The 55,918-nt window shown below is 65.1% G+C and carries 54 protein-coding genes and 3 tRNA genes (2 of these 57 only partly in view); 42 read left to right on the plus strand and 15 right to left on the minus strand.

Going from position 1 to position 55,918, the window contains the following annotated elements; all coding sequences use genetic code 11:
* The 14 genes from cpaB to Q0319_RS07695 form a co-directional block, all read left to right on the plus strand.
* Positions 1–678, plus strand: partial view of a Flp pilus assembly protein CpaB gene (cpaB, locus tag Q0319_RS07630; protein WP_299451633.1) — the 3' portion only. 288 nt of this gene lie to the left of the window's left edge; 678 of the gene's 966 nt are visible here — the last part of the coding sequence; its start codon lies beyond the left edge, outside the window; it ends in the stop codon at positions 676–678.
* 62 nt (positions 679–740) lie between these two features.
* Positions 741–2,012: a type II and III secretion system protein family protein gene (locus tag Q0319_RS07635; protein ID WP_296469682.1), complete on the plus strand. Its 1,272-nt coding sequence runs from the start codon at positions 741–743 to the stop codon at positions 2,010–2,012.
* Between the two features lie 27 nt (positions 2,013–2,039).
* The gene (locus tag Q0319_RS07640; protein ID WP_296469680.1) at positions 2,040–3,323 is read left to right on the plus strand and encodes a pilus assembly protein CpaE; all 1,284 of its coding nucleotides are present in this window, start codon (positions 2,040–2,042) and stop codon (positions 3,321–3,323) included.
* 46 nt (positions 3,324–3,369) lie between these two features.
* The gene (locus tag Q0319_RS07645; RefSeq protein ID WP_299451636.1) at positions 3,370–4,716 is read left to right on the plus strand and encodes a CpaF family protein; all 1,347 of its coding nucleotides are present in this window, start codon (positions 3,370–3,372) and stop codon (positions 4,714–4,716) included.
* Positions 4,716–5,651, plus strand: a complete 936-nt coding sequence (locus tag Q0319_RS07650; RefSeq protein WP_299451638.1) for a type II secretion system F family protein — start codon at positions 4,716–4,718, stop codon at positions 5,649–5,651. Before Q0319_RS07645 ends, Q0319_RS07650 begins: the two co-directional genes overlap by 1 nt.
* Before the next feature lie 4 nt (positions 5,652–5,655).
* A complete protein-coding gene (locus Q0319_RS07655; protein ID WP_296468847.1) occupies positions 5,656–6,624 on the plus strand; it encodes a type II secretion system F family protein in 969 nt (322 codons plus the stop codon).
* Positions 6,625–6,626: 2 nt separating this feature from the next.
* Positions 6,627–7,652 (plus strand): tetratricopeptide repeat protein, encoded by a 1,026-nt coding sequence (locus tag Q0319_RS07660; RefSeq protein WP_296468849.1) that lies wholly within the window; start codon positions 6,627–6,629, stop codon positions 7,650–7,652.
* Positions 7,653–7,709: 57 nt separating this feature from the next.
* On the plus strand, positions 7,710–8,423 hold the full coding sequence (locus tag Q0319_RS07665) for a DUF3613 domain-containing protein (RefSeq protein WP_299451641.1): 714 nt from the start codon (positions 7,710–7,712) through the stop codon (positions 8,421–8,423).
* 12 nt (positions 8,424–8,435) lie between these two features.
* The gene (locus Q0319_RS07670) at positions 8,436–10,595 is read left to right on the plus strand and encodes a TadG family pilus assembly protein (RefSeq protein ID WP_299451643.1); all 2,160 of its coding nucleotides are present in this window, start codon (positions 8,436–8,438) and stop codon (positions 10,593–10,595) included.
* A 37-nt stretch (positions 10,596–10,632) separates the two neighbouring features.
* Positions 10,633–11,991, plus strand: a complete 1,359-nt coding sequence (locus tag Q0319_RS07675) for a sigma-54 dependent transcriptional regulator (protein WP_296468854.1) — start codon at positions 10,633–10,635, stop codon at positions 11,989–11,991.
* 102 nt (positions 11,992–12,093) lie between these two features.
* Positions 12,094–12,801 carry a DUF2968 domain-containing protein gene (locus Q0319_RS07680; RefSeq protein WP_296468856.1) on the plus strand — a complete coding sequence of 236 codons (708 nt, stop codon included), beginning with the start codon at positions 12,094–12,096 and terminating at the stop codon, positions 12,799–12,801.
* 152 nt (positions 12,802–12,953) lie between these two features.
* A tRNA-Arg gene (locus Q0319_RS07685) sits at positions 12,954–13,030 on the plus strand.
* 691 nt (positions 13,031–13,721) lie between these two features.
* Positions 13,722–14,402 (plus strand): c-type cytochrome, encoded by a 681-nt coding sequence (locus Q0319_RS07690; RefSeq protein WP_296464203.1) that lies wholly within the window; start codon positions 13,722–13,724, stop codon positions 14,400–14,402.
* The gene (locus Q0319_RS07695; RefSeq protein ID WP_296464167.1) at positions 14,399–15,682 is read left to right on the plus strand and encodes a cytochrome c; all 1,284 of its coding nucleotides are present in this window, start codon (positions 14,399–14,401) and stop codon (positions 15,680–15,682) included. The genes Q0319_RS07690 and Q0319_RS07695 overlap by 4 nt, the downstream gene beginning before the upstream one ends.
* A gap of 54 nt (positions 15,683–15,736) precedes the next feature.
* Here Q0319_RS07695 and Q0319_RS07700 read toward each other — a convergent pair whose 3' ends face one another.
* On the minus strand, positions 15,737–16,834 hold the full coding sequence (locus tag Q0319_RS07700) for an NAD(P)/FAD-dependent oxidoreductase (protein WP_299451645.1): 1,098 nt from the start codon (positions 16,832–16,834) through the stop codon (positions 15,737–15,739).
* A 41-nt stretch (positions 16,835–16,875) separates the two neighbouring features.
* Complete coding sequence (locus tag Q0319_RS07705; protein WP_296464170.1) at positions 16,876–17,766, minus strand: DUF72 domain-containing protein; 891 nt, start codon at positions 17,764–17,766, stop codon at positions 16,876–16,878.
* Between the two features lie 61 nt (positions 17,767–17,827).
* Between Q0319_RS07705 and Q0319_RS07710 the strand changes: the two genes are divergently transcribed.
* From Q0319_RS07710 to Q0319_RS07745, 8 genes are all read left to right on the plus strand, one after another.
* On the plus strand, positions 17,828–19,912 hold the full coding sequence (locus tag Q0319_RS07710) for an ATP-dependent helicase (protein ID WP_296464172.1): 2,085 nt from the start codon (positions 17,828–17,830) through the stop codon (positions 19,910–19,912).
* Positions 19,913–20,036: 124 nt separating this feature from the next.
* The gene (locus tag Q0319_RS07715) at positions 20,037–22,430 is read left to right on the plus strand and encodes a bifunctional salicylyl-CoA 5-hydroxylase/oxidoreductase (protein ID WP_296464174.1); all 2,394 of its coding nucleotides are present in this window, start codon (positions 20,037–20,039) and stop codon (positions 22,428–22,430) included.
* 55 nt (positions 22,431–22,485) lie between these two features.
* Positions 22,486–23,259 (plus strand): SDR family NAD(P)-dependent oxidoreductase, encoded by a 774-nt coding sequence (locus Q0319_RS07720; RefSeq protein ID WP_299451648.1) that lies wholly within the window; start codon positions 22,486–22,488, stop codon positions 23,257–23,259.
* 79 nt (positions 23,260–23,338) lie between these two features.
* On the plus strand, positions 23,339–23,812 hold the full coding sequence (locus tag Q0319_RS07725) for a MarR family transcriptional regulator (protein WP_296464206.1): 474 nt from the start codon (positions 23,339–23,341) through the stop codon (positions 23,810–23,812).
* 12 nt (positions 23,813–23,824) lie between these two features.
* Positions 23,825–24,679: an enoyl-CoA hydratase family protein gene (locus tag Q0319_RS07730; protein ID WP_296464180.1), complete on the plus strand. Its 855-nt coding sequence runs from the start codon at positions 23,825–23,827 to the stop codon at positions 24,677–24,679.
* A 126-nt stretch (positions 24,680–24,805) separates the two neighbouring features.
* The gene (locus Q0319_RS07735; protein WP_296464208.1) at positions 24,806–25,966 is read left to right on the plus strand and encodes an acyl-CoA dehydrogenase family protein; all 1,161 of its coding nucleotides are present in this window, start codon (positions 24,806–24,808) and stop codon (positions 25,964–25,966) included.
* A gap of 27 nt (positions 25,967–25,993) precedes the next feature.
* Positions 25,994–26,386, plus strand: a complete 393-nt coding sequence (locus Q0319_RS07740; protein WP_296464211.1) for a RidA family protein — start codon at positions 25,994–25,996, stop codon at positions 26,384–26,386.
* An 83-nt stretch (positions 26,387–26,469) separates the two neighbouring features.
* Entirely contained in the window at positions 26,470–26,670 is a 201-nt protein-coding gene (locus tag Q0319_RS07745) for a hypothetical protein (RefSeq protein ID WP_296464183.1), read from the plus strand.
* On the opposite strand, the gene Q0319_RS07750 is transcribed toward Q0319_RS07745, so the two are convergent.
* Both Q0319_RS07750 and Q0319_RS07755 read right to left on the minus strand, forming a co-directional pair.
* On the minus strand, positions 26,639–27,607 hold the full coding sequence (locus tag Q0319_RS07750) for a YihY/virulence factor BrkB family protein (protein ID WP_296464185.1): 969 nt from the start codon (positions 27,605–27,607) through the stop codon (positions 26,639–26,641). The genes Q0319_RS07745 and Q0319_RS07750 overlap by 32 nt on opposite strands.
* Before the next feature lie 187 nt (positions 27,608–27,794).
* Positions 27,795–28,760 (minus strand): tripartite tricarboxylate transporter substrate binding protein, encoded by a 966-nt coding sequence (locus tag Q0319_RS07755; RefSeq protein ID WP_296464187.1) that lies wholly within the window; start codon positions 28,758–28,760, stop codon positions 27,795–27,797.
* A 295-nt stretch (positions 28,761–29,055) separates the two neighbouring features.
* Between Q0319_RS07755 and Q0319_RS07760 the strand changes: the two genes are divergently transcribed.
* The 7 genes from Q0319_RS07760 to Q0319_RS07790 all read left to right on the plus strand — a co-directional run bounded on the left by Q0319_RS07760 (position 29,056) and on the right by Q0319_RS07790 (position 36,771).
* Entirely contained in the window at positions 29,056–31,257 is a 2,202-nt protein-coding gene (locus Q0319_RS07760) for an ABC transporter substrate-binding protein (protein WP_296464214.1), read from the plus strand.
* Positions 31,254–32,231: an ABC transporter permease gene (locus Q0319_RS07765; protein ID WP_296464188.1), complete on the plus strand. Its 978-nt coding sequence runs from the start codon at positions 31,254–31,256 to the stop codon at positions 32,229–32,231. The genes Q0319_RS07760 and Q0319_RS07765 overlap by 4 nt, the downstream gene beginning before the upstream one ends.
* Before the next feature lie 4 nt (positions 32,232–32,235).
* On the plus strand, positions 32,236–33,699 hold the full coding sequence (locus Q0319_RS07770) for an ABC transporter permease (RefSeq protein ID WP_299451650.1): 1,464 nt from the start codon (positions 32,236–32,238) through the stop codon (positions 33,697–33,699).
* Entirely contained in the window at positions 33,699–35,627 is a 1,929-nt protein-coding gene (locus Q0319_RS07775; protein ID WP_299451651.1) for a dipeptide ABC transporter ATP-binding protein, read from the plus strand. Before Q0319_RS07770 ends, Q0319_RS07775 begins: the two co-directional genes overlap by 1 nt.
* Before the next feature lie 156 nt (positions 35,628–35,783).
* Positions 35,784–35,871, plus strand: a tRNA-Ser gene (locus Q0319_RS07780).
* 79 nt (positions 35,872–35,950) lie between these two features.
* Positions 35,951–36,517: a DUF488 domain-containing protein gene (locus Q0319_RS07785; protein WP_299451652.1), complete on the plus strand. Its 567-nt coding sequence runs from the start codon at positions 35,951–35,953 to the stop codon at positions 36,515–36,517.
* A gap of 38 nt (positions 36,518–36,555) precedes the next feature.
* Positions 36,556–36,771: a DUF2945 domain-containing protein gene (locus tag Q0319_RS07790; RefSeq protein WP_296464195.1), complete on the plus strand. Its 216-nt coding sequence runs from the start codon at positions 36,556–36,558 to the stop codon at positions 36,769–36,771.
* Between the two features lie 72 nt (positions 36,772–36,843).
* On the opposite strand, the gene Q0319_RS07795 is transcribed toward Q0319_RS07790, so the two are convergent.
* Entirely contained in the window at positions 36,844–37,809 is a 966-nt protein-coding gene (locus Q0319_RS07795) for a tripartite tricarboxylate transporter substrate binding protein (protein ID WP_296464198.1), read from the minus strand.
* 83 nt (positions 37,810–37,892) lie between these two features.
* On the minus strand, positions 37,893–39,080 hold the full coding sequence (locus tag Q0319_RS07800) for an FAD-dependent monooxygenase (protein ID WP_296464201.1): 1,188 nt from the start codon (positions 39,078–39,080) through the stop codon (positions 37,893–37,895).
* Positions 39,081–39,369: 289 nt separating this feature from the next.
* Here Q0319_RS07800 and Q0319_RS07805 point away from each other — a divergent pair, with 289 nt between their 5' ends.
* A complete protein-coding gene (locus Q0319_RS07805) occupies positions 39,370–39,738 on the plus strand; it encodes a VOC family protein (protein WP_299451653.1) in 369 nt (122 codons plus the stop codon).
* Between the two features lie 53 nt (positions 39,739–39,791).
* Here Q0319_RS07805 and Q0319_RS07810 read toward each other — a convergent pair whose 3' ends face one another.
* The 3 genes from Q0319_RS07810 to Q0319_RS07820 form a co-directional block, all read right to left on the minus strand.
* A complete protein-coding gene (locus tag Q0319_RS07810; RefSeq protein WP_296471027.1) occupies positions 39,792–40,049 on the minus strand; it encodes a GlsB/YeaQ/YmgE family stress response membrane protein in 258 nt (85 codons plus the stop codon).
* 92 nt (positions 40,050–40,141) lie between these two features.
* Positions 40,142–40,426: a hypothetical protein gene (locus Q0319_RS07815; protein ID WP_296471030.1), complete on the minus strand. Its 285-nt coding sequence runs from the start codon at positions 40,424–40,426 to the stop codon at positions 40,142–40,144.
* Positions 40,427–40,513: 87 nt separating this feature from the next.
* On the minus strand, positions 40,514–40,717 hold the full coding sequence (locus tag Q0319_RS07820; RefSeq protein ID WP_296471035.1) for a hypothetical protein: 204 nt from the start codon (positions 40,715–40,717) through the stop codon (positions 40,514–40,516).
* A 164-nt stretch (positions 40,718–40,881) separates the two neighbouring features.
* Here Q0319_RS07820 and Q0319_RS07825 point away from each other — a divergent pair, with 164 nt between their 5' ends.
* Entirely contained in the window at positions 40,882–41,241 is a 360-nt protein-coding gene (locus tag Q0319_RS07825; protein WP_296471038.1) for a hypothetical protein, read from the plus strand.
* Positions 41,238–41,732 (plus strand): response regulator, encoded by a 495-nt coding sequence (locus Q0319_RS07830; protein ID WP_299451657.1) that lies wholly within the window; start codon positions 41,238–41,240, stop codon positions 41,730–41,732. The genes Q0319_RS07825 and Q0319_RS07830 overlap by 4 nt, the downstream gene beginning before the upstream one ends.
* Here Q0319_RS07830 and Q0319_RS07835 read toward each other — a convergent pair.
* Positions 41,729–42,943, minus strand: a complete 1,215-nt coding sequence (locus Q0319_RS07835; protein WP_299451658.1) for an MFS transporter — start codon at positions 42,941–42,943, stop codon at positions 41,729–41,731. The two genes, Q0319_RS07830 and Q0319_RS07835, sit on opposite strands and share 4 nt — an antisense overlap.
* 170 nt (positions 42,944–43,113) lie before the next feature.
* Between Q0319_RS07835 and Q0319_RS07840 the strand changes: the two genes are divergently transcribed.
* Entirely contained in the window at positions 43,114–43,392 is a 279-nt protein-coding gene (locus tag Q0319_RS07840; RefSeq protein WP_296470402.1) for a hypothetical protein, read from the plus strand.
* A gap of 14 nt (positions 43,393–43,406) precedes the next feature.
* Here the strand turns inward: Q0319_RS07840 and Q0319_RS07845 are convergent, their stop codons facing one another.
* The 4 genes from Q0319_RS07845 to Q0319_RS07860 all read right to left on the minus strand — a co-directional run bounded on the left by Q0319_RS07845 (position 43,407) and on the right by Q0319_RS07860 (position 46,465).
* Complete coding sequence (locus Q0319_RS07845; RefSeq protein ID WP_296470407.1) at positions 43,407–43,874, minus strand: GNAT family N-acetyltransferase; 468 nt, start codon at positions 43,872–43,874, stop codon at positions 43,407–43,409.
* A 125-nt stretch (positions 43,875–43,999) separates the two neighbouring features.
* The gene (locus tag Q0319_RS07850; RefSeq protein WP_299451674.1) at positions 44,000–44,980 is read right to left on the minus strand and encodes a tripartite tricarboxylate transporter substrate binding protein; all 981 of its coding nucleotides are present in this window, start codon (positions 44,978–44,980) and stop codon (positions 44,000–44,002) included.
* Between the two features lie 34 nt (positions 44,981–45,014).
* Complete coding sequence (locus Q0319_RS07855; RefSeq protein ID WP_296470414.1) at positions 45,015–46,022, minus strand: amidohydrolase family protein; 1,008 nt, start codon at positions 46,020–46,022, stop codon at positions 45,015–45,017.
* A gap of 26 nt (positions 46,023–46,048) precedes the next feature.
* Entirely contained in the window at positions 46,049–46,465 is a 417-nt protein-coding gene (locus Q0319_RS07860; RefSeq protein WP_296470417.1) for a RidA family protein, read from the minus strand.
* A gap of 236 nt (positions 46,466–46,701) precedes the next feature.
* Between Q0319_RS07860 and Q0319_RS07865 the strand changes: the two genes are divergently transcribed.
* The 4 genes from Q0319_RS07865 (at position 46,702) to Q0319_RS07880 (ending at position 49,335) form a co-directional block, all read left to right on the plus strand.
* On the plus strand, positions 46,702–47,679 hold the full coding sequence (locus Q0319_RS07865; RefSeq protein WP_296470558.1) for an NAD(P)H-quinone oxidoreductase: 978 nt from the start codon (positions 46,702–46,704) through the stop codon (positions 47,677–47,679).
* Positions 47,680–48,002: 323 nt separating this feature from the next.
* Entirely contained in the window at positions 48,003–48,782 is a 780-nt protein-coding gene (tpiA, locus tag Q0319_RS07870) for a triose-phosphate isomerase (protein ID WP_296470561.1), read from the plus strand.
* Positions 48,783–49,199, plus strand: a complete 417-nt coding sequence (gene secG / locus Q0319_RS07875; protein WP_296470564.1) for a preprotein translocase subunit SecG — start codon at positions 48,783–48,785, stop codon at positions 49,197–49,199. It begins immediately after the preceding gene.
* Positions 49,200–49,250: 51 nt separating this feature from the next.
* A tRNA-Leu gene (locus tag Q0319_RS07880) sits at positions 49,251–49,335 on the plus strand.
* 78 nt (positions 49,336–49,413) lie between these two features.
* Here Q0319_RS07880 and Q0319_RS07885 read toward each other — a convergent pair.
* Positions 49,414–50,523 carry an acyltransferase gene (locus Q0319_RS07885; RefSeq protein ID WP_299451676.1) on the minus strand — a complete coding sequence of 370 codons (1,110 nt, stop codon included), beginning with the start codon at positions 50,521–50,523 and terminating at the stop codon, positions 49,414–49,416.
* Between the two features lie 224 nt (positions 50,524–50,747).
* Here Q0319_RS07885 and Q0319_RS07890 point away from each other — a divergent pair, with 224 nt between their 5' ends.
* The 5 genes from Q0319_RS07890 to Q0319_RS07910 form a co-directional block, all read left to right on the plus strand.
* Positions 50,748–51,443 (plus strand): FCD domain-containing protein, encoded by a 696-nt coding sequence (locus Q0319_RS07890; RefSeq protein WP_299451677.1) that lies wholly within the window; start codon positions 50,748–50,750, stop codon positions 51,441–51,443.
* A 70-nt stretch (positions 51,444–51,513) separates the two neighbouring features.
* A complete protein-coding gene (locus Q0319_RS07895; RefSeq protein WP_299451678.1) occupies positions 51,514–52,497 on the plus strand; it encodes a tripartite tricarboxylate transporter substrate binding protein in 984 nt (327 codons plus the stop codon).
* Between the two features lie 16 nt (positions 52,498–52,513).
* Complete coding sequence (locus Q0319_RS07900) at positions 52,514–53,887, plus strand: MmgE/PrpD family protein (protein WP_296467362.1); 1,374 nt, start codon at positions 52,514–52,516, stop codon at positions 53,885–53,887.
* A 143-nt stretch (positions 53,888–54,030) separates the two neighbouring features.
* Positions 54,031–54,966, plus strand: a complete 936-nt coding sequence (gcvA, locus tag Q0319_RS07905; protein WP_296467358.1) for a transcriptional regulator GcvA — start codon at positions 54,031–54,033, stop codon at positions 54,964–54,966.
* A 31-nt stretch (positions 54,967–54,997) separates the two neighbouring features.
* Positions 54,998–55,918 carry the 5' portion of a class I adenylate-forming enzyme family protein gene (locus Q0319_RS07910; RefSeq protein ID WP_363322261.1) on the plus strand. 558 nt of this gene lie beyond the right edge of the window, so the window shows 921 of its 1,479 coding nt (coding positions 1–921); its start codon is at positions 54,998–55,000; its stop codon lies off the right edge, out of view.

Here is a 55,918-nt window from a genome sequence, read left to right on the forward strand (position 1 = left end):
ATCGGCCCCGGGACGCCCGTCACGGAAAGCAGCCTCGTCAAGGGCTTGACCTTGCTGCTCAATGAGGGCGAGCGCGCGGTGGCCGTGCCGGTGGATGAAGTCGTGGGCGCGGGGAATCGCGTGTCGCCCGGCGATTTCGTCGACGTCTTCTTCACCCTCAAGCAGGGGCAGGGGCAGGACATCACCAAGACGCAGGCCCGCCTGCTGTTGTCCCGGCTGCGCGTGTTGACCTACGGTTCGGCGTCGGCAGGTGGGGATGTCCAGCAGGACAACGGCATTGTCGTGGCGCGCAGCAATAATCCGCCCGCGCCTGCGAAAACCGCGGTGCTCGCGGTGCCCACCGCCGATGTCAACCGACTCCTCCTGGCTACGCAGAATGGCAAGCTGCAGCTCGTGCTGCGCCACCCGACCGACGAAACGGCGCCGGATGTCAGCCTCTTCCCCGAGCCGCCCCCGGTGTTGGCCGCCAAGCCTGGCCTCACCAAAGAACAGCGCGAGGCCTTGGAAAAGGCGGAGAACCAAGCCTATGCGGGCCTGGAGCTTGCCGGCTTGTCGGGCGAGACGGCCAAGCGCCCGGTGCCGGCGGCTCGCCCACGGCAACCGGCGGCTGCGCCCAGGGCGCCGGCCAATACGGTGGAAGTGGTGCGTGGCACCAAGCGGGAAGTCGTCGGGTTTTAACGGGTAGAGCGTCAATGAAGATAAGTCATCAAGGTTTCGTTCGGCGTCTGGCACCCCTGGCCATGGCATTGACGTTGTCGTTCGCCATTCCGGCGGGGGCGGCCGACGAGGCCGGCCCGCGCCAGATATCGGTGGCGGTGCGCGATCAGTACCAATTGACCATTCCCGGCAACCTCGAACGCGTCGCGGTCGTGGATCCGGATGTGGCCGATGTCGTAATCGAGAAAGGCAGCGGCAATCGCAAGGGCGGGGTGCTGGTCGTCGGCAAGAAGCCCGGCACCACCATGGTGTCGGTCTGGCAACGCGGCGAAGCGTCGCCGCAGGCTTACCTGGTGCGCGTGACCGGTGACCTGGCCACGCTGGTAGGCGAAGGCGATGGCGCCAAGGCCCAGGTGTACGGGGATGCCGCAGTGCTGAACGGCCAAGCGCCTTCCTTGCTTGCGCACCGGCGCTCTCTGGCTTCCGCCGCCGATGCGGTCGGAAACGATAACGTGTTCGACGCTTCCACCATCGAGACGGGCGGCGTGGTCCAGGTGGAGGTCAAGGTCGTTGAATTCAGCCGGCAAGTGCTGAAGGAGGCCGGGTTCAATTTTTCGGCATTCAATCGCCGGGGCAGTTTCAGTTTCGGGTTGGCGAGCGACCTGGCCCCCACCGGCAAGGCGTTTGACCTGACGCTGGGATTGAGCCGCGGCAATTTCCTGCTCGATACCAATCTGCGCCTGCTCGAAAGCAACGGACTCGCGCGCGTGCTGGCCGAACCGACCTTGACCGCGCTGTCCGGCCAGAGCGCCAAGTTCCTCGCAGGCGGGGAACTGCCGGTCCCCCAATCCGGAGGCCTGGGTACGACCACGGTCACCTATAAGCCGTTCGGCATCGGGCTGACCTTGACGCCCACGGTATTGTCGAAAGACCGCATTGCGCTCAAGGTCGCGCCCGAGGCCAGCGACCTGGACTGGAGCAACGGGGTCACGGTCAACAACATCCAGATTCCCGCGATCATCACGCGCCGCGCGGATACGACCGTCGAGCTGGGCGATGGCGAAAGCTTTGTCATCGGCGGGCTGGTGTCACGTTCGACCGTATCCAACCTGGACAAGCTGCCGTTCCTGGGCGACCTGCCCATCATCGGCACGTTCTTCCGGAACATGTCCTACACGCAGAAAGAAAAGGAATTGCTGATCGTCGTGACGCCGCATCTGGTCAAGCCCATGGCGCGGGGAGTAAAGCTTCCCATGCCGGGGGAGAACGAAAAGCGCGACACCCCCACCAATGCATGGGGGCATTTTCTCCTGGGCGTAGCGAGCAACGACGAGTTGCCCGGCTTCTCCAAGTGAGGCGGCGAGTATCAGCAGGAGTGAGTTATGAACGCCCCGAGCAAGGAGTTGGCGAGTCTCTTGGATACACGCCGTTTCCTGTTCTTTACCGGCGATAGCAGCTTGGCGCAGCGGCTCGCTGCCGTGTTGCGCCACGACGGCGTGGTCGTCCAGGAGGACGTCATGCCAGACCGGCTGTCGGCGCGCCTGGCGGAGTTGGCGCCGCAGATGGTGCTGCTGGATTTCGGCGCCGATGACAGCGAGCCCGGCAAGCTCGCGCATGCCTCGGAGCTCGCGCGCACGTTGGCGCGCATCGCACCCGCGCTGCCCGTGGTCGCGGTCGGAAGCATGATGCGCCCGCAAGGCGCCGTCGCGGCGTTGCGCGCGGGCGTGAGCGACTTCATCGATCCCGTCAACGAGGGCGAAGTGCGCGACATTGTCCGTCGCGTGCTGCATTCCAATACCGTGAGCACCCTGCCCGGGCGCGGGCAAATGGTGGTGCTGCTCGGCGTGCGCGCGGGCGTAGGCGCCTCTACCTTGGCAGCCCACCTCTGCACCATGGCGCAGGTGCAGGCGCAAGGCGCCGACTCCGAGGAAACCGGGAAAAATCGCCGCTTGCGCGGCCCTGTCGCCTTCCTCGACCTTGGCCTGCCGGTGGCGGACGGACAGCTTTATCTGAACGTGTCGGGCAGCTTCCACTTCGCCGAGGCCGTGCGCAACGTGCGTCGCCTGGACGAGACGCTGGTGAATACGGCGGTCACCCGCAGTTCGCACGGCGTGGCAGTGATCTCGTTGCCGCGCGACTTAAGCGAGATGCGGACCGTCTCCCATGCGGATTCGCTCGCCCTGCTGGACAAGTTGCGCCAGCACTTTGGCTTGGTCGTGGCGGATGTCGGCGGCTTTTCGAATCCCGAATTCGTGGCCGGGCTCGTCAGGGCGGCGGACCAGGCCTGGCTGGTAACCGACCAGTCCGTAGGCGCATTGGTGTCGCTGGCGGACATGCTGCGTGACCTGGACGGCCGGGACGTGGACCGCGACAAGTTGCGCCTGGTGGTCAACCGCTACGACGAGCGTTATGGCATGACCGGAGACCAGATCGCCCAGCGGTTCGACTTGCGGCTGCTCGGCACTTTGCCTGACCGCGTATTGGCCCTGATGAACAGCACCAACCAAGGCCGGCTGCTGTGCGATGTGGCCGACCGCGATCCGTACGTCCGGGCGGTGCAGTTCCTGGTGGATTCCCTGGGGGCCTACGACCAGCCCGCGCCCGTTGGTGCGACATGGCTGTCGAAATGGCTGCCGGGCCTGCAGAAGCGACTGGTGGCCCGATGAACCGAGGGGCTGAATTCGAGCGCATTAGCATGCGGAGAACGTAATCATGACGGCATCGATCGAGTTTGCCGACGATAGTCCGGCCTTTGCCAACACCCAGCGCTTCCAGGACATCAAGGCCGCGGCGCACGAGCATCTGTTGTCCCGCATCGAGGAGCTCGGCGCAGAATTCGGGCGCTGGTCGAGGGCAGCCATCCAGCAGTTCGTGAACGTGGAGGTCGACAGTTTCGTGCGTTTGCGGCGCGTGCCGATCAACGAAACCGAACTGCGGCTGGTTGCCGAATCGCTCACCAAAGAGCTTGCCGGGTTGGGGCCGCTGGAAGATCTCCTTGCCGATCCCTCGGTCGAGGACATCTTGATCAACGGATATGACAACGTTTTCGTTTCGCGTCGCGGCGTGCTCCAGCGCGAAACCTTGCGTTTCACCGACAATCAGCACCTGCTGCGCATCGTGCGACGCATCCTGGCGCCGCTCGGCCGGCGCCTGGACGAGTCGTGCCCCATGGTGGATGCGCGCTTGCCGGATGGCGGGCGATTGAACGTGGTGATCGAGCCGCTCGCGGTCGATGGCCCCATGGTGTCCATCCGGAAATTCCGCCAGGACCCGCTCAAGCCTGCCGACCTGCTCGCCCTCGGTACGTTCAACGAGGAAATCCACCGCCTGCTCAGCTTCGCCGTGCGCGAGCGCTGCAACATCCTCGTATCCGGAGGCACCAGTTCGGGCAAAACATCGCTGCTGAACGCGCTGGCTTTCTTCATTCCCGAGACCGAACGCGTGGTCACCGTCGAAGACACGGCCGAGCTGTCGCTCAACCATCCGCACGTGGTGCGGCTCGAGGCGCGCCAGGGCGGGTTTGACGGGGCGGGGCAGGTCACCATCCGCGACCTCATCCGCAACAGCCTGCGCATGCGCCCGGACCGGGTCGTGGTGGGGGAAGTGCGGGGGCCGGAAGTCATGGACATGCTGCAAGCCATGAATACGGGCCACGAAGGCTCGATGGCGACGATCCACGCCAACTCTCCGCGGGAATGCCTGTACCGGATCGAGATGCTGGCCGGATTCGCGGGCTTCCAGGGCAGCGAGGACAGCCTACGCAGGCAGATCGCGAGCGCGCTCGATTTCATCGTGCAGATCGGTCGTCTTTCCAACGGTCGGCGCCGCATTATTTCCATCTCTGAAGTGACCGGCATGGGCGACAACGTCATTGCCACCCAGGAGTTGTACCGGCACGAGAGTTTCATCGGCCCCGACGGCGAGGAAAAAGACCGGTGGGTCTCGTTGGGCATTCATCCGCACACGCCCAAGCTGGCGAAGTATCGCGATCAATTGCGCCCGATGCCGGCTCCGGAAGCGCCTGCGAGCGGCGGCGGGTTTTGGTCTCGGGGGCGTTGATGTCGGTACAGGCTCTGGTCATCCTCTGCGTTGCGCTGCTGTTGGTGGCTGCGGGGTTGTGGCTTTGGCAGCGTGCGGCCGAGCGCGGCAGGCAGCAGGCGGCGAGCGCGTTCATGGACGAGCAGCTCCATCGTTTCGATGCGGGCCATGCCGTGGTCGAGACCGTCAAAGAGCTCTATCCGCCCGTCCGTCCGAAAGGGGTCCATGGCCGCCTGCAGAACATGATGCTGCGGGCGGGCATTGTTCCGGGCCCCAAGTTCTTTGTTCCCTGGATCGCAGCCTTGGTGCTGTTGCCACTGTCGGCGGCACTCCTGGGCGGCACTGTGTCCGCGGCAGTGCTTTTTGGCATGGTGCTGGTAGCTGCCCTGTTCCAGCTCTGGTGGTGCGCAGAAAAGCGCCGCCAAAAGATGGTGCGGCAATTGCCCGGATTCATCGACGCATTGGTCCGGCTCATCACGATCGGCAATAGCCTCGGTTCGGCTTTTCATACGGCCGTCCCTTCGGTCGAGGCGCCGCTGTTGGAAGTCCTGGAGCGTGCCAATCAGCTTAACCGCGCGGGCATGGAACTGGACGCGGCGCTCGTCCACACGGCGCGCCTCTATCGTTTCTACGAGCTCGAACTGGTTGCGGCCGTGATCGGCGTGGCATTGCGTTTTGGCGGGCGCAGCGACCAGGTGCTCGAGCGGATGGCCGCTTTCATGCGCGACTTGCAACAGGCGCGGGAAGAGTTGCATGCGTTGTCGGCGGAAGTGCGCTTGTCGGCCTGGGTGCTGGCTCTGCTGCCCGCGGGCGTGGCGGGATTCATCCTGGTTTTCAACAACGACATGTTCATGGGCATGTGGACGGATCCGGTCGGGCAGAAGATGCTGGTGGGCGCCTTTGCCCTGCAATTGATCGGCTCCTTCTGGCTCTATCGCATGGCCAAATCGGTTTGATGCTATGTCTACACAACTGCTGACTGCCGCTTCCTTGCTCTTGTTTGCCGCCGCGGCGTTGCTGGTGGGGTTGGGCATCGTCGTGCGGGGCATGCGCCAGAATCGCAGCCGCCGGGTCGTGGACAGTGCCATCACGGCACGGGCCAACCCGGGGCTGGAAGATGCGCTGGCCAGCGTGGCCTCGCCTTCCCGTCGGGACCGGGTCCGCAGCATGTTCGACAATGCGGCCGAGCTCGGGGAAAAGTGGGAGCGAGGACGCCTGGGCGGCCTGCTGCTGGAGTCGGAAGACAGGCAGCTGATCGATCGATGCGGCTTTTCCGATCCCGCCCGCGCGCGGGCGCTCTACATCGTTGCGCGCGCCCTGCTGGTCGTCGCGGTTCCCGTCATCACCTGGCTCTTCGGGCACGGCAGCTTCTTGAGCACGATGTTGTCGCTGTTCGTGGGCTTTGCGCTGGGGTATCTCGCGCCCAAGTGGGCGCTGCGCTATTTCGCCTCTGTCCGCGTCCGCAAGGCGAAGGAGGAGCTGCCCCTGTTGATCGATTTATTGCGCCTGCTGCAAGGCGTGGGGCTGTCCATCGACCAGAGCCTGCATGTCGTCGTCACCGAGTTCCGGAACGTCCTGCCGGTATTGGGCGGGGAGTTGGAGATCGCCACCAACCAGTATGCGCGTGGACTCTCCCGGGAGCAGTCGCTTCAACGGCTGGCCACGGGCTTCGGCAATGAAGACCTGACGGCCCTGGCGCGCTTGATCGTGCAGGTGGACAAACACGGTGGCGCTGTGCAGGAACCTCTCAAGCTGTTCTCGGAGCGGTTGAGGGAGCAGCGCCGCATGGAGCTGAAAGAGCGCATTGGGAAACTCACCGTGAAGATGACAGGGGTCATGGTGCTGACCTTGCTGCCGGCGCTCATCATCGTGACGGGGGGCGCCGGTTTCCTGGCGGTTTTCCGTAGCCTGGCGAGAGTGGGAGGTTGAACGTGAATAAATCCAGGCCCATCGGCACTGCCGCGTTGACCAGCCTGCTCGTCATGCTCGGGGGGTGTGGCTCGACGCCGTCGGGGTATGGGGTCTCGACTCCCCAGTTCAATGACGAAGCGCTGTTGCGCCAACAGGTGGCTAACAACGAGCCGGAGGCGAACAGCCGCGGCATGTATCTCTCCTTGATCCGCGAGATGCAAGGCAAGGGGTTGTATTTTGCGTCGCTCGCGCATATCGACGCCTTCGTCCAGCGCCACGGCAGCGCGCCCGATATCGAGCTGTTGCGCGGGCACGCCTTGCGCGAGGCCGGGCAGGCCGAAGAAAGCGCGGCGGTTTATCGCAAGCTGCTCAAGACGGAAGTCGGCGCGGCGGCGGCCCAAGGGCTGGGGCTGCTTGCCGGCGGGCGCGGAGACTATGCCGGTGCCGTTGCGTCGCTGCGCGAGGCCGCTCGCCTCGATCCGACCAACGCATTGATCGTGAGTGATCTGGGCTATGCCTTGCTGCGCAGTGGGGATGTCGCCGGTGCGCGCCTTCCGCTCGCGCAGGCCGCGGAGTTGGCCCCGGACAATCCGAAGATCCTCGGCAACCTGGCGCTGTTGATGTTGGTGTCGGGTGACGCGGCGCGCGCAGAAACCGTCATGAACAAGGCCGGGCTTTCGGCGGATGCCCGCGCGACGGTGCGCAAGATGGCGGGCGACATCGTGCAGGAGCACGCAAGCATGCGGTTGGCGGCGTCAACTTCAGGAGCTCCTGCGCCAGTGGCCGCGCGCACGGGCCCAGCTGCTGCATCGAGCGTGGTCCGGCCGGTCGAGGCTAGTACCGCGCCCCAGATGGCGCGCGTGTCGCTCCCGGTCGCCACGCCCGGCCTGCCTAAGGCGATGCAAGCTCCTTCGGCGCGGGGGGCCGATGCATTGCCACCCGCCGAGGCGATGCAGGCGGCGCCTGCCGGTTTGCCATCCGACCTGGCACCCGTGCGCGTGCCCATGCAGTCGATGCTCGATAGATTCAGCACGGACACCCCCTGACACCGGACGGCTGACGAACGGGATCTTTAACGACGAATACCTGGAACCAAGGTGATCATGAAACGTACCAGCCAATCCTTGCACGGGCAATTCTCCCCGCGCCGCGTGACGTACTCCCTGATGCTGGCCGTGATGACGGCGGCGCCCGTGGCGCATGGGCAGTCCAATGCACCGGTGACGGGCTCCATGATGCAGGTCACTCCCGAGCAGCGCGCACGGATGCAGGAAGCGGCACGCCAGGCCCAGGCCGAAGAACAGGCGCGCCAGGCTGCCGCCGCCCGCCAGCAGGCTGCGCAGCGGCAGGCCGCCGGCGCGGGAGCGGCCCAGGCACCGGCCGCGCCGCGGCCGGCGTCTTCCGTGGTGCGCCAAGTGCCTGGACCGGCTGCCGCGCCCGCGGCATCCGCTCAGCCTTCCCCGGGGCAGCGGCCGCAATCGGCCCAAACGCCCGACCTGCGGGTGACGACGGTCGAGGCGGCTCCGGCTGCCGCGCCGGCCCCGCGGCCGGCCTCGGGGGCGCAACCGTCTGCCGCCGTGCCACAGGCTGGTGCTGCGACGCAGGCGAGCGCGACACAGGAGGCGCTGGCGGGCAAGAATCGCCCGACCGGCGACGTGACCCGGGCCATATTGCGTGCCCAGGCCGAAGGCCGCCTGGCGGGGCAGGCCCTGCCCATGCTGGGCGCCACGGCCGCGCCGAGCTGGAAGCGCTACGTCGAGAGCTTCTCGCATCCCATTCCTGAGTTCTACGAAACGACGTCGCAGCCCAAGCAATAGTAGGAAGGTTCCATGACTTTCTTGCGCCGGTCTTCTTCTTTTCCATCCGGTTTTCCGCAGCCCTTGCGCCGGCAGCGGGGATCGGTGCTGATCGCGGCCGCGGGGGCGATGCTGGTGTCGGTGATCCTGCTCGCTTCGGCGGATATCGGCCATCTCTTCTATATGAAACGCGAGCTGCAGAAGACGGCGGACCTCGCGGCGCTGGCCGGCGCGCAGCAATTGGACCCCGATAGCTGCGATGCCGCGACGGCCGCGGCGATCGGCAATGCCAATGCCAACCTGCAGCGGTATGGGCTGACCATGTCGTCGTCGCCGGCACCTGTGTGCGGTCGCTGGGATCCGAACCCCGATCCCGCCAAGAACACGGTGCTGGCCATGGAACCGCCTACCGAATCCTACGGAGGGAAGGGGGGGCAAAAGTACTTCGGCACGCCGAAGAATTCGGTCGGATTCAATGCCGTCAAGGTTGTCATATCGCAGTCTACGCCGGCGTTGCTGCCTTTCCTGGGCAACCGCACGATCACGGCCGAGGCTATCGCTACGCGCGAGGATGCCGTGGCTTCGTTCACCGTGGGCTCACGATTGATCCGCCTGTATCCTGGCAGCCTGCTTTACAACCTGCTTGCTAGCGTCGGGGTCTCGCCTTCCCGGTTGGACGTGCTCAGCTCGGCCGGGCTGGCGAACGTCAGTCTCACGCCGGCGGGGTTGCTCCAGGCGCTAGGCCTGCCGGCGACCGCCATCCTGGACGTCGGCACGCCGAGCGAAGCCGCGGCGCTGAAAAACCTGACGCTGGGGCAACTGCTGGGCGCCATGATCGACGTGCTCAGCCTCGAGCATGTGGCGGGTGCGCAATTAGACGCGCTCAAGCTGCTGGAGGCCGAATTGCGGGCCATCCCCTCGAATAGCCCGCTCGATCTCCCCGTCAGGCTGTTCGGCACGCAGACGGAGCCGGGCATCTTTGCCCACATCACCACGCCCAATCCCATGGCTGCGTTGACCGCGAACGTGAACGTCCTCGACTTGGTCGGAACGGCGATCAGCGTCGCCAATGGGGACAACCTCATCGATATCCCCGACCTCAACGTCGCCGGGCTCGTGCGGGGCAAGATCCGGATCGTCGAGCCGCCGACCATCGCCATCGGCGGCATCGGCACCTCCGCCAACAGCGCTCAGGTGCGGGTGTATCTGCGGGTCGGCACGAGCACTGTTCCGTTGGTGGGCGGGCTGCTGAACTCGCTCGGGATCGTGGTTGACTTGCCCATCATCCTGGAGGTGGCACAGTCCACCGGAGTTCTGCAAGACATGTGTTCGGCGTCGTTGCAGGAGCGGCAGGCGAGCTTGTCCGTGCAATCTGCGGTGGCGAACCTGTGCCTAGGCAGTTTTCCGAACATGGGAACGCCGGCGAGCGACGATTTTTTCTCGAGTACCAACGCTTGCACATCCTTGGTCGGTCGACACAAAGTGCTTGACGTGCTGGGCTTACTGCCAGTCCAGGCGAAGGTCGAAGCGCCGATCCTGCCCTCCAGCTCGGCGGACGTGGTGCTCACCGCGCCGTTGCCGCCGGACGCGGCCCAGGTCGTGACCGTGAGCCCGGACGACAATATCGATCTCACCCAGCTCGGCTACACCATCGCCTCGGCCGTCGGCAACGGATTGCTCGGCGACGTGCTGGGAGCGCCCGCCGCATCCGGCGTGTCGGGAGCGACGAGCGACCAAGCCAAGACTGAGATGGCCACGCGGCTGCTGGGTAGCAAGCCTGGAGGACGCTCGCTTTCCGAAATCAATGCCGAGCTGACTTGGTCGGGGCGGGCCCTGGAAAACTTTGCCAATACGTGGGCTAGCGGAGCGGTGTTGACGGGCTTGCTTCAACTCGTCGGGAAGCTGCTATCGACGGTGGGGGCGGTGCTGGGCGACGTGGTGCTCGGCCTGTGCGGGCTGGGAGGGCCCGATGCGCTGTACCAATGCAAGGTGCCGTTCGTCAAGAGCATGCTCAGCGGCGATTCGGCGGTGACGGCGATTCTTGGCCTGGTCGTGAAGGTGCTGTCTCCCCTGTTGGATGCGCTCAGTACATTGCTGCAAGGCCTGTTGAACGACGTATTGGGCTTGGGCCTCGGGGAGACCGACGTCTCGTTGCTGTCTGTGAACTGCGGTAATGCCAGGCTCGTTTATTGAGCATGACGATGAGGCGTTCTTTTAGGGCTGACATGGCATGAAACTCCGATCCGCTTTCGTACCGGAACTGGACGTCTATGTCTGGGAAGGCAAGTCGGACATCGCGGAGCGCGTGGCGCGCGCGCTTGCTAATTTCGACGTGGACGTCATTCGCGCTGACAACATCGTCGTGTCGCGCGACATCCTCAGTGCACGGCTGTCGGTCGCTGTCATATCGGTCACCGTCATCGATCGTCCGAATTTCAGCGTAAGCGATTGGCAGGCCGGCCATGGCATGCCCGTGATCTGGGTGGCGGCCGAGGCGCGCACCACCGACCCGCGCGTTTACCCGCCCGAGTATTCGAATATCCTGCCGGCCGACTTTACGGCGGCGGAGCTACGCTCGCTGGTGTTCAAGGTCGCCGGCGTGGTGCGCGAGCAGGGCGCGCGCGCCAAGGCCTCTGAACCGCTGATCGCTACCTCCGCATGCATGCGGGCGTTCCTTTCCGAGGTGCAGGCTTACGCCGATTGCGATTCCACGGTGTTGATACGGGGCGAGACGGGCGTCGGCAAGGAGCGCATCGCCCGGCTGTTGCACGAGGGGCATCACCGTTATGGCAAAGGACCCTTCGTGGCGGTGAACTGCGGCGCCATTCCCGACGGCCTGTTCGAGTCCCATTTTTTTGGCCACGCCAAGGGCGCTTTTACGGGGGCGACCTTTGCCCATAAGGGCTATTTCGAGCAAGCCAACGAGGGGACGCTGTTCCTGGACGAAATCGGCGATTTGCCCTTGTACCAGCAGGTCAAGCTGCTACGGGTCCTGGAACAAAACACCGTGACCCGCCTGGGGGCCACCGCTGAAATTCCCGTCGACTTCCGGCTCGTGGCCGCGACCAACCGCGACCTGCGGGAGCTGGTGCGCCAGGAGCTGTTCCGCGCCGACTTGTATTACCGGCTTGCGGTCATCGACCTGCAGGTCCCGAACCTGGAAGAGCGGGGCGCGGCCGACAAAATCGCGATATTCAAGGCCATGCTCGGCCAAATACTTTCCGACCAGGAAGACGTGCCCGACTGGCTGGAGGCGCTGGTAGCCCGGACGCGTTTCCCGGGCAATGTGCGCGAGCTGCGCAATGTGGCCGAGCGCGTCGGCGTGATGGTCCGGCAGTTTCGCTCCTGGGATAGGGAACGCATAGGCCGGATTTTCGCCTCGCTTTCCGACGGTGTCATTCCCGTCAACGAGCGCAGTCCGCAGGAAGTGGCCGAACGCAACCGCATCATCGGAGCCCTCGACGCGCACGGCTGGCGCCGCCAGGACACCGCCAATTACCTCGGCATCAGCCGCAAAGTTCTATGGGAAAAAATGCGCAAATATCAGATTGTCGGCCAGGAAGCGGAAATCGCCGGGGAAATGGACTGAATGCTCGTAAATAAAAGCGTACCGGGGGGCGCGGTTTCATTAAAATCAGACGCGCTTAGTTGCGGTCGGGGCGACCGAATTCATATCACCAAGGAAGCTGGAATGAAAGTTAGGACACGCAGAATGCTCCAACGTGTGGGGATTGGACTGCTGCTTTCCGCCGTGTCGTTGGGCGCGTCGGCCCAGGTGGTCCAGAATGCAAACAGTAAGCCTGCCGGGGCGGGGGCGGCGGCGCAAGAGCGTTCGGCCGAGAGCGGCGCGTTGACCCCGGCCAACAGCACCATGGCAGAGCTGCAGCAGCTCATCCAGAATCGTGCGTTGAACGAGCTGCGCACCACTTATAACGGTAATTACGGCGCCAGCCTCTTGTTCAAGGCCGATGACCTGACCTATTACGTCGCCATGTTCCAGCAGAAGAACTTCTGGCGCGTGGTCAAGACAACGTCCGAGCAGCAAGCCGAACAAACCTACAAGGCCTTCGTCGAGCAAACCGAACAGCTCGCCGACGTGGACATCCGCCGGATCAAGCTCGACGCCGAACGGGCCATGACGGAGCGGCTGATCGCCGCCAATGAATCTCGCCTGGCCGCCTTGCAGAACGACCTCACCCTGCAGCGTCAACAGGAGCAGCAGGTTGCAGCGCGCCAGGAACAGGCGCGCCAGGAAGCCGCCGCCTTGGCCAATGAGCGGCAGGCCGCACGCGAGCAGCTCAACGCCTTGCAGCGCCAGATTCGCATGCTGGAAGAGCAGCAAGCCAAGCTGGAGAGCGCGAACCGGGTGGTGGGGCCGGAGACCAAGCGCGGACGTTGAGGGCCTCCGAAGGGGCCGCTAGGCGGCCGCTTCGGACGCAAGCAAGCAGCCGGGCCGGGAGGCGCCCGGCCGAAAAAAGTGCTGTCAGAAAAAGATCAGCGCCCCTGATTTGCACGAGCAAAAAAGTCTCGCTATAATTTCACTTCTTCGCAGCGCCCGTAGCTCAGTTGGATAGAGTACTTGGCTACGAACCAAGGGGTCGTGGGTTCGAATCCTGCCGGGCGCGCCAAATTGCAAGGGGTTAGTGGAAGCATCCGCTAACCCCTTTTTACTTTGCGCGAGTGCCTGCAACATATTGCGCTTGCGCCGCGTTGAAACTTTCTTCTGCCTGGAAGCATTCCTTAATGCCAGCCTGATGTTGCCGGGCTGTGTGCGGCACGCGAACATCTCTCTCGGGCAGCCGCCCTGTCGGCGCCGTCGCATCCATCACGAAAATGCAGGCTAGCGCCGCTGGCATTTGATCGGGCTCAAATACCCGCCAGGTTTTGGCCTCGAACGCCTTGAGGGCGGGGCCGGATGTACTTAGACTTTCGTCGTGGTTTGCAGAGCTAGCTCTGCAGATTGCACAGGGAAGTCAGTTACCGGAGCGGCTGTTTGCGCGTCTCCTCCACTCTTGGTAATTGGCTCCCCAGTGGGAGGCAGGGTCGTGTCATCCCGACCGACCCTGGTGCTTTCAGCAGCACCACATGGCAAGCTCTGGCCCTGTTGCGCAAGCAACAGGGCTTTTTTTCGCGGCACAGCCCGATTACACGCGTGTCGCCCGCCGGGGGCGTGCCGGGCGCGCAGGCAAAGACGCGAGGCCCGTTAAGACGGGTACACTGGCAAGGTCGAAACGCTGATCGGAAGACAGCTTCGTTGTCTTCGATGTACCCATGCCATTCGTCCTGCATAAATACAAACTACTGTGGGGACTCGCCGCAATGGCGTTGGCTGCGCCGCTCGCGGCCCAGCAGTCCGGAAAACTCGAACCTAACACCATGGCGGCACGGATGGCCGCCTGCACGGCCTGCCACGGTTCGCAAGGTCGCGCCGGCCCGGATGGTTATTACCCCCGCATCGCCGGCAAGCCAGCCGATTACCTTTATAACCAGCTCGTTTATTTCCGCTCCGGGCAAAGGCAGTATCGCCCCATGCAGAACCTGCTCGAGCACATGTCCGACGACTACCTGCGGCAGATCGCCGAGTGGTTCTCCGGCCAGCATCCTCCGTATGCGGACCCGAGCCCTTCCCGTTTGCCGGCCGCGGTGCTCGATCGGGGCAGGCAGCTCGTGATGGAGGGCGACCCCCGGCGCGGCGTGCCCGCCTGCGTGGCCTGCCACGGCGCGTCGCTGACGGGCGTATTGCCGGCCGTACCGGCACTCGTCGGCTTGCCGCATGATTACATCAGCTCCCAATTTGGCGCGTGGACCAACGGGTTGCGCAAGGCGATCGAGCCTGATTGCATGGCCGACATCGCCCGGCGCATGACGCCGGAGGATGTGAGTGCCGTCGCAGGTTGGCTGTCATCGCAACCAGTTCGTAGCGCGACGCCGTCCTCCGGTTTGCCCGCGCCGCCCCCGATGGAATGCGGCAGCCAAATGCGCGTGGAGGTGCGGCAATGAACAAGCGCGCATTCTTGGCAGGGCTGGCCTTGGCCGTGGCAGCCGGCATCGGCACGCTGTTTTGGTTGGGGCATCGCGAGCACGATGTCGCACCGGTTTCATCGATCGTCAGGCCGGACGAGTCGATCCAGCTCGTCGAGCGCGGGCGCTATCTCGCCCGCCTGGGCAACTGCATGGGTTGCCATACGGAGCCCGGCGGTGCGCCTTATGCAGGCGGGAGGGCGCTTCCTACTCCGTTCGGCACGTTTTACGGCCCCAACCTGACACCGGACCCAGAGCACGGATTGGGCCGCTGGAGCGCGGAGGATTTCTGGCGCGCGTTGCATCATGGCAAAGCGCCTGACGGCCGCTTGCTGTATCCGGCGTTTCCTTATCCTAGTTACCGGTACGTCTCGCGCGAAGACGCCGACGCGCTGTACGCCTATCTGCGCTCCTTGCCTGCGGTGGCCAAACCCGATCGGGACCATGACCTGGCTTTTCCCTACGACCAGCGTTGGCTGGTCGCGGTCTGGCGGGCATTTTATTTCCGGCCCACCGAGCGCGAGGCCGCGGTGGCTGGCCAATCCGAAGAGTGGTTGCGGGGGCGCTATCTGGTCGAGGGCCTGGCGCACTGCGCGGAATGCCATACGCCGCGTAACCGCCTCGGGGCGATGGTGCCGGAAGCTGGGTTGGCCGGATCCCTGATAGGGGGGCAGTCCTGGTATGCGCCGCCGCTGACGGGGGACCGGAAGACCGGCTTGGGAGAGTGGACCCGGCAGGACATCGTCGATCTCCTCAAGACGGGCATTTCCCGCCACTCGCATGCGGCCGGCCCGATGGCCGAGGCTGTGCACCAAGGCTTCCAATATGCCAGCGATGCAGACTTGGATGCCATGGCGGCTTACCTCAAGTCCTTGCCCGCAGCCGGGACGGATACCGCAGCGCTCTCCGCGGCTGCACCCGCCTCGTTGATGGAGCTGGGAGGCAAGCTGTACGAGCAGCATTGCGCCCAGTGCCATGGTGCGGACGGCAAAGGGCAGCCTCCAGCCTGGCCCCCGCTCGCGGGCAATCTGTCGGTGGTGGCGGTTGCCCCGGACAATGCCATCCACATGGTTTTGTCCGGCGGTTTCGCGCCGAGCACGGCAGGAAACCCTCAACCCCACGGCATGCCTCCTTTTGCGCAGGCCCTGGGGGACCAGGACGTGGCGGCGGTGGTGACCTACATCCGCCAAAGCTGGGGCAACCAGGCGAGCGCGGTCAGCCTGCCTGAAGTGCGGCGCGTGCGCGAGGCGGTGCGGTAGCGGGCGACGTTGCCATGGCATCTTCTGCGAGTGCGCCCGCGCGGGGCGCGCTCGCTAAACCATTTCCGCGATGGCTTCCGCGATGGCCAGGGAGGCCGTCAGCCCCGGCGATTCGATGCCGTATAGATTGATCAAGCCGGGGATGCCGTGTTCGGCCGGGCCTTGGACCACGAAGTCCGCCGCGTCCGAGCCCGGTTTTCCCAATTTGGGGCGTATGCCCGAGTAGGCGGGATGAAGGGCCCCGTCGGGCAACGCTGGCCAATAGCGTCGAATCGAGGCATAGAATGCGTCCGCCCGTCGCGGATCGACACGGTAGTCCAGGCTGTCGACCCATTCCACGTCTGGCCCGAAACGGGCCTGGCCACCTAGGTCCAGGGTCAGGTGGACGCCCAGTCCCCCGGGTTCGGGCACGGGATAAATAAGGCGGGTGAAGGGCGAGCGTCCGGTCAGGCCGTAGTAGTTGCCTTTGGCGAAGTAGAGCGGGGGAATGGTCGACGGGGCGAGGCCCCGTAGCCGGGATGCGGTTTCCTGGGCATGCAGGCCGGCGGCGTTCACGACGAGGTTGGCCCGGATGTCCATGGGCGGCTCGCCGCCGACATGCAGCACGATGCCGTCCGCGTCGCAGTGGCCTTCCAGCACGGGGGAGCCTAGGGCCAGCATGCCGCCTGCTGCCTCGAAGTCGCCTTGCAGCGACAGCATCAGGGCGTGGCTGTCCACGATGCCCGTGTCGGGGCTGTGTAGTGCGGCCACGCAGTGTAGCGCCGGTTCGCAGCGGATGGCCTGCCCCGCGCCAAGCATGTCGAGCCGCTCCACCCCGTTCGCGCGGCCCGAGCCTCGTAAATGCTCCAAGACGTCGAGCTGCGCACTCGAGGTGGCCACGATGTACTTGCCGCAGCGCCGGTGCGGAATTCCGCGCCGGGCGCAGTATTCGTACAGCAGGTGCCTCCCGCGCACGCACCACTGCGCCTTGCGCGACTCGGCGGGATAGTAGATGCCCGCATGGATCACTTCGCTATTGCGCGAGCTGGTGCCGGTGCCGGTTTTTCTCTCCTTTTCCAGCACGATGGTTTCCCGGCCGCGGCCAGCGAGGGCGCGCGCAACGGCCAAGCCGATCACGCCGGCTCCGATCACGATGCAATCGACTTGTTCCATGGTTTCTTTCGTCAGGGAGAATGCGCCAGGGGCGGGGCACCCTAGCGGTCGAGGGTTGCCTCGAACGCCGCCGCGTTGCGCATGCCTTGGTCTTCGAAATTGGTGTTGAAAAGAACGTGCACGTTGGCGGCAGCCTGGGCCAGGCGGCGGACGAGTTCTGCGATGCGCTGCAGTTCTTCCTGCGAGTACTCGTACACGAAGCGGCCCGAAGATGCGGCGAGGCCGCGCCGGTTCCACGCTTCGTGGTTGCGGCCATGCAGGCGCACCACCGCGAGATCGTCGCGCGTCGCGGCCCAGACGGCCGGTACGCTGTTTATCCAGCGGTCGGGGCCGTCGACGACGGTGTGGGCTGCGCCGAGCTCCCGCAGCAGGGCGAGCGTTCCGGGCCTGCCGGCTGCGTCGAGCCAGCTGCGATGGCGAAATTCCGCGGCGAGCACCTGTTCTTGCATGCGTTCGGCGCATTCCGCCACGAGGGCGCGTCCCGCAGCATCGTTGTGCACGACCGGCGCGTACTGGAAGTGTACGGCCGCCAGCTGCCCGCTCTGGCGCAACGGCTCCAGCGCCTGGAGGAAACGGCTCCAGAGTTCGTCCCGCAGCTCCCCGGGCATCGATGCATAGTCCACCATGCGCGCGCCGGGCGAGAGCTCCGATGCGATGTCTGCAGGGAGGGCATCGACCGGCGCCTTGTGGCCGGTGAAGAGGCGAAACGCCTTGACGTGGAAGACGAAGCCCGGCGGCGTGCGTTGCGCCCAGAGGTAGGCGGTGCGTGCGCAAGGGAGCCGATAGTAGCTGCTGTCTACTTCGACGATCGGGAACCGCGAGGCATAGAACTGCAGGCGAGCTTGCGCAGTGCGTACCGAGCGGGGATAGAAGCGGCCGCACGCGAGCAGCGTGGGATCGGTCCAGGAGCACGTGCCGACGCGCACAGGCATGGGATGAGATGCAGCGGGAAAGGGCGTTTATACTGGATGAATATACAGTTTTCGCGTCCTTATGTCACATACCGCCGATGCGCCCGGCCGCGATCCTTGGGCCGAATTGAATCCCAGCCAACGCGAGGCCGTCGAGTACGGCCTGGGCGACGATGCCGTTTGCGGCCCCTTGCTGGTGATCGCGGGTGCGGGATCGGGCAAGACCAGCACTTTGGCCCATCGCGTCGCCAGGCTCATCCTCCATGGCGTCGACCCGCAGCGCCTCTTGCTGTTGACGTTCTCGCGCCGGGCCGCCGCCGAAATGGAGCGGCGCGCGGGCCGCGTATTGCAAGCCGTGCTCGGCAGCCCGGGCGGTGAACCGCCCGCCCTGCCGTGGGCCGGCACCTTCCATGCCATCGGCGCGCGCCTGTTGCGGGAGTATGCGCCGCGCATCGGGCTGTCCGAGTCTTTCACCATCCACGACCGGGGCGACGCCGAAGATCTCATGGGGTTCGTCCGGCATGAGCTTGGGTTCTCCGGTGCCAAGTCACGCTTTCCCCTCAAGGGCACGTGCCTTGCCATTTATTCGCGCGCCGTCAACAGCCAGGCGTCGCTGGAAGCCGTGCTGGCCAAGCATTTCCCGTGGTGCGCGCAGTGGGAGGCGGAGCTCAAGACGCTGTTCGGCGCGTACGTGCAGGCCAAGCAGGACCAGCACGTGCTCGACTACGACGATCTCTTGCTTTACTGGGCCGAAATGATGAAAGAGCCAGCCATCGCACAAGAGCTGGGCGGGGCCTTCGATCACGTGCTGGTGGATGAATACCAAGACACCAACCGCCTGCAGGCGGAGATCCTGCTCGCCATGAAGCCGGATGGCCGCGGGCTGACGGTGGTGGGCGACGACGCCCAGTCCATCTATTCCTTCCGTGCCGCCACGGTGCGCAATATCCTCGACTTCCCGGCGCAATTCCCGCGGCCGGCGCATATCGTCACGCTGGAGCGCAATTACCGGTCGACGCAACCCATCCTGGACGCATCCAACGCAGTGATCGCCGAGGCGGCGGAGCGCTATGCCAAGCGGCTCTGGACCGATCGCGCTTCGGCGCAGCGCCCGCAGCTGGTTTATGTCAGCGACGAGTCAGGGCAGGCACGGTGGGTGGCGGACCAGGTCCTTGCCAAGCGGGAGGCGGGCACGCGGCTGATGTCGCAGGCCGTGCTCTTCCGTTCCGCCAGCCATAGCGCAACGCTGGAGCTGGAGCTCGCCCGACGCAACATTCCCTTCGTGAAGTTCGGCGGCCTCAAGTTTCTCGAAGCAGCGCACATCAAGGACGTGCTCGCCTTGTTGCGCTGGGCGGCCAACCCCCTGAGCCGTTTGTCGGGCTTTCGCGTCGCGCAGTTGATGCCGGGCATCGGGCCCGCCACTGCCATGCGCCTGCTCGATGCCATGGCGCAAGCAAGTGACCCGGCCCAGGCGCTCGCGTGCTTTGCTCCGCCTCCTGCCGCCGCGGAAGACTGGAAGGGGTTCGTGCAGGCGTTCCTGTCGTTGCGCGAGGAGGGCCTGGCTTGGCCGGCGCACGTCGACTTGGCATTGCGCTGGTATGGCCCCCACTTGCAGCGGCTGTACGATGACGCCGCCGTGCGCCGGGCAGACCTCGACCAGCTGGCACGCATAGCCGGCACGTACGCGTCGCGCGAGCAATTCCTGACCGAACTGACGCTCGATCCGCCGGACGCCACCAGCGGGCAATCCGGCGCGCCGCTGCTCGACGAGGATTACCTCATCCTGTCTACCATTCACTCGGCCAAGGGGCAGGAATGGAATACCGTGTACGTGCTCAACGTCGTGGACGGCTGCATTCCGTCGGACATGAGCACCGGGGACGCCGAGGAAATCGAGGAAGAGCGGCGCCTCTTGTACGTGGCCATGACGCGGGCCAAGGAAGACCTGCAATTGATTGTGCCGCAACGCTTTTACGTGCACCAGCAGAGCAGCATGGGCGACCGGCACGTCTACGGCACGCGCAGCCGGTTCATTCCCGAGCGCCTGCTTCCTTTGTTCGAAATCTTGCCCAAGGCAGGGCAGGCTCCGGGCGCAGGGGGCGGGCCCGGCTCGCCGTCGGGCCCCCGAGTGGACATCGCGAGCCGCATGCGCAATGCCTGGCGATGAGTCTTTCCACGCAAAATGATTGACACAAAAATATTTTAAGTATGAAATAATGACCGTCGATTAGACGGGGGCGTTGCGTCCTCCAGTCATCTGGAAAGAGGCTCATCCGGCCAGCGGAGGACTCATGAACATCGTATGCATCGGCGGCGGTCCCGCCGGGTTGTACTTTGCGCTGCTGATGAAAAAGCGGGATCCGTCCTCCCGCATCGTGGTCATCGAGCGTAATCGTCCCTACGATACCTTCGGTTGGGGCGTGGTGTTCTCGGACCAAACGCTGGGCAACCTGGTGCAGGCGGACGAACCTACGGCCCGGCGCATCCTCCAGTCGTTCAATCACTGGGACGACATCGACGTCCACTTCAAGGGTCGAACCATCACTTCGGGCGGACACGGCTTTTGCGGCATCGGCCGCAAGCGCCTCCTGAACATCCTGCAGGACCGCTGCCAGGAACTGGGCGTGGAGCTGGTATTCGAAACCGAAGTGGAAGACGATCGGGAAATCGCAAGGCGCTATCAAGCCGACCTGGTCGTCGCGTCGGACGGCTTGAACAGCAAGGTGCGCAAGCGCTACGAGCACGTATTCAGGCCCGACATCCAGACCCGGCATTGCCGCTTCGTGTGGCTCGGGACCAAGAAGCTGTTCTCCGCGTTCACGTTCGCATTCGAAGAGACCGAATACGGATGGTTCCAGGCCCACGCCTATCAATACGATGGCGACACGTCCACCTTTATCGTCGAGACGCCGGATCACGTGTGGCAACGCGCCGGCCTGGACAAGATGAGCCAGGACGAGGCCGTCGCGTTTTGCGAGCGGTTGTTCGCCAAGTATCTCGACGGTCATCCGCTGATGAGCAATTCGCCGCACCTGCGGGGTTCGGCGATCTGGATCCGCTTCCCTCGCATCGTCTGTGCGAGCTGGATCCATTGGAACGAGATCGACGGCAGGCGGGTTCCCGTCGTATTGATGGGCGATGCGGCACATTCGGCGCATTTCTCTATCGGCTCGGGCACCAAGCTAGCGCTGGAGGACGCGATCGAGCTCTCGCGCTGCTTCGACACGCACCGGGAACAACGCCTGGAAGAGCTGTTGGCGGCCTATGAGGCGGTGCGGTCCGTCGAAGTGCTCAAGATCCAGAATGCCGCGCGTAACTCCATGGAGTGGTTCGAGAATGTGAGCCGCTATGTCGACCTCGAGCCGGAGCAGTTCGCCTACTCCATGCTGACGCGCAGCCAGCGCGTTTCGCACGAAAACCTGAGGCTGCGCGACGCTTCCTACGTCGAGAGCTACGAGCGCTGGTTCGCGCGGCGCGCGTTCGCGGCCGCTGGCCTGCCGGAGCCCGAGGCGGCCCGCGGCAAGCCTGTCCCACCCATGCTCACGCCGTACCGCGTACGCGACCTGGTGCTCAAGAACCGCATCGTCATGTCGCCCATGGCGCAGTATTCGGCCGTGGACGGCACGGTGGGCGATTTCCACCTCGTCCACCTGGGTAGCCGCGCCATGGGCGGCGCCGCCATGGTGTTCGCCGAGATGACCTGCGTGTCGGCCGATGCGCGCATTACGCCCGGCTGCCCGGGCTTGTACCGCCCTGAGCATACTGCCGCCTGGAAGCGCATCGTCGACTTCGTCCATGAGAACACGGATGCCAAGATTGCCATGCAGCTTGGGCACGCTGGGCCCAAGGGCTCGACCCGGCGTGCCTGGGAGGGGACGGACCTGCCGCTGGAGTCGGGCAACTGGCCGCTGGTGGCCGCCTCCGAGCAGCAATACCTGGAAGGCGTCTCGCAGGTGGCGCGCGCCGCTACGCGTGAAGACATGCGGCGCATCCTGGATGATTTCGTGCGCGCCACGGTCGAGGCGGACAAGGCTGGGTTCGATTGGCTCGAGTTGCACTGCGCCCACGGGTATCTGCTCTCCAGCTTCATTTCCCCGCTGACCAACCATCGCACCGACGAATACGGCGGCAGTCTGGAGAACCGCTGCCGCTACCCGCTCGAAGTCTTCGCCGCCATGCGCGAAGCCTGGCCGGCGCACAAACCCATGAGCGTGCGCATTTCGGCGCACGACTGGGTGGAGGGTGGCATCACGCCGGACGATGCCGTCCGGATCGCCCGCATGTTCAAAGCGGCGGGCGCGGACATGATCGACTGTTCCTCGGGCCAGGTGAGCAAACGCGAGCAGCCGGTGTACGGGCGCATGTTCCAAACGCCTTTCGCCGACCGCATCCGCAACGAAGCCGGCATCCCCACCATTGCCGTGGGCGCCATCTTCGAGGCGGATCATGTCAATGGAATCATCGCGGCGGGGCGCGCCGACCTCTGCGCGCTGGCGCGGCCGCACCTGGCCAACCCCGCGTGGACGCTGCTGGAAGCCGCGAAGATGGGATGGGACGTGAGCTGGCCCAAGCAGTACTATGCGGGCCGCATGCAGTTGGAGCGCAACCTCGAGCGCGAACGGCAGCTGGCGGCGGCCAACCAGGGTTTGTCGCCGCGGGAGATTGCCGCGCGTCTCCTGGAGTAGGCGTGCGTCGCGGACGCGTTTCGCCCCTCTCGTTCGACTGGCAGGACATACGACCATGGAGCAATTGAAAGGAAAACATGCGCTGGTGACGGGCGGGGGCCGGGGCATAGGCCTGGCGATCGCGCGCGAATTGCTGCGCCATGGCGCGTCCGTCACATTGGCGGGCCGCAGCGAGGCAGCCTTGGATGCGGCCGTTGCCGAGCTGTCGCCGCTGGGCGCGGTTCGCAGCCAGCGCATGGATGTTGCCGAATCTGCGTCGGTGCAGCATGGCATCGCCGCTGCCGCGGCGGCTGCCGGGCGCATCGACATACTCGTCAACAACGCGGGGCAGGCCGAGTCGGCGGCGATCGGCAAGACCGACGATGCACTGTGGGCGCGGATGCTGGCGGTGAATTTGAGCGGCGTGTTTTATTGCTCTCGGGCCGTCCTGCCGGGCATGTTGGAGGCGGGATGGGGCCGTATCGTCAACGTGGCGAGCACTGCCGGGCTCATCGGTTATGCGTATACGGCTGCCTACTGTGCATCCAAGCACGGGGTGGTGGGGCTCACGCGGGCGATGGCGCTGGAGGTCGCGGCCAAGGGCGTGACCGTCAACGCGGTGTGTCCCGGCTTTACGGAAACCGACTTGAGCCGGGAGGCGATCGCCAATATATCCGCCCGCACGGGTCGCAGCGAAGCTGAGGCCAAGGCGGCGCTGGCGGCGTTCAATCCCCAGAAGCGCCTGGTGCAGCCCGAGGAAGTGGCCCATGCGGCAGTTTGGCTCTGCCTGCCGGCCTCTGCGGCGATGAACGGCCAAGCCGTCGCGGTGGCCGGGGGCGAAGTGACTTGAAGGAGTAACGATGGCACGCAAATCCATCGGCGAATCGAATGGCGCCGGCACGGGATCGGGCTCCGCTGCGGTGCTCGACATGGAGGCGCGCCTCACCGAGGACCATCACCAGTCCCTCGTGCTGTGGCTGCGCATGCTGTCGTGCACCGTACGCGTCGAGAATGAAATCCGCTCGCGCCTGCGTACGCATTTCGGCATCACCTTGCCGCGTTTTGACCTCATGGCCCAACTCGAGCGTCATCCGGAAGGGCTGCGGATGGGAGAGCTGTCCCAGCGCATGATGGTGACGGGCGGCAATGTCACGGGCATTACCGACCAGCTCGAAGAAGAAGGCTTGGTGGTGCGCGAGCCCTCGCCCGAAGACCGGCGCGCGTTCGTGGTCAAGCTCACGCCTGCTGGCCGCAAGGCGTTCGGAAAAATGGCCGCCGTGCACGAGCAATGGATCATCGAGCTGTTCTCGGCTTTGCCGGCGTCGTCCAAGGACATGCTCATCGACTTGTTGTCGCAATTGAAACAAGGCCTCAACGATCGCTTGCCGAATGAACGCAAATAAAAGGTGACGACTATGCGCTACGTCCACGGTGAAAAACAGATGTTGCACGGCGCCCGCGCGGCCATGGCCGGCTACCAGGCCCGGCATTTTTCCCTCGAAGCGCGCGGCGCCACTGCCGTCGTCACGCTCGACCGGCCGGAGCGCAAGAATCCGCTGACCTTCGAGTCGTATGCCGAACTGCGCGATTTCTTCCGGGACTTGGCCTATGCCGAAGATATTCGCACCGTGGTCATCCAGGGTGCCGGCGGCAACTTCTGTTCCGGCGGCGACGTGCACGACATCATCGGGCCGCTGACCAAGCTGGACATGCCTTCCCTCCTGGCGTTCACCCGGATGACCGGGGATTTGGTCAAGGCGATGCGTGCATGTCCGCAACCCATCATTGCCGCCGTAGACGGCGTGTGCGCGGGGGCTGGCGCGATCTTGGCCATGGCTGCCGACATGCGGCTGGGCACGGCGCGCAGCAAGACCGCCTTCTTGTTCACCCGGGTGGGCCTGGCCGGCTGTGACATGGGCGCGTGCGCCATATTGCCCCGGCTGATCGGGCAGGGGAGGGCGTCGGAACTGCTCTACACGGGGCGCGCGATGAGCGGCGACGAAGGCGAACGCTGGGGATTCTTCAACCGGCTCTGCGAGCCGGAGGCGCTCTTGGAGGAAGCGTGCGCGCTGGCTGCGAGCCTGGCTCAAGGGCCGACGTTCGCGCATGCGATGACCAAGCGCATGCTGCACCAGGAGTGGAACATGAGCATCGAGCAGGCCATCGAGTCTGAAGCCCAGGCCCAGGCCATTTGCATGGCGACGAATGATTTCCATCGCGCGTATCACGCGTTCGTCGCCAAGCAGCGCCCAGTATTCGAAGGCGATTGATACCCGTTCCCGCGCGGGCGCTGCCCGCGCCTGGCTTCCATGCATTGCGGAATCAACATGAGCGAAACCACCCCATCGAATGCCGTGCCGGCGCGTACCCCGCAACAGGGGGGCAAGGCATCGCGGATGCAGCACCTGGACTGGCCATTCTTTGAGCCGCGCCACGGCAAGCTGGTCGCAGCGCTCGATCAGTGGGCAGCCGGCCGGACGGCGCACGCGCATGGCGCAGACGTCGATGCGACCTGCCGGGACCTGGTGAGGGCGCTGGGCGAGGGGGGATGGCTGCAGCATGCTGTGGCCGGACGTGCCTACGGCGGGTCGTCCGATACCATCGATACCCGCACGGTGTGCCTGATCCGCGAGACCTTGGCGTATCACGACGGGCTGGCCGATTTCGCGTTCGCCATGCAGGGGCTGGGGTCCGGGGCCATTAGCCTATTCGGCACCACCGAGCAACGTGCTCGCTACCTGCAGCGCGTGGCGGCGGGGCAGGCCATTGCGGCGTTCGCGCTGTCAGAGCCCGAGGCGGGATCGGACGTGGCAGCCATGGCGTGCGCGGCCCGCCCGGACGGTTCCGGCTACCTGCTGAACGGCACAAAGACGTGGATTTCGAATGGCGGCATCGCGGACTTCTACGTGGTGTTCGTGCGCACCGGCGAGGCGCCCGGCGCGCGCGGCATTACTGCTTTCGTGGTGGATGCCGATACGCCGGGGCTCGAGGTCGCCGAGCGCATCGACGTCATTGCGCCGCATCCGCTCGCGCGCTTGCGCTTCCATGACTGCCGCGTGCCGGCCGCCCAGAGGCTGGGCGAGCCGGGGCAGGGCTTCAAAGTGGCCATGGCCACGCTGGATGTGTTTCGCACCTCCGTGGCGGCGGCTGCGCTCGGCTTTGCCCGGCGGGCGTTCGACGAGGCGATCGGGCGCGCGACGTCGCGCCGCATGTTCGGCCAAACGCTGGCCGATTTCCAACTTACCCAGTCCAAGCTTGCGGAAATGGCGACCGGCATCGATGCCGCCGCGCTGCTGACTTATCGTGCGGCATGGATGCGCGACGGCGGCGCTCGCATTACGAAAGAAGCCGCCATGGCCAAGATGACCGCCACCGAAACCGCGCAGCGCGTCATCGACGCCGCGGTGCAGATGTTCGGCGGGCAGGGGGTCGTGAGCGGCGAAACCGTCGAGCGGCTTTACCGCGAGATCAGGGCCCTGCGCATTTACGAAGGCGCCACCGAAGTCCAACAATTGATCATCGCCCGCGAACTGCTGCGTTCTGCCGGGGCGGCCTGACTAAAAGGAGAATCCATGGCATCGAACATCGAGATCCTGCAGCCCGGGGGTTGGCCGCGCCCGCGCGGTTATAGCAACGGCGTCGCCGCCCGCGGCAAGCAGATCTTCATCAGCGGGATGATAGGCTGGGACCCGGATGGCGTCTTTCGGGCCAAGGACTTTGCGGGGCAGGTGCGGCAGGCGCTCGCGAACGTCGTCGCCGTGCTGGCCGAGGCCGGGGCCCGGCCGGAACACATCGTGCGCATGACCTGGTACGTGCTCGACAAACGGGTTTATGTCGCGTCGTACGAAGAAATCGGAAAGGCGTATCGCGAAATCATCGGCCGCCATTTTCCGGCCATGACGGCGGTGCAGGTAGCCGGCCTGATCGAAGACGAAGCGCAGGTCGAAATCGAGGTCACGGCCGTCATTCCGGACTGACCCGGCAGTTTGGTCGCATCTCTTTCGCCCCGTGGGTATCATTGCAACGAGATGCGGCGATCCACGCCGTGGAGGGGTCCATCGTGAAAGACAAGCCTCACACCCTCAAGGCGGGGTATTACTGGTATTTCATCGACACCGACCCGCCGTCGGTCATACATATCCATGAGTCCGGCTCGGCGAGCTTGATGGGTACCGACTACGAGGTACCCGCCGAAGACGTTGCCGAAATGATCGCGCGGGGCGAAACCTTTATTTGGATCGATCCGCCCCAGGTGCCTTGAGCGCCGCATCCGTTCGGCCGGCTTTGCGCGAGGGTGCCTGCACGGGCCCAGGCCGCCGGCGCCTGCCCTGCCCGAAGGTGTCCGCATACTGCCGGGTAAACGCCGCGCCGAAGAAAAAAATCTGGGCAGAGTAGTAAATCCACAGGATCAGCGCGATGACCGAGCCTGCCACGCCGTAGGACGAAGCCACGTTGCCGTGGCCAAGATACAGGCCGATGACGCTCTTGCCCACCGAAAACAGCACGGCCGTGACTAGCGCTCCGGGAAGGACGTCGCGCCACGGAATGCTCGTGCTGGGCAGGAGCTTGAAAACGACCGCGAACAGCGCGGTCACGACGGCGAAAGAAAACAGGCTCGAGGCCAGCATCGCCGTCGTGGCGAACGCCGACTCCACCCAGAATGCATGCCAGTAATCCTGCAGGGCAGTGAGCGCGGCATTGACCGTCAGCGAAATCAGCAGGAACAGCGCAAGCACGAGCACCAGCCCGAACGACAACAACCGGCTGCGGATCTGCGCCCAGACGCCGGATGTCTTGGAGGCCGGTACGTCCCATAGTTCGTCGAGGCTGTCTTTCAGTTCCGCGAACGCGGTCGTTGCGCTGAACATCAGCAACACCGTCGAAATGAGCGCTGCAGCCCATCCTTTGTCGGATTGCTGCGCGCTGGCGAGGACGGTCTGGATGGCTTCGGCCCCTTGCTGGCCGGTCAGCGAGCGCATCTGGCCGACGAGCTGGTTGCGCACGGCTTCCTCACCGAAGAAGGCACCGGCGATGGCGATGACCAGCAGCAGTATCGGCGCCAGCGAGAACACCATGTATAGGGCCAGGGCGGCGCCCTTGCTCGAGGCGCGGTGGGCCGACCAGCGGCGCACTGTGTCCCAGGCCAGAGAGACGACGAGCGTGCGGCGGAATCGTTCGAGGCGGGAACGCAAGTCCATGGAGCGACCGGCTGCGGTAGAGGTGGATCCTCGTCATTCTGGGCGCCTGCAGCCCCGGCGTCTGCTCATCCATACAAACCGACGCAACTGTAGATTTTTCTAACGGGAAACGCCGCGCGCTCTCGGTGTCGTCTATTGGGTACGCATCCGTTTCTTGCTTGCTGCCCCTGCCGCCCGGCCGGAGGCGTCAGTCCTGTGCGCGGAAGCCGGTCTGCGCGACGACCTCGCGCCAGCGTGCGATCTCCGCCCGGGTGTAGTCCCCGAGCGCCCGGCTACTGGCAAAGGCCGGGTTCACGCCTTGGTCCACCAGCTTGCGGCGGACCTCGTCGTCCTGCATGATCTGCTCGACCGCACGTTCCAGCGTGGCCACGACTTCGGCCGGCGTGCCCCGGGGAGCGTAGAGTCCGTACCATCCCGTGGCATCGACGTCGGGGTAGCCCAGCTCGGTCATAGTGGGAACGTCCGGGGCGGCTGGCTGCCGGCGTTTCCCCGTGACGCCCAGCACTTTCAGCTTGCCGCCCTGGGCCAGCTGTTGCGCCACTTGCAGGACGACGAAGCCGAACTGCACTTGCCCGCCCACCAAATCGGTGACCAGCGGCGCGGAGCCTTTGTAGGGTACGTGCTGCATGTCGAGCCCAGCCTTGCGGTTGAGCATGTCGCCCGCGAACTGGGAGGGCGTTGCGGCGCCGAAGGAGCCGTACGAATACTTGCCTCGCCCTGCGCGCAGCCAGGACAGGAGCTCCGGAAAGTTGCGGGCCGGCGTGCTGCCCGGGACTGCCAGCGCCAGTTCGAAATCCACCAGGCGCGCGATGGGCGTGAAGTCCTGGACCGGATCGTAGGGCAGTTTCTTGAAGGTGGCGGGATTCACGGCCATGGTCTGGGCAAAGCCCATCAGCACCGTATAGCCGTCCGGCGCGGCCTTGGCGACTGCGGCCGTTCCGATGAAGCCGCTGGCCCCCGCCTTGTTCTCGACAATGACGGGTTGGCCCAACCGGGCCCGCAGTTTCTCCGCCACCATCCGGGCGACCACGTCGGGCGTTCCGCCCGGGGGCCCCGGCACGACGAGGGTGACTGGGCGGGACGGATAATCGCTTGCATGGGCGGCAGCTGCTGCCAGCAAGCATGAAAGAAACACTGCAGTGTAGCGAAGCATTCGTCTTCCCCTGGCGATGACCGGCCATCGTAGTCCCGGACGTCCGCGGGCTGGTAATGCGATTTCCCGGCGTAGATATGCCCGATGCCTATATCGTCGGCCGAGAATGGGCGATCGGGGTATTCCTTAGGCTGGGCACAGCCGTCGAGGCTAGGGTTTTTGCTATCCTCACCGGAACGTTACCCCTGGGAGATAGCTGATGCGCCTCGTGCGCGCTGAAGGTATGAAACAGGGCGCAAAGCGCGCATGGAGTTGGACAATACGCTTGCTTGGCGTGGTCGGCGCGGCCGTCGTGATGGGCTGCTCGTCCGGCGACCCGGGTGCGCGTACGCCGCTCAACAGCCCTTATGCCGCCGGCGCAGAGCGCGAAAACGTCATGTACACGGCGTTCACGCAGCGCTCGCCCAAATACCTGGACCCGGCCAGCTCCTACTCTGTCGACGAGACGCCGTACACCTACCAGATCTATGAACCGCTGTACGGCTACCATTACCTGAAGCGTCCCTACGAGCTCGTGCCGCGCACGGCGACCCGCATCGTCGAGCCGGTTTACCTGGACGAGGCCGGCAACGTGCTGCCGCCCGACGTGCCGGGGGAGCGCGTGGCGCAGAGCGTGTACGACATACCCATCAAGCCGGGCATCCTGTTCCAGCCCCATCCGGCCTTCGCGGTCGACGAATCCGGGCGCGACCGGTACCGGCACCTCAAGCCGGAGGACCTGGAGGGCAAGTACGCGATCACCGATTTTCCCCACACGGGTACGCGCGAGCTGACCGCGGACGACTACGTCTATGGCATCCGGCGCCTGGCGACGACGCGCGTGGTTTCGCCCATCTATGCGCACATGACGGACTACATCGTCGGCTTCAAGGAGTACGGCGATCGCATCCGCGTCGTCGATGCCGAGTTGCGCAAAGGGCTGGACCCCACCACCCGCGACCTGCCTTGGCTGGATTTTCGCCAATACGCCTTCGAGGGCGTGGAGGCGCTCGATAAGTACACGCTGCGGATTCGGGTCAAGGGCAAGTATCCACAGTTCAAGTACTGGCTGGCCATGACGTTCTTCGCCCCCATCCCGTGGGAGGCCGACCAGTTCTACAGCCAGCCGGGCATGGCAGCCCGCAACTTGACCCTGAATTACTGGCCGGTGGGGACGGGGCCGTACATGTTGACCGAGTACCGGGAGAACCGCCGGCACGTGTTGACCCGCAATCCGAATTTCCGGGGAGAGCCGTATCCCTGCGAGGGTACCGAAGAGGACCGCGCCGCCGGCCTGCTCGAGGATTGCGGCAAGCCGACGCCCTTCATCGATCGCATTGTTTTCAGCATCGAGAAAGAAAGCGTGCCGCTGCAAGGCAAGTTCCTGCAGGGCTATTACGACGTGCCGCAGGCCGAGCGCGGCGAGTACGGCGTCGCCTACCTGGTGGCGGCGGGCGATTCCCAGGAAAAGGCCGCGCTGTACGCCGAGCGCGGGCTCAAGCTTCCCACTACGGTCGAGACCCAGAATTGGTACATGGGCTTCAACTGGCTGGACCCTGTCGTGGGGAAGGGAGAGACGCCCGAACAGCAGGAACGTAACCGCAAACTGCGCCAGGCCATCAGCATCGCCGTCGATTGGGAAGAATACGTCACGATTTTCGAAAACGGGCAGGCGCAGGTGGCACACGGCCCGCTGCCGCCCGGTTTGCTGGGGTACAAGGATCCGCCCGCCGGCGCCAATCCGGTGGTCTACGACATCGATGGCGAGAAAGTCACGCGCAAGCCGCTCGAGGTGGCCAAGCGACTCCTTGCCGAGGCGGGCTATCCCGAAGGCCGCAATGCGCAGACCGGCCAGCCGCTGGTCCTGAACTACGACGCCATGGGGGGAGTCTCGCCCGCCGCCCGCTCCCAGTTCGACTGGCTGCAGCGCCAATTCGGCAAGCTCGGCATACAGCTGGAAATTCGTTCTACCGACTACAACCGGTTCCAGGACAAAATGCGGCGCGGGGTGGCCCAGCTATTCATGTGGGGATGGAACGCCGACTATCCCGACGCGGAAAACTTCCTGTTCCTGCTGTACGGCCCCAACGGCAAGGCCAAGCATGGCGGCGAGAATGCCTCCAATTACACCAATCCGGAGTTCGACAAGCTCTTCGAGCGGATGAAGTATTTGGACGACGGCCCCGAAAAAGAGGAGCTGATCGCCCGCATGGTGTCCATCGTGCAACAAGACGCGGCTTGGATGTTCGGATACTTCCCGAAGTCGGGCGGCGCCTATCACCAGTGGGTGGGCAACGGCAAGCCGACCCAGATGATACGCAATCATCTCCAATACATGAAAATCGATCCCGAGCTGCGTGCGCGCAAGATAGCCGAATGGAATCGCCCGGTGTGGTGGCCGGTCCTGCTCGCGGCGGCGTTGTTGGTGTTGCTCGCCTTGCCGGCCTGGCGCATGGTCCGCCGCCGGGACCGCGCCGTCGCGGTTCAATCCGATCGCCCAGCAAGGAGCCCTGCATGACGGCTTATATCGTGCGCCGGATCCTCTACGGGGTCTTGATCCTGATCGGCGTCAATCTCTTCACTTTCATCCTGTTCTTCACGGTCAACACGCCCGACGACATGGCGCGCCTGGCCATAGGCGGACGGCGCGTGAGCGCCGATGCCATCGAGAAGTGGAAGGTCGAGCGCGGTTATGACAAGCCGCTGCTGGTCAACGCCCAGGCGCAAGGGGTGAAGCGCTACACCGACACCATCTTTTTCGAGCGTTCCGTGCGCCTGTTCGCCTTCGACTTCGGCGCGTCGGACGCGGGACGCGACATCGGTTACGAAATCCGCCAGCGGGTCGGGCCGAGCCTGGCGCTGGCAGTGCCGACCTTCCTGCTGGGGTTGTTCGCCAGCGTCGCGTTCTCGCTGCTGCTCGTGTACTTCCGCGGCACCTACCTGGATTTCTGGGGCGTGGTGCTGTGCGTGGCCATGTTGTCGATATCGGCGCTGTTCTACATCATCGCCGGCCAGTATCTGTTTTCCAAGACGCTGAGGTTGGTGCCGCTGTCCGGGTTTGCGGGCGGGTTCGACGCCGTCCGCTTCCTGGTGCTGCCCGTGCTCGTGGCCGTGATCGCCAAGCTCGGGCCCGAAGCGCGTTTCTACCGCGCCTTGTTCCTGGAGGAGATTGGCAAGGATTACGTGCGCACCGCCCGGGCCAAGGGATTGTCAGAACGGCTGGTGCTGTTCCGGCACGTATTGCGCAACGCCATGCTGCCGATTCTGACCAGCACCATTTCCACCATTCCGCTGCTCTTCATGGGCAGCCTGATTGCGGAGTCGTTTTTCGGCATACCGGGGCTGGGCAGCTACACGATGGACGCGATCAACGCGCAGGACTTCGCCATCGTGCGGGCCATGGTATTCATCGGCTCCGTGCTGTACATCATCGGCCTGATCCTGGCCGATATTTCCTACACGATCGCCGATCCGCGCGTCCGCTTCGAGTGAGAACATGCCCAAGATCGTCTTTCTCTGGACCGACCTCGCGCTGTTCCTGATCCTGCTCGGCGTGGCCCTCTATGCCTGGCACGTTGCCCGCACGCCGAACCTGCGCACCACGTGGGCGCGGGTGGGGCGGGACACGTCCGCGATGTGCGCCGCAGTCGTGTTGGGCGTGTTCCTGTTCATAGGCGTGTTGGACTCCATGCATTACCGCCCGCTGCTCGACGCGGTGGAAGTCTCCGGTGGAAAAGGGGCGCGGGCCTACTCGCCGGTGACGCGCTCCGTGCTCGACATCTTGCTGGAGAAACCGATGGGCGGCCGCGAGAAGACGTATTCCGCTCCGCTCGCAGTGCGGCAGTTCACCAAAGAGTCCATGTTGGTGGACGGCAAGCCGGTGCGCGATTACCCGCGCCTGCGCCATGGCGGTGCCCATTTGTCCGATCCCGACCAGCAATGGCTCGGCGACGTGCTGCGGCGGACCGCGGTGGGCGTGGTGGCGGGCGCCTTGGCGGCCGGGTTGGCGGCCTTGCTGGTGGCGGCCGCCTTGGCGCACCGCAGGGGCGTATCCCTGCCTGCCGCCTGGCACGACATCGTGTACCGACGCACTCCCATGCCGCTCGGGCCCATGCTGCTGACATTCGGCATCCTCGCGGTGATCGGCGGCGCGGCGGCGTCGCTGTCCACCGGCTATCACGTCCTGGGCACGGACAGCACCGGCAACGACGTGCTGGTCCAAACAGTGAAAAGCTTCCGTACGGCATTGATCATCGGGAGCGTGACCACGCTGGCGACGCTGCCGTTCGCGCTTTCGCTGGGCATCATGGCGGGCTACCTGAAGGGCTGGGTGGACGACATCATCCAGTACATCTACACCACGCTGACGTCCATTCCCGGCGTGCTGCTCATCGCGGCATGCGTACTCATGGTGCAGGTATTCATCGACAACAACCCCGACATGTTCGAGACAGGCGCCGAGCGGGCCGACCTGCGGCTGTTCCTGTTGTGCATCATCCTTGGCGTGACGGGGTGGGCGGGGCTTTGCCGGCTGCTGCGCGCGGAAACGCTCAAGCTGCGCGAGCTCGACTACGTGCTCGCGGCGCGCGCCTTTGGTGCTTCCCCCGCGCGCATCATGGTCCGCCACCTGCTGCCCAACGTCATGCACATCGTATTGATCACCGTCGTGCTGGAGTTCTCGACGCTCGTTCTCTACGAGGCCGTGCTGTCCTACCTGGGGGTGGGGGTCGATCCGTCCATGAATTCGTTTGGCACCATGATCAACTTGGCGCGCCTGGAAATGTCCCGTGATCCGATGATCTGGTGGAGCCTGCTTTCGGCCTTCGTTTTCATGCTGGCCCTGGTCCTGTCCGCCAACCTGTTCGCCGACGCCGTGCGCGAGGCGTTCGATCCCCGCGCACGGGCGTACCGTCCGGCGTGGGCGCGCGGGCGCGCCGGAAAAATGCTGGAGGATCGCTGATGAGCGCTTTCGACCGGTCGCCGGGCGGCCAGGCCATGCTCGACGTGCGCCACCTGGACGTCATGCTCGATAGCGATCACGGCATCGTGCATGCCGTGGATGCGCTCAGCTTGGCGATCGAACGGGGCCAGACGTTCGCCTTGGTGGGGGAGTCCGGCTGTGGCAAGAGCATGACCGCGCTGGCGCTGTTGCGCTTGTTGCCCGATGCGGGCCGCATCGAGCGCGGAGAAACGCTGCTCGACGGCGTCGATTTGAATCGTTTGCCCGAGCGCGACATGCGGGCCGTGCGCGGCCGCAAGATCGGGATCATCTTCCAGGAGCCTGCCACCAGCCTGAATCCCGTCATGAGGGTGGGCGATCAAATCGTCGAGACCATCGTCACCCATACTTCGCTGCGGGGCGCGGCGGCCAAGTCCAAGGCCGTCGAGTGGCTGCGGCGAGTCGGCATCCCCGAGCCCGAGCGGCGCGTGGATGATTATCCGTTCCAGCTCTCCGGTGGCCAGAAGCAGCGTGTGATGATCGCCATTGCGTTGGCGGCCGAACCCGAGCTGCTCATTGCCGACGAGCCGACCACCGCGCTCGACGTCACCATCCAGGCGCAAATCCTGGATCTGCTGCGCGACCTGCAGACGCAGCTCGGCATGGCCATGATGCTCATCACCCATGACTTGGGCATCGTGCGCCGCATGGCCCACCACGTCGCGCTCATGTATGCCGGCCAGATCGTGGAGTCCGCGCCCGCAGAAGCCTTTTTCCAACGTCCTCGCCACCCCTATGCCCGGCTGCTCTTTAGCGCCTTGCCCAGCATGGCGCGGCGCGGGATGCACCTGGCAGCCATCCCGGGCACGGTGCCGGCGCTCAACCAAGCCTTCCGCGGCTGCCGCTTCGCGCAACGCTGTCCTGCGCATGCGGCAGAGTGCGACGCCGCGCCGCCTGCACTGGTCGAAGAGGCGCCCGGCCATGCGGTGCGCTGCGTGCGCCTGGCCGCGATCGACGCCGCCAAGGCGGAGCATCGGGGACCGGACTTGCCCAGCGTGCACGTTGCGGATGGAGCCTCCCGCCAGGTTCACGCCCCGGGGCGCGTGCCGGACGCCGGCGAGGAAAGGGCCGCCGCCGGGGCCGGCCTGTTGCGCGTATCCGATCTCAAGGTGCATTTCCCCATCCGCAAGGGCGTGCTGCGTCGCACGGTCGGTTGGGTCAAGGCCGTGGATGGCGTGAGCCTCTCGCTGGACGCGGGCAAGACGCTGGCATTGGTGGGTGAATCGGGATGCGGCAAGACCACGACGGGCAAGGCCCTGCTCAGGCTCTTGGACGGAACGGCTGCCGTGACGGGCGAGGCGAGCCTCCTGGGGCAGGACCTCCTGCGCGCGGGGCGCCGGCAGATCAAGCGCCTGCGACGCGACATCCAGATCATCTTCCAGGATCCATTCGCCTCGTTGAATCCGCGCATGCGCGTGGGAGAAATCCTCGACGAAGGCTTGCTCTCGCTGCGGCCGGACCTCGATGACGCCGCCCGCCAGGCCGCCACCCTGCGGTTGCTCGACCAGGTCGGCCTGCGCCCTGACGCACGCGATCGCTATCCGCACGAATTCTCCGGCGGCCAGCGCCAGCGCATCGCCATCGCGCGCGCATTGGCGGTCGAGCCCAAGCTGCTGGTGTGCGACGAACCCACCTCGGCGCTCGACGTTTCCGTCCAGGCCCAGATCCTGAACCTGCTGCACGCGCTCCAGCGCGACATGGGCATTGCCTATCTGTTCATCACCCACAACTTCGGCGTGGTGGAATATCTCGCCGACGACGTGGCCGTGATGCAGGGAGGGCGCATCGTCGAATCAGGGCCCGCCGAGCGCGTGCTGACGCGGCCCGAGCATGACTACACCCGGCGCCTGCTCGACGCCGTGCCGCGGTTCGACGTCGAGGCCGCGTAGCAGGCAGGTGAGCCCCGTGTCGCCCATCGGCCGGGTGGGCGCGCGTAGCCAGTACGTAGGCGGCGCCACCGATCGAGGTGCGGACGGAAGCCGGGGTGAAAATGCATTATCATTCGGCTCTTGCGGAGCCGGCGGCCCCTCACGGCGCCGCGGCCTGGAAGGGTGGCAGAGCGGTTTAATGCACTGGTCTTGAAAACCAGCGATGGGCAACCATCCGTGGGTTCGAATCCCACCCCTTCCGCCACCGCCGTCATTGGCCTTCGTCCACCGCACGCTGAGGCTGGCGCGACCGTGGATCAACGGCATGTCCCTTGCTATAACCATTGAACGCAGTCCATGTGGAGGCGGCGGAAATGGTGACGGCAGTGCCTGCGGCTCTGGAGCTCTGGACCATCGGGCATTCATCCCACTCATGGGATGAGTTCCTCCCGATGCTGACTTCCCACGGCATCCAGGCGATCGCCGACGTGCGACGGTACGCCGGGTCGCGCAAGTACCCCCACTTCAATGGCGACGCGTTGCGTCGCGCGCTTGGCGAGGCAGGCATCGAATATGTTCCCCTGCCTGAGCTGGGCGGCCGCCGGAGGCCGAGGCCTGATTCGCACAATACCGCGTGGCGCAATGATTCGTTTCGCGGTTATGCGGACTACATGGATACCGATGCGTTTTGGGGCGGCTTCGCGCGTCTGGTCGCCCTGGCGGGCCGCCGCAGGACAGCCATCCTGTGCGCAGAGGCGTTGTGGTGGCGCTGCCACCGGTCGCTGATCGCTGATCTCTTGAAGGTTCGTGGCGCCTGCGTCAGGCACATTGTCGCCGCTTGCAAAAGCGAGGTCCATCCCTACACGTCGGCAGCGCGCGTCGAGAACGGCCACTTGACCTATTCGACTTGACCGAGAGGCTTGATGGTCATGGACCAGGAGGAAAAACCATGCCAGGCAAGTTCAAGGTAGGAGACCACGTGACCTGGAACTCTGAAGCGGGTTGGGTGAGCGGAACCATCATCAGGGTGCACACGCAGGATTTCGAGTACAAGGGGCATAGGCGGCGAGCCAGCAAAGATGACCCGCAATACGAGATCAAGAGCGACAAGACCGATCACATCGCTGCGCACACAGGATCGGCCTTGAGCAAGGTCGCGAAATGAACCGGAGTCCGCGGCGTGCGGCCCGGGGCAGCGCCGCGATTTCCGCTCGCCGCCCTTGGCGTCGCGGCAGTGCTATTCGCGCGTCACGTTGGTGGTCTTGAGCAAATTGCCCCAGGTTTGCATCTCTTTGCGCAGGAATGCTTCGTACTCCGTCGGCCCACCACCGACCACGGTGATGCCCATTTCGGCGAGCCGGTTTTCCACGGCGGGCGTGCGCGCGGCCTGGGCGATCGCCTTGGACAGCTGTTCGATGATCGCAGGCGGGGTGCCAGCCGGGGCGTTGACGCCGACAAAGTTGACCCATGCGTAGTTCGGGAAGCCCAACTCTGAAACCGTCGGCAGGTCGGGTAGCAGCTTGGACCGGGTGGGGCCGACATTGGCGATGAGTTTGGCCCGCCCGTCCTTGACGGCCGGGGCGGCAATCAGCGCCGATGCGAACGCCATGTCGATTTGCCCGGCCATGACAGCGGTGACTGCGGGGTTCTCGCCTTTGTACGGCACGTGCATGAGGTTGAGGCCGGTCTCTTTCTTGAGCCATTCTCCACCCAGGTGGTGCGTGCCACCCGCCCCCGGCGTGCTATAGGTCAGCGGCTCTTTGGCGTTGCGGCCGAGTTCCAAGAGTTGCTTCATGTCGCTGGCGGGCAAGTCTTTGCGCGCCATGAGGACGTTCTCAAAGTTGAGCGTGTGGTTGACCGGAGCCAGGTCTTTAAGCGGGTCGTACGGTACGGTGGCATCCGACAGGGGCGTGATGACCAGCGGACCCGTCGGGCACCAACACAAGGTATAGCCGTCGGGCTTGGCCTTGGAAACGTAATCGGCCGCCAAGGTTCCTGCACCCCCTGCGCGGTTCTCGACGATGACGGCTTGCTTGAGCACGTTGTTGAGCTCTTGCGCGACGACTCGTGCAGAGACGTCCATCGCCCCGCCGGCCGGGTAAGGGACGACGAGCCGTATCGGCCGGTTTGGAAATTCCTGTGCGTGGATGGCCGAGAGCGGGGCGAGCGCCAGTGCTCCCATCGCCAGGATGGATCGGAACATGGTTGTCTCCTCGATGTGGGCGCCGAACGGGAGGCACGTGCGGCGCGTGGTTGTCGTGTTATGGGGTACGGGCGGGTTCGATGTCAGGCCGCCTTGTGCATGGACCCGCTCGCGGCGTCGTAGCTATAAATCCAGTCGACGGGCAGCGGCGGAGGCGGGGGGACGAGCTGGTTGTTGATGAACTGTTGCCGCGCCTGCAGTTGCACCCGTTTGCCGCGCGGCTGTCTCTCCCGCTCATAGGCGAGTAGCGCAGCAGTGGGGTCGGCATCCCCGAGTGCCAGGTGCCGAGCGATGGCATAACCGTCTTCGAGGGAAATGGCTGCGCCTTGTGCCAGCGTGGGCATCATGGGGTGCGCGGCATCCCCCAGTAGCGCGATGCGTCCTTGCACCCAGTGGTCGAGCGGATCGCGATCGTGAATGCCCCATTTGAACACTTCGGCGGCTTGGGACAGCACATGGAGCATGCCCGGATGCCAGCCGGCATACGCCTGCAGCATTTCCTCCTTGGAGCTCGGCACGGCCCAATCGTCGGACGCCCATTCAGTCGATACGCGTCCCGCGAAGATGTTCAGGAGTTCTCCGCCGCGTATGGGATAGAACAGGACGTGACCGGTCGGCCCCAGCCAACCCACGTATTCGGAGCCCGTCAGCCGGGTGGGAAGCTTGTCGGCGGCGCGATGAAGTTCCTCCATGGGGAGGATAAGCCGCCAGCAAATCTGGTTGGTGAAGCGAGGCGTGAGAAAACCGAAGAGTTTGCCGCGCACGGTGGACTTGATGCCATCCGCGCCAAGGATGACGTCCCCCTCGATTTCGCGGCCATCCTCGGTGCGCATGACCGCTCCCTCCGCGGTGTTGGCCACGTCCGCGCAGGCGACGCCTGTATGGACGGATGATTCGGGCACGCGCGAAAGCAGCAGGCGGTGAAGGTCCGCCCGATGTGCCATCAGATAACGGGCCCCGAATATTTCGGGCATCCTGTCTTTGAAGCGTTCACGGACCGTGACTTCGCCCGTGTCCCACTTGATGGAGAGCCGCTCGATGGGTTCGGCCGCGACGCGCATGAATTCTTCTTCCAGCCCGAGTGCCCGTATGACCTTGACGGCATTGGGAGCAATTTGCAGCCCCGCACCCACTTCGCCCAGCTGACGCGCACGTTCGTAGACCTGGACCTCGAATCCTTTCTGATGGAGTGCCGCTGCGGCGGTCAAGCCGCCTATGCCGGCTCCGACCACGATGACCTTGAGTTTACGGCCTGGTCCTATGCCTCCCATGTCTCCTCCGATATGTTGCGCCAGCCGTCAGCGCTGCGCGCGGCCCTGGCATATTTTTTGGTCGTGGCTACTGTAGCAAGGGCCAGATGGAGTGGAGAAACAACATATTTCGATCAGCCCAAAAGAGAGATTTGTTAGTGTCGAGCCGTCCGCGGGAAGTACTCGGAGCCGTAACGGTGCGTTGCCTCGGCCTCTGCGGGTGCCCGGAGCAGGTTCACCTCATCATCCTGACAATTCCTGACAGTGGGCCAAGCTATCCTGGGACGTCGAGATGCTTGGAGGCGATTCCATGCCGATGCCCAACCTGATGCTGCTGTACGTTGAAGATCCGCCCGCGAGCGCACGGTTTTATGAGGCGTTGTTCGAGCAGCCGCCCGCGGCGGTATATCCCACTTATGCTGCCTTCGAGTCGGCGCAGGGATGGCATCTCGGGCTATGGTCGAGCAAGGCCCGGGACTTCGTGTCGGGTGGCTCGGGACACCGCGCGGAAATTGCGTTCTTGGTGCCCGGCGACGAGCAGGTATTGGCCCTGTACGAACGCTGGCATGCGCTGGGCGTGGCTATCGAGCAGCCGCCGCACCATGCGGTGTTCGGCCTGACGTTCGTGGCCCTGGATCCGGACGGCCATCGGATCCGCGTTTGCACGCCCGATGGCTGACAAGGGGGGCGCAGCGCAAGCGGCCGCGGCCATGCGCAATTGGCGCGCCGGAGTCAGGCGGATTTTTTCTTGGTGATCATGCCGTAGATCACGAGCAGGACGATGGCGCCTATGACGGAAGCGATCCAGCCGGCGGCTTCGCCGGGTTCGTACCAGCCGAGGGCGCGGCCTGCATAGCCGGCCACGAGCGACCCTGCGACGCCGAGCACGATGGTCATGATCCATCCCATGCTGTCGTTGCCGGGTTTGATTGCACGTGCGAGCAAACCCACGATCAGGCCAACCAGCAGGGTTCCGAGCAGAGACAGCATGGCGTTCCTCCGGAGGATGGGGCCCGGAGCGGGCTCCGCGCAATCATGCCACATGTTGGACGAGCAGGGCATGGCCGGCCGCGCCGGGGCCGTTAACGCAGGGTGTAGCCTTTGGCGCGCATGCAGTCGTTGGCCAGGCCCATCTGCCGTTCAGCATTGGCCAGGCCGTCGCTGACTCCCGAGCCTGCGCCGGCATTGATGCCGCGCAGCGAAGGGGTGCTCGTCCCGGGCACGCTGAGGCGGGCCTGGCGCTCGCACTGGATGCGATCGCGTTCGAGTTGTTCGGGCAGCGCGCTCTCCTTGCGCCACGCAGAGGGGCTGCCTGCACAGGCGCAGAGTGCAAGCAAGGTCGGGAGGGCGACGAAGAGCTTCTTCATGTTGAGTTCATCCGGGATGCGACCTCGTGGACAGGGCGGTGTCGCGAGGATTCGATTTTATTCAAAGGAGAGGTCGCTTGGACTGCATCAGCCTTCATCGTCATATTCCAGCTCGGCCAGCCGGCGCCGCAGCGCGCGCGCGTCGACTTCGGGCGAGTGACCGTAGTTCAGCGTGAGCTGTCGCAGTTCGACGTCGTAGGGGTCGAGGCTGTCGGCGCGGCTCAACGAAAGTTCGAACGCGGCCAAGCGGCGCTGCCGGAGCTGGCGCGCGTACTGAAGGAGGTGTTTCATGACGGGTTTCATGGCAATCGCACGGCGAAACGCAATGCGACGCAGGTCGTCGCGCTCTCCGTCGTTATAGACGCTTTCTGTAGACTTGACCAGTTGCCGTCGGGGCGCGATTAGGCCGGGTACGTGACTTGCTATCCAGCACTCGCTACGACACGGAGAAGCGCATGTTGGATGATCCAGGGCGCGGGAGCACGCAGCCTCGCCGCTTTAGGCTGTGCATATCGGGCTATCACATTTATGCCGAGGATGATGCCGGTAAGCTGGCGAGGATTGGTGCCATCTCGCTGGCCCGCGGCGAGCTGGCCTATCGCCTGCTATGGGACGACATCGAGGCAACAGGGTTCCTGACGGCGGAAAAACTCCTGCAAGACGTGGCGGCCAAACTGGCCTATGGCTCGCTGCGGCGGTTCGTCGCCACCGCGCCGGCGGTGCCTGGCGAAACAGTCGAGCCGGTCGCCTTGAGCCTGTTTCTTGCGGATGAAGGGGAGCCCGGCGAGCGTGCGCCGCACGGGGCGGCGCAATGAAAGCTGCGATCGGCATGAGCCGGGGGCAGTGCGCCGACCTGTTGGGCGTGCAGGGCGCTGGCGGCCTGCGGGATGGAGAGGAGAACGAGGTGGGACAGAATGCGTCTTGCCGGGTATTGGTGGTGGACAACTACGTCAGCGCAGCCGAGGCCCTGGCCGAGGCGTGCAGCCGATATCACGAGGTCAAGTTTGTCGGGGGCGGGTCGGCAGCCATGGAAGTCGCCTTGGCCTGGCGCCCGCACGTGATGATCCTGGACATCGACATGCCTTCTCCCAATGGGCTGGAAGTCGCCACCATGATGCGGGACATCGCGCACTTGCAACCGGTTACCCTGATTGCCGTGACGGGGCGCAGCGCGGCCTTCGGGCAGGAGGAAGCGCTGGCCCACGGTTTTGACGATTACCTCACCAAGCCGGTGGATGTCGAGAAATTGCTGGCCCTGATTGCCGCGCGGCGCGGCCCCGCCTCGGCCGACGCGGAGCCGGCCTAGGCGTGCGGTTCGGGGTCGCCCACCGTGCGAGGGCGGCCCGCGCCGTAAGCGACCCAGGCCTGCACGGCAGCCGTGACGATCATGAGGACCAGGACGGGCAGCCAGCTGGCCGTCCAGTCGCGCAGGAACCCGCAGATCACGGGACCGGCGGCTGCGATCAGGTACCCCAGGCTCTGCGCCATGCCGGATAGCGACGAGGCTTGCGTCGGCGTGGCCGAGCGCAGGCTGATGTATGCCAAGGAGAGCAAGAGGCTCCCGCCCAGCCCGAGTCCCGCGATGCAGACCCAGGCCATGATCCACGCGGGGAAGAGCGCCATGCCGGCGAATCCAACCAGGCAAAGCACGGAAATGAAGACCCCCAGGGCTTTCTGGTCGCGTACCCGTCCGGTGACCCACGACGTGGCGATGTTGCCGAACAGGGAGGCCACTTGCATCAGGGTCACCATCCAGCCGGCCAGCAGGGGGCTCATGCCCGTCTCGTGGAGCATGGACGGCAGCCAGGCCATGAGGATGTAGAAATTGAATGCCTGGATGCCGGTGAATAGCGTGACTTGCCAGGCCAGCCATGACCGCCAGACGTTGACGGGCACCGGCTGGGTGGACGCGGCCGGCGCTTCGGCGGCCGCGGCGCGACGCCAGCGTCCCAGCCAGACCAGGGCTGCCGGCACGGTGAAGATGAGCGAGCAGGCTAGCGCGGTGCGCCAGCCTCCGGGCAGGGCGTCGGCTAACGGCACGGCCATGCCGGCGACCAGTCCCGAAGACATGCTCATGACCACCGAATAGAGGCCGGTCAACGGGCCGATGCGTTGCGGGAATTCGCGCTTGACCACGGCCGGCAGCATGACGTTGCCCACTGCAATGGCGACGCCGGCGACCAGGGTGCCCAGGAACAGCGGGATGATGCCTGGTACCGACCGCAGGACGATGCCGGCCGAGAGCATGCCCATGGCAAAGCACAGGATGCGTTCCAACCCCAGGCGGCGGCCCAAGGCAGGCGTGAGCACGGAAAAAAACCCAAAAGCGAGCAGCGGCAGGGTGTTGAGCCATCCGGCGCTGCTTGCGTCCAAGCCGGTCGAGGCCCGGATATGGCCCAACAGCGGGCCGACACCGGTCAGCGGTGTACGGAGGGTGGCGGCAACCAGCAGGATGCCCAACAGCGCCATGGCGGGAGACACGGCACGAGCGAGAGTGGGACGGCTTTCGGTGGTCATGACGGACATGCGCGCACGGCGGCGCGGTTTGGGAACGATGTTTGCGGGCGCATGCGGAGCCGGCGGCCGCCCGAGGCGCCGCGCAGCGAGCCGGCGTACAAAAAAGAATCGAACGGCGATGGCGCCCGGAGCCGGAGCGTGCGTCGGCCGCAGTCTACCGGAGGCATGCCATGCCCAATCGACTTGCCGCAGGATCTACGCCGCTCGCGACGGCGCAGGGCGTTCGTTTCACGCTTTTCCACGAGACGCGCGGCCCGCAGGTGTACGAGGTGGATGCGCGCGTCTTGCGCCTGCGCTTCGGGGCGCCGGACGAACGTGCCGATCACCTGCTTGCGGCATATTTGGCCGGACAGGCGGAGATCCACGACGTGGCCGCCGCCGCACCGGCTGGCGAACATGGCACCGTGACCCGCCTGCAGCCTGAGGATTTCGGGCTCGACCGATCGTGACTGCATGGATCGGCTCAACGCCCGGCTGCCGGGGCGTCCCCGGTGCCGTCCTCCAGCGACAGCGCCATCAATACGTGGGGGATGCCCGCTTCCATGAATTCGTCGCCCTCGGCCCGGAAGCCGCGCGTTTCGTAGAACCGGCGGGCGCGTGTCTGGGCGTGTAGCAGGAGCCGCCGGTGGTTGCGGCGCCGCGCTTCCTCGATCAGCGCGTCGAGAATCGCGCCGCCGATGCCGGCTCCCCGCGCATGGCGATGTACCGCCATGCGGCCGATATGGCCGTCGGGCAACAGGCGACCCGTGCCCAGCGGGCGGCCGGCGGAGTCGTAGGCCACGGCATGCAGGCTGACGGCGTCGGCGTCGTCGTACTCGAATTCCAGGGGAACGGACTGCTCTTCGACGAACACGGCCTCGCGGATCGATGAGGCGTCACTGCGCAGCGCTGGCCACGGTCCGATCACGAGGCGGATGGCTGGCCCCGTCATGCGCAGGCCCGCGCGCAGCGCAGGGTGCCGTGGAGGAGGGGGGGATGAGTCGAAATGCTTCGTTTCATGCCGGCGATGCGGCCGCGGCGTCGGCCGCGGCCAGTACGAATGACGAAGCCTCTAGCTTAGTCGATTCGCACGTTCGCTTGCTTGATGATGGCGCCGTATTTCGCGGCTTCGGTCTTCACGAAGTCGGCGAAGGCGGGGCCGCTCATGCCTTGGGGCACCGCACCCATGTTCTTGATGTTGTTCAGCACTGCGTCATTCTTGAGGGCGGCGGCCGCAGCGGCTTGGAGCTTGGCCACGACGGGAGCCGGAGTCTTGGCAGGCACGAACAGCCCGAACCAAGCCTGGGTGTTGTAGCCCTTCAGCCCGGCTTCGTCCAGCGTTGGCACATCCGGGAGCACGGGGGAGCGTTCCGGGCTGCTGACCGCAAGCGCACGCAGCTTGCCGGCCTGGATTTGCTGCGAGACGGTCGGAATGTTGATCATCAAGGCCGAGATCTCGCCGCTCATCACGGCGGTCACCGCTGGCGCGGCGCCCTTGTAGGGGACGTGCGGGATGTCGGTGCCGGCCATGGAGTTGAACAGAATGGCCGACAGGTGCGATAGGCTGCCATTGCCGCCGGAGCCGACGTTCAGCTTGCCAGGGTTGGCCCGCGCATAGGCAATGAACTCGCCGATGTTCTGGGCCGGCAACGCAGGGTTGATGACTAATACGTTGGGGGCGCTCGCCAGCAGCGTGACAGCCGCGAAGTCTTTCTCTGCATCGAATGGCAGCTTGCTGTAGAGGCCGGGGGTGACGGCGTGCGAACTGGCGTTGCCCAGCAGCACCGTGTAGCCGTCGGGGGCCGCCTTGGCGACGATGTCCGATGCGATGCTGCCGCCTGCACCGGGTTTGTTTTCGATGACCAGGCTTTGGCCGAGCACGTCGCCCATGGCCTTGCCTACATTGCGCGCCAGTTGGTCGGAGCCGTCGCCGGGCGGCGCTGGCACGACCAGCCGGATCGGACGATCGGGGTACTCGGCATGGGCGGCCGCGGCCGAGAGGCCCAAGCCGAGGGTGATGGCGGCAGTCAGGTATCGCAATGGGGCGTTGAAGGCCATGGCGTATTTCCTTGAGGTGGGTGAGGAAACGGGATCAGGCGACCAATTGCTGTAGCCCGAAGAATTCGATGGCATTGTCGGCGTAGATCGCCCGCTTGTCTGCATCGGTGAAGCCGGGCTGCTCGGCCACCAGCTTGCCGATGGACTGCTCGCCCAGGGGGAACGGATAGTCTGACCCCAGCATGATGCGGTCCGTGCCCATGACTTCGGCCAGCAGCCGCAGGGACCGCGGGTCGAAGACTGCCGAATCGACGTAGAAGCGCTTGACGTATTCCGAAGGCGGCCGCGGGCAGTCCTTGCGGACGATGTCGCGATGCTTCCAGGCGTTGTCCACGCGACCCAGCATGAATGCGAAGGAGCCGCCGCCATGGGCGAAGCAGATCTTCAGCGATTCCGGGATACGCTCGAAGGCGCCCGAGAGGATCAGCGACAGGATGCCCAGCTGGGTTTCCGCAGGCATGGCCACTAACCAGGGCAGCATCCATTGCTTCATGCGATTGCCGCCCATCATGTCCCACGGGTGCACCAGCAGCGGAATGTTTTCGTTCGCGCAGTGCTGCAGGAAAGTCACCAGGCCTTCGTCGTCGAGGTCCCGGTCGCCCAGGTGGTTGCCGATCTGGACGCCGTAATGGCCGCTCGCCTTGGCGCGTGACGCTTCGCGGCAGGCGGCGTCGATGTCCTGCAGGGGCACCTGCGCGAGCGGCACGAGCCGCTTGGGCGCAGCCGCGCAGAATTCAAGCGCGAGGTCGTTCATGCGCTGGGCCCACGGCAGCACTTTCTCGGGCGAGAATTCGTAGCCGAACATGATGGGCGTGGCGCAGGTGATCTGGATGTCTACCCCTTGCGCGTCCATTTCGGCCAAGCGCGCCCGTGGATCCCACAGGGCGTCGTATACGGGCCGGAACGGCTTGTCGGCGCGCATGATCTGCCCGGTCTTGCCGCCCTCGTCCACGCGCAGCCAGGGGGCGCGCTCGGCGCTGAGTGCGGCGGCTTCCTCCCGGGTAATGCGGGGGAAGTGGTGTGCATGCATGTCGATTTTCATGGTGTATTCCGGATGGGCGTGATGGATCAGAGCGGCTTGTAGGCGACCGCCTTGATCTCGATGCGCAGGTGGGGATGGGGCAGTTGGTGGACCGCGACCGTCGTGCGCGCCGGGCCATTGAAGTCGAAGAACTCTCCGTACACTTCGTTGTAGCCGCCGAAATCTCCCATGTCGACCAGGAAGGTCGTGATCTCCACGACGTCAGACAGCGAGGCACCCTGAGTGGCCAGGATGTCTCGAATGTTTTCGAGCACGGCCCGGGTCTGAGCGCGGATGTCGAACTGGGTCGTGCCCATTGCGTCGGCCTGGACGCCGGCGAACGAGTTGTCCGCCCGGCGGGAGCTGGTGCCGGAAACGAAGAGGAAATCGCCAGCGCGCTTGATGTGGGGATACTTGCCGCGGGGCGTCGCTTTGCCCTCGACGACTTTGGCTTGTGTGTTCATGTCTTCTCTCGTTCGTTTGGAAGGGCTCGTGGGAGTGAGCCGGTTTTCGCCGGTACAAGTCTAGGCAATCCCGATTGTCATGGAGAATGAATTTCTCCGTCGTCGATATTCGTTTTGGCTATGGTCGGGTGCGGGCGCAATGACGCTCACCTGGGTGGGGAGGGCCCTGGATGGGAGCAGGGGTGGCATAGCCGTATATGATGACCGTCTTCGGACAAAAAACGGGAAGCTGTTCCATGATCGCGATCGAAATTACCCGTCCCGGCGGACCTGAAGTCCTGCAAGCCGTCGAACGCCCCACGCCCGAGCCGGGCCCGGGCGAAATCCTCATCCGGGTCGCCGCAGCCGGCGTCAATCGGCCGGACGTCGCCCAGCGCCTCGGTACCTACCCGCCGCCTCCCGGGGCTTCGGACCTGCCCGGCCTGGAAGTGGCGGGCACCGTCGCCAAGCTAGGGGAAGGCGTGGACGGCTTTGCGTTGGGGGACGAGGTCTGCGCCTTGGTCAACGGCGGGGGGTATGCCGAATACTGCGCCGTACCGGCCACCCAGTGCCTGCCCTTGCCGAAGGGCTTGAGCATGGTCGAGGCTGCGGGCTTGCCCGAAACCTATTTCACCGTGTGGAGCAATGTGTTCATGCGGGCCCGCCTCTCCGCCGGGGAGTCTCTGCTCGTGCACGGCGGGGCGAGCGGCATTGGCACGACAGCAGTGCAACTGGCGCACGCGCTGGGGCATCCGGTCTATGCCACGGTGGGCAGCGATGAGCGCGTGGCAGCCGTCGAGAAACTCGGGGCGACCGCCGGCATCAATTACCGCACCCAGGACTTCGTACAAGAGATCAAGCGGCTCACGAACGGACGGGGGGTGGACGTCATCCTGGACATGGTGGCGGGCGACTACGTCGCGCGTGACATCCAATGCCTGGCCGACGATGGGCGCATCGTCCTGATTGCGCTGCTGGGCGGCGCGCGCGGCGAAATCGACTTTGCCCGCGTCCTCAGCCGGCGCTTGACGATCACCGGCTCGACCTTGCGGCCGCGCTCGACGCAGTTCAAAGGCGAGGTGGCGGCGGCGCTGCGGCAGCACGTATGGCCCTTGTTCGAAGACGGGCGCCTCAAGCCGGTGGTCTACGCCACTTTTCCGCTGCGCGAGGCGGCGCGGGCGCACGCCATGATGGAGTCGGGGGAACACATAGGGAAGATCGTCCTGACCGTCTGAGCACGCCCGGTAAGTGCTCGAGACGCCACCCGGGGCCGCCTGCCGGCACCCGGCGCGCAGCGACCGGACAGCCTCGCGCCGGCGCGTGCGTGGGAGCAGGGCACGCCGGCGACGGACGGTCTACAATGCTGCCTCTGCGCGCGTGGTACCCGTCGCGCCGGCTTGGCGCAGCCGCAAGGTTTCCGGCCTGGCGACGCGTGTGGGCCGGGCGGCCATGCCTGCTTTTTTGCGATACGGGCTGCAGTAGCGGCCCGGACCCGATACAATCGAGATTTTGCCTGCGTCCTTTTTGAGCGTCGCGGGCTTTTTTCGATCCCTTGTCGATGGCAACTACACAGAATATCCGCCGCCTGGTGCTCGGCAACTGGAAGATGCACGGCAGTCTCACGGCCAATGCGCAATTGCTTTCGGCCGTCCGCAGCGCCTGGAACCAATCGTCCGGCGCCGCTGCCTGCGACGTCGGCGTCTGCGTGCCGTTTCCCTACCTGGCCCAGGTCGAGTCGGCCTTGACCGGCTCCGACATCGCCTGGGGCGCCCAGGACGTCAGCGTCCACGCCCAAGGCGCGTATACCGGCGAAGTGTCCGGCGCGATGCTGGCCGAGTTCGGCTGCCGCTACGTACTTGCCGGGCACTCCGAACGGCGCAGCATGCATGGCGAAACCAGCCAGCTCGTGGCTGATAAGGCCAAGGCTGCCCTGGCGGCTGGCCTGACGCCGGTGGTCTGCGTGGGCGAAACGTTGGCCGAGCGCGAAGCCGGCCGTACGCTGGCCGTCATCGACGAACAACTCGCCCCCGTCCTGGCACTGGGCAAGGATGCGGTGTCCCGCATGGTCATCGCCTACGAGCCGGTCTGGGCGATCGGCACGGGCAAGACCGCAAGCCCCGAGCAGGCCCAGGAAGTGCATGCTGCCATCCGCGCCGCGCTCGGACGCGTGGGTAGCCCCGGCGTACGCGTGCTCTATGGCGGCAGCGTCAAGGCCGCAAACGCCGCTGAGCTGTTCGCCATGCCCGACATCGACGGCGGCCTGATAGGAGGCGCCTCGCTGGTCGCCGAAGAATTCCTGCGCATCGCTGAGGCGGGCGCGACAACCCGGAGTGCTTGAATGTCCGTATTGCTTACCGTCCTGCTCATCGTGCAGGTCATTTCTGCCCTGACGATCATCGTCCTGGTGCTACTGCAGCAAGGCAAGGGCGCCGACATGGGTTCCGCCTTCGGCGGCGGCTCGGCCGGTAGCCTGTTCGGCGCCGCAGGTGCGGCGAATTTCCTGTCGCGCACGACGAAGTGGGCGGCAGTGGTGTTTTTCATCACCACTGCCGCGCTGGCCTACCTGGGGCGCCCGATGTCTTCCGCCCCGGAAGGCGGCGTGATGGAGAGCTTCAATCCCGACCAAACGGTGCCGAGCGTGCCGGGCTCGACGCAAGTACCGCCGCCCGCCGCACCCGACGCCTCGGTGCCGCCAGCTCCGTCCGCCGCGCCACAGGAAAATGCTCCTGCGCAGCCGGAAGCGGAGAAAAAGTAAGGAAGCTTCCTCATGAGCCCGGAAATGTTATATACTAGCGGGCTCACGCAAGCCGTCGTGGTGGAATTGGTAGACACGCTATCTTGAGGGGGTAGTGGCGAAAGCTGTGCGAGTTCGAGTCTCGCCGACGGCACCAGTCAAAAACTTTCAGCGCAATCTGAAAGGCCCTGGAACCCGCGATGCCATCGAGGCCGCGGGTTTTTTCATGGGCGCTTCAATGCCCTGCGGGCGACCATCTGTTCTCCAGGGTTCGAGCCTGCTCCGACGAGGTCTTGAGTCGACGGCGCACACGCTCGATGGGGGCGGCTATGCTTACGTTCAACGCCACTGCCGCTGCGACGCTAGCCATGACAATGGCTGCCCATCCGCGCGTCGAGTGCAGCGCTCCGGCTCCGGCGCCCAGGCCAGAGAACAACAAAATGACCAGCATGTGCGAGATGTAGAGCGGGTAGCTCAGTTCGCCCACGAGACGGTCCCATTTGTGCCGGCACTGGAAAATGAATGCCAGCGGCAGCACCGTTGCCGCCACGGCCAGAAACAGCGCGTCGCGCAAGGTCGGGTTGATCGGCTCCTGGAAGTGGGAGAACGATAGGGCGAGCAGGGCGCCGACGCCCGCGCCGGGCAGCCAAGGGAGCCGCGCGCATAGTCGTTGGAATCGCGGCAGCAGCATTTGCTGGGACAGCGCACCGATCAGGAACAGTGCCAACTCGGAAGGGAAAAAGCGATAGGTCCACGGGTCGCTGCGGCCTATGCCCGTCACGATGAGGGCGGCGCGGAGCCCGAGCGAGGCCAGTAGCGCGACCCACATCCACCGCCGAGACGTAATGAGGAACGGCGCGACGAGATAAAACGTCAGCTCGACGGAAAGGCTCCAGGCCTGCGGAACCAGTAATGCTTCATACAATGGGACGTCGCTGTCCCGGAAGCTGCCGGTCAGGGCGAGGTGATCGTGGTGCACCCCCATGAACAGAATCCAGTCCTGGCCGAAGAGCAACACGGTCGACGCCAGCAGTATCGCGGTCGCATCGCCCGGCAGGTTGTGAAGGCGCTGCAGGAACCCCGTGCCCAACGCGGCATGCGCCGCCAGCGTCAGCACTGCGACGACCGCATATGCCGGATAGAGGCGAAGAAAGCGGTTCTGGTAGAACTTGAGCCGGTCGTGGCGATAGGTGTCAGTCGCCGTCAGGACGTACGAGATCAAGAAACCTGAGATCAGATAGAAGGTTTGGACCGCCAGGCGCCCTCCCACGAGGATTTCCCGTTCTCCATTCCAGACGTGGTCAAGTAGAACCGAGAGTGCCAGCAGCGTTCGCAACAGTCCCACCGTCCCCCCTTTGCAGCCTCCGCGCCATTGTTGCGGCGTCGCATCCCCCGACGACGCTCCCGGAAGATTGTGCGACGCTGGCCTTGCACCTTGCTATGGTCCATTCGGCTAGGGAGGCTTAGGGCGCCCGGTTAGGGGCGGTGCTGGTTTATCCCTATTTGTATTTCGTATACGAAATATAGAATTTTCTCGTCTCCACCCCATTGCCCGCTCGGGGCGTCGCCATGCTTCCCTGGAGCTTCCCCACCAACGAGGATGCATTCACGGCAATCCGCGAGACCAAGTTGTCGAAACTGGTCCGGAATGAGCTGTTGCGGCAGATCTTGGCCGGAGAGTTGCCTCCGGGCGCCCGGATCAACGAGCCCGATGTCGCTGCCCGCATGAAAGTTTCACGCGTTCCGGTGCGCGAGGCCTTGCGCGAACTCGAGAGTTCGGGGTTGGTGGTATCGCGCAAGCATGCCGGGGTGTTCGTGCGCGAACTGGATGGGGAAGAAGTGCGCGGCCTGTACGACCTGCGCGCGCTGCTGGACGGTTATGCGGGACGGCGCACCGCACAGCTGACCTTGCCCCAACGGGTGGAGCTTGCCGATGCGCTTGACGAATCCATCTCGCACATGCGCGCGGCGGCCGACGCCCACGACGTTGCGACGTATTACGCGGAGAACCTGCGTTTCCATTGGTTGATGATCGAGGCTGCCGACAACCGGCCGGTCGAAGAGACCTACCGGACGGTGGTGCAGAAACTGCATTTGTCGAGGCTGAAGAATTTGTCCCAGGATACCGGCATGCGGGCGTCCATCGCCGAGCACGTCGAGATTGCGCGAGCATTGCGCGACGGCGATGCGGTCCGGTGCGAGGCGTTGCTCGCCAGCCACGTCCGGGACGCTTTCACACGGTTGCAGGCCACCGCGGCTCTCTGACGGCTGCGGTCACCCGCGGCGCCTCCGAGGGGCCGCTTGCGTCATTCCAAGAGCACAGAGGAGACACGCCATGCAACGACGCGCATTCTTGCAGACCGCCCCCATACTGTTATCTCCCGCGCTGGCTGCCCGGCCTTCCCCCGCGGGCGCGCAGCAGGGTTTTCCGGACAAACCGCTGCGATACATCGTGCCCGTCGCGCCCGGGGGTGGCAGCGATTTGGTCGGCCGTACCGTCTGCGAACGGTGGAGCCGCTTGCTGGGGCAGCAAATCGTCGTTGAGAACCAGGGAGGAGGCGGCGGCGTCATCGCATGCCAGAGCACCGCGCGCGCGGCGCCGGACGGCTACACGCTCATGCAAGGCTATGTCGCCACCCACGGCACGAGCCCGGCGACGCGCAAGGTTCCCTACGACCCTATCAAGGATTTCACGCCGATCGGCATGATCGGCGCCACGCCCAACATCCTAGTGATCGATCCCAAGCTTCCGGTCAAGGACTTCAAGGAGTTCGTGGCCTATTTGAAGGCCAACCAGGGCAAGATCAGCTACGGGTCGGCGGGAGCTGGCTCCTTGACGCACCTGACGATGGAGCTGATGGCGCAGCAGCTTGGCACTCCGCTCACCCACGTGGCGTATCGCGGGGTGGCTCCGGCGTTGACCGACGTCATCGGCAGCCAGACGCAGGCCGCCTTCCCTGGCCTGGCGGCTTCGCTGCAGCACATCCGTTCCGGGCGTTTGCGCGCGTTGGCGATCACGGGGAAGAGCCGGGCCTCCCAAATGCCGGATGTCCCTACGCTGGAGGAGCTCGGCCTGCCCAATTTCGACGCCGTGCAATGGTATGGCGTGGTGGGCCCCGCCGGCATCCCTCCGGAAGTAGTACGCAAACTCAACGATACGCTGAACGCCGTGCTCAAGGCGCCCGACATGCGCGAGAAGCTCGCCGGCGAGGCAGTCGAACCCATGCCGATGACGGCAGCCGAGTTCGGCGCCTATATGCAAAGGGACCTGTCGCGCTGGACCGAGCTGGCCAAGGCCCAGAACATTTCTCTCGACTAACTTTTCATAGCTGACCATGGCACGCAATACGCAGGTCCAGGCCGACCACAATGCGCCTCCCATTACCCGAGTCTTGGCGGAATATGTTTCCTCCCACCCGTCGCGCGGGTGGAGCGATGCGGTGGACCGCGAGGCGCATCGCACCTTCCTGAATTGGTTAGGCTGCGCCGTGGGGGCAGCCCGTCACGAGGCGGCCGAAGCGGCGCTGGCCGCGGTCGCCGTCTTGCAGCCTGCGCCGCAGGCGACCGTCATCGGCCGCAAAGAAAAGGTGGACGCTGCGAGCGCCGCGTTGGTCAACGGGATTACCTCGCACACTTTCGATTTCGACGACACGCACCTGAAGACCATCATCCATCCGGCGGGCCCGGTTGCATCGGCCGTGCTGGCTTTGGCTGAGCTCAAGGGCGCGACCGGACGGCAGCTCATCGATGCCCTGGTGCTGGGCATAGACGTAGCGTGTCGCATGGGCAACGTCATTTACCCGGACCACTACGATCGCGGCTGGCACATCACGGGCACGACCGGCATGCTGGGGGCGGCGGCGGGTTGCGCGCGGCTGCTCGGCCTGGATGCGGACCGCACCCAGATGGCCCTCGGCATTGCGGCTTCCCAGCCGGTCGGGTTGCGCGAGCAGTTCGGGACCATGACCAAGCCTTTCCATCCCGGCGCCGCGGCACGGGCCGGGATGATGTCGGCACTGCTGGCCCAGCATGGCTTTACCGCCAGTCCGCGCGCGCTCGAGGCGCCGCGTGGTTTCGTGCAGGTCGTATCCACCAAGGCTGCATGGCACGAGGCCACGGATGAACTGGGGGAACGGTTCGAGATCTCCTTTAACAGTTACAAGCCGTTTGCATGCGGCATCGTCATCCATCCCAGCATCGACGCATGCGTGCAGTTGCGGGACCAAGGGGTCACGGCTGACCAGGTTGAGCGCATCGAACTGAAGGTTCATCCCCTCGTGCTGGAACTGACGGGCAAGAAAGAGCCCGCCGACGGCTTGCAAGGCAAGTTCAGCGTCTATCACGGCTGCGCCGCCGGCTTGATTTTCGGGAAAGCCAGCGAAGACGAATACTCGGACGAGATCGTCAATCGCCCAGACCTGGTCGCCCTGCGGCGCAAGGTGATCGCAACCGTCGACGAGCGTCTCGACGAGGCCAGCGCCGACGTCACCGCGCTGCTTGCGGATGGCCGGAAGGTCCACGTATTCGTCGAGCATGCGATCGGTTCGCTGCAGCGCCCGATGAGCGACGAGGACCTGGAGCGCAAATTCAGGGGGATGGCTGATCCGATATTGGGGGCAGGGCGGGCGGCCGAGTTGATCCAGGCGTGCTGGCGACTGTCGGACGTGGAGGACCTGGCCGCGCTGGCGACCTTGATGCGGCCGGACTGAGTCGCCGCGATCGCAGGCGCCCGCCGCGGCAGGGCGCAAGGCATGCGAAGCGGACATGGCCAGCCGCGGACGCGCGCTGAATCGTTTTGGGCCCGACGGCTATAATCCGGCTTCGTCAGCCCATCCTGCGATGGAAGCCGTGCATGCCTTCTTTCATTCCGCCGTTGAACGCATTGCTTGCTTTCGAGGCGACTGCTCGCCATCGGAGTTTTACGAAGGCGGCCAATGAACTGCACCTGACCCAAGCGGCCATCAGCCATCAGATCCGGTCGCTGGAAGATCGGCTGGGAACCACCCTGTTCGTGCGCGCCAAGGGCAGGATATCGCTAACGGCTCCCGGCGCCGAATATCTCGAATCGGTCAGCAAGCTGCTGGTGGAGCTTGCCAAGGCCACGGACCGGGTCAGCCAGGGCGGCGACGAAAGCACGCTCTCCATTAGTTGCCTGCCCACCTTCGCGACGGAATGCCTGCTTCCCATCCTGCCTGAGTTTCACGAGGCACATCCGGACCTGCGCCTCCAGCTTTCTACGTCGTCTGCATTCGAGGCTTTCCAGATCAACGCTTACGACGTGGCGATTCGCTATGGGTCCGGCAAGTGGGAAGGGGTGAAGTCGGATTGGCTCTGCGATGAATACTTTTTCCCTGCGATGGCTCCGCGCTTGCTCAAGGGCAGGGAGGGAAAAGATGCACGGGAGGTGCTGCAGGGGGCGACGTGGCTGCGCACGTACTTCACGTCCCTGTACGAAGACGACTGGCCGGAATGGCTCGAAGCGGCGGGCCTGGCCGACTTGCAACCCGGCATGGAATTCGGCATGCACATGCAGCTGACTTCTCTGGCAGGGGCGGTGGAAGGGCTCGGCGTGGTCATCGCGCGGACACCGCTCGCCAATCGAGCGTTGCGCCAGGGGGCGCTGGTCTCGCCCTTTGGCCCGCGACTGAAGTCGAAATCGGCCTACTACCTGGCTACGCCCGAAAGCCGGTACGACCAGCCCAAAGTGGCGCGCTTCCGGCAGTGGCTGTTGGACCGTGCGCCGGACTATTTCCGCATGGCGCCCGAGGCGCTGGTCGCCCGTGAGTAGTGAGTTCGCCCGCTTCGTCGCGTCCTGCCTCGTGCGCAGGGCGCAGCGCCGTCCCAGTCGCCTGGCCGTGGCGGATATCGGCGGCGCCGGCCTGGACGGGCGCGAATTGTACGAACGCGTGGCAGCGGTGGCGCGATCGCTGCCCGTAGCCGACGGTGCGAAGCCTCCCTTGTATCTGCTGCCGAGCGCCAACAGCGTTGAAAAAATCGTGCTGTGGCTGGGCGCCTGGATGGCGGGGGCGGCCGTGCTCAACATCGACAGCGAGTATCTGCCGGCCGATACGGTGCAGGCTTTGCTTGCGACGGTTCGTCCGACCGGCCGTCTCCGCATGACGGCAAGCGGCCCCGAATGCTTCCCGTTTGCGCAAGCCCATGGGCCTTCTATGCCGCCCGGCACGGTGCTGGTCAATTGCACTTCCGGGACGACAGGCGTGCCGCGGCTGGTTTATCACTCGGCGGCTGCATTGCGGCACAACGGCGACGTGTCTGCCCGGCTGATGGCACTCGACGAAGACGAGCCGTGCCTGGAGGTGCGCAGCCTGAACTGGTATTCGGCGCAGATTCTCAGCTTGATGCCGTTCTTGTCCGTGGGAACGCAGTTGCATCTTGCACCCGGTTTCTCGGCATCGCGGCTGGTCTGCTGGCTGGCCGAGCGCAATATCCGCTTCATGCCCACGGTGCCCAGCATGGTGCGCATCATGCTGGGTGTTGCCGATGCTTTGCCTGGATCGCTCAGGCGCTATTCCTGCAGTGCCGCGGAACTGGCGCCCGAACTGTGGCAGCGGGCCGAAGATACCTGGAACATTCCGCTGATCAATTTGTATGGAAGCTCGGAGCTGGGCTGGATTTGCGGATCGGAAGAAGCGACCCGCCGCATCGGCCGGGTCGGCTTTCCCATCCCGGGCGTGAAGGTCGAGGTGCGCCGCGACGGCGGCATGGCCACCGGCCCCGGC

Origin of the sequence: uncultured Pigmentiphaga sp., assembly GCF_937950555.1 — a bacterium.
Lineage (GTDB): Bacteria > Pseudomonadota > Gammaproteobacteria > Burkholderiales > Burkholderiaceae_B > Pigmentiphaga.

Coding starts and splice junctions, on each gene's coding strand:
- Q0319_RS07640 (WP_296469680.1), top strand. CDS start 2,040: ATGAACGCCCCGAGCAAGGAGTTGGCGAGTCTCTTGGATACACGCCGT.
- Q0319_RS07750 (WP_296464185.1), bottom strand. CDS start 27,607: ATGGACTTGCGTTCCCGCCTCGAACGATTCCGCCGCACGCTCGTCGTC.
- Q0319_RS07800 (WP_296464201.1), bottom strand. CDS start 39,080: ATGGGAGGCATAGGACCAGGCCGTAAACTCAAGGTCATCGTGGTCGGA.
- Q0319_RS07735 (WP_296464208.1), top strand. CDS start 24,806: ATGCAGCACCTGGACTGGCCATTCTTTGAGCCGCGCCACGGCAAGCTG.
- Q0319_RS07690 (WP_296464203.1), top strand. CDS start 13,722: ATGGCGTTGGCTGCGCCGCTCGCGGCCCAGCAGTCCGGAAAACTCGAA.
- Q0319_RS07655 (WP_296468847.1), top strand. CDS start 5,656: ATGTCTACACAACTGCTGACTGCCGCTTCCTTGCTCTTGTTTGCCGCC.
- Q0319_RS07795 (WP_296464198.1), bottom strand. CDS start 37,809: ATGTTCCGATCCATCCTGGCGATGGGAGCACTGGCGCTCGCCCCGCTC.
- Q0319_RS07650 (WP_299451638.1), top strand. CDS start 4,716: ATGTCGGTACAGGCTCTGGTCATCCTCTGCGTTGCGCTGCTGTTGGTG.
- Q0319_RS07855 (WP_296470414.1), bottom strand. CDS start 46,022: ATGAAAATCGACATGCATGCACACCACTTCCCCCGCATTACCCGGGAG.
- Q0319_RS07770 (WP_299451650.1), top strand. CDS start 32,236: ATGCCCAAGATCGTCTTTCTCTGGACCGACCTCGCGCTGTTCCTGATC.
- Q0319_RS07705 (WP_296464170.1), bottom strand. CDS start 17,766: ATGCCTGTGCGCGTCGGCACGTGCTCCTGGACCGATCCCACGCTGCTC.
- Q0319_RS07845 (WP_296470407.1), bottom strand. CDS start 43,874: ATGACGGGGCCAGCCATCCGCCTCGTGATCGGACCGTGGCCAGCGCTG.
- tpiA (WP_296470561.1), top strand. CDS start 48,003: ATGGCAACTACACAGAATATCCGCCGCCTGGTGCTCGGCAACTGGAAG.
- Q0319_RS07755 (WP_296464187.1), bottom strand. CDS start 28,760: ATGCTTCGCTACACTGCAGTGTTTCTTTCATGCTTGCTGGCAGCAGCT.
- Q0319_RS07725 (WP_296464206.1), top strand. CDS start 23,339: ATGGAGGCGCGCCTCACCGAGGACCATCACCAGTCCCTCGTGCTGTGG.
- Q0319_RS07820 (WP_296471035.1), bottom strand. CDS start 40,717: ATGAAACACCTCCTTCAGTACGCGCGCCAGCTCCGGCAGCGCCGCTTG.
- Q0319_RS07815 (WP_296471030.1), bottom strand. CDS start 40,426: ATGAAGAAGCTCTTCGTCGCCCTCCCGACCTTGCTTGCACTCTGCGCC.
- Q0319_RS07895 (WP_299451678.1), top strand. CDS start 51,514: ATGCAACGACGCGCATTCTTGCAGACCGCCCCCATACTGTTATCTCCC.
- Q0319_RS07675 (WP_296468854.1), top strand. CDS start 10,633: ATGAAACTCCGATCCGCTTTCGTACCGGAACTGGACGTCTATGTCTGG.
- Q0319_RS07890 (WP_299451677.1), top strand. CDS start 50,748: ATGCTTCCCTGGAGCTTCCCCACCAACGAGGATGCATTCACGGCAATC.
- Q0319_RS07720 (WP_299451648.1), top strand. CDS start 22,486: ATGGAGCAATTGAAAGGAAAACATGCGCTGGTGACGGGCGGGGGCCGG.
- Q0319_RS07850 (WP_299451674.1), bottom strand. CDS start 44,980: ATGGCCTTCAACGCCCCATTGCGATACCTGACTGCCGCCATCACCCTC.
- Q0319_RS07680 (WP_296468856.1), top strand. CDS start 12,094: ATGAAAGTTAGGACACGCAGAATGCTCCAACGTGTGGGGATTGGACTG.
- Q0319_RS07635 (WP_296469682.1), top strand. CDS start 741: ATGGCATTGACGTTGTCGTTCGCCATTCCGGCGGGGGCGGCCGACGAG.
- Q0319_RS07865 (WP_296470558.1), top strand. CDS start 46,702: ATGATCGCGATCGAAATTACCCGTCCCGGCGGACCTGAAGTCCTGCAA.
- Q0319_RS07715 (WP_296464174.1), top strand. CDS start 20,037: ATGAACATCGTATGCATCGGCGGCGGTCCCGCCGGGTTGTACTTTGCG.
- Q0319_RS07825 (WP_296471038.1), top strand. CDS start 40,882: ATGTTGGATGATCCAGGGCGCGGGAGCACGCAGCCTCGCCGCTTTAGG.
- Q0319_RS07695 (WP_296464167.1), top strand. CDS start 14,399: ATGAACAAGCGCGCATTCTTGGCAGGGCTGGCCTTGGCCGTGGCAGCC.
- Q0319_RS07765 (WP_296464188.1), top strand. CDS start 31,254: ATGACGGCTTATATCGTGCGCCGGATCCTCTACGGGGTCTTGATCCTG.
- Q0319_RS07670 (WP_299451643.1), top strand. CDS start 8,436: ATGACTTTCTTGCGCCGGTCTTCTTCTTTTCCATCCGGTTTTCCGCAG.
- Q0319_RS07645 (WP_299451636.1), top strand. CDS start 3,370: ATGACGGCATCGATCGAGTTTGCCGACGATAGTCCGGCCTTTGCCAAC.
- Q0319_RS07860 (WP_296470417.1), bottom strand. CDS start 46,465: ATGAACACACAAGCCAAAGTCGTCGAGGGCAAAGCGACGCCCCGCGGC.
- Q0319_RS07835 (WP_299451658.1), bottom strand. CDS start 42,943: ATGACCACCGAAAGCCGTCCCACTCTCGCTCGTGCCGTGTCTCCCGCC.
- Q0319_RS07830 (WP_299451657.1), top strand. CDS start 41,238: ATGAAAGCTGCGATCGGCATGAGCCGGGGGCAGTGCGCCGACCTGTTG.
- Q0319_RS07900 (WP_296467362.1), top strand. CDS start 52,514: ATGGCACGCAATACGCAGGTCCAGGCCGACCACAATGCGCCTCCCATT.
- Q0319_RS07810 (WP_296471027.1), bottom strand. CDS start 40,049: ATGCTGTCTCTGCTCGGAACCCTGCTGGTTGGCCTGATCGTGGGTTTG.
- Q0319_RS07775 (WP_299451651.1), top strand. CDS start 33,699: ATGAGCGCTTTCGACCGGTCGCCGGGCGGCCAGGCCATGCTCGACGTG.
- Q0319_RS07805 (WP_299451653.1), top strand. CDS start 39,370: ATGCCGATGCCCAACCTGATGCTGCTGTACGTTGAAGATCCGCCCGCG.
- secG (WP_296470564.1), top strand. CDS start 48,783: ATGTCCGTATTGCTTACCGTCCTGCTCATCGTGCAGGTCATTTCTGCC.
- Q0319_RS07665 (WP_299451641.1), top strand. CDS start 7,710: ATGAAACGTACCAGCCAATCCTTGCACGGGCAATTCTCCCCGCGCCGC.
- Q0319_RS07760 (WP_296464214.1), top strand. CDS start 29,056: ATGGGCTGCTCGTCCGGCGACCCGGGTGCGCGTACGCCGCTCAACAGC.
- Q0319_RS07790 (WP_296464195.1), top strand. CDS start 36,556: ATGCCAGGCAAGTTCAAGGTAGGAGACCACGTGACCTGGAACTCTGAA.
- Q0319_RS07730 (WP_296464180.1), top strand. CDS start 23,825: ATGCGCTACGTCCACGGTGAAAAACAGATGTTGCACGGCGCCCGCGCG.
- Q0319_RS07840 (WP_296470402.1), top strand. CDS start 43,114: ATGCCCAATCGACTTGCCGCAGGATCTACGCCGCTCGCGACGGCGCAG.
- Q0319_RS07710 (WP_296464172.1), top strand. CDS start 17,828: ATGTCACATACCGCCGATGCGCCCGGCCGCGATCCTTGGGCCGAATTG.
- gcvA (WP_296467358.1), top strand. CDS start 54,031: ATGCCTTCTTTCATTCCGCCGTTGAACGCATTGCTTGCTTTCGAGGCG.
- Q0319_RS07700 (WP_299451645.1), bottom strand. CDS start 16,834: ATGGAACAAGTCGATTGCATCGTGATCGGAGCCGGCGTGATCGGCTTG.